Origin of the sequence: Enterobacter sp. PI-10 (assembly GCF_027947695.1) — a bacterium.
Lineage (GTDB): Bacteria > Pseudomonadota > Gammaproteobacteria > Enterobacterales > Enterobacteriaceae > Enterobacter > Enterobacter vonholyi.
Genome location: NZ_JAJNOG010000008.1, coordinates 1 through 57,671, shown reverse-complemented (window position 1 = coordinate 57,671; position 57,671 = coordinate 1). Strand labels below are relative to the sequence as shown.

General features: G+C 54.8%; 50 protein-coding genes, 1 tRNA gene and 1 rRNA gene (1 of these 52 running past the window's edge). 30 read left to right on the top strand and 22 right to left on the bottom strand.

The genetic code is table 11. The features are described from left to right. Together gltB and gltD are read left to right on the top strand one after the other, a co-directional pair. A protein-coding gene (gltB, locus tag LRM19_RS16590; RefSeq protein ID WP_127732422.1) for a glutamate synthase large subunit crosses the window boundary here: on the top strand, positions 1–3,978 show its 3' portion. The gene continues 483 nt to the left of window position 1, outside the view; 3,978 of the gene's 4,461 nt are visible here — the last part of the coding sequence; its start codon lies off the left edge, out of view; the stop codon is at positions 3,976–3,978. Positions 3,979–3,987: 9 nt separating this feature from the next. Continuing rightward, positions 3,988–5,406: a glutamate synthase subunit GltD gene (gltD, locus tag LRM19_RS16585; RefSeq protein WP_023309377.1), complete on the top strand. Its 1,419-nt coding sequence runs from the start codon at positions 3,988–3,990 to the stop codon at positions 5,404–5,406. A gap of 28 nt (positions 5,407–5,434) precedes the next feature. On the opposite strand, the gene sspB is transcribed toward gltD, so the two are convergent. The 5 genes from sspB to zapE all read right to left on the bottom strand — a co-directional run bounded on the left by sspB (position 5,435) and on the right by zapE (position 9,148). Then, positions 5,435–5,932 (bottom strand): ClpXP protease specificity-enhancing factor, encoded by a 498-nt coding sequence (sspB, locus tag LRM19_RS16580; protein ID WP_045355426.1) that lies wholly within the window; start codon positions 5,930–5,932, stop codon positions 5,435–5,437. A 5-nt stretch (positions 5,933–5,937) separates the two neighbouring features. Further along, positions 5,938–6,576 (bottom strand): stringent starvation protein SspA, encoded by a 639-nt coding sequence (gene sspA, locus LRM19_RS16575; protein WP_014885418.1) that lies wholly within the window; start codon positions 6,574–6,576, stop codon positions 5,938–5,940. Between the two features lie 308 nt (positions 6,577–6,884). Beyond that, positions 6,885–7,277 (bottom strand): 30S ribosomal protein S9, encoded by a 393-nt coding sequence (gene rpsI, locus LRM19_RS16570; protein ID WP_003860436.1) that lies wholly within the window; start codon positions 7,275–7,277, stop codon positions 6,885–6,887. Between the two features lie 15 nt (positions 7,278–7,292). Further along, positions 7,293–7,721: a 50S ribosomal protein L13 gene (gene rplM, locus LRM19_RS16565; RefSeq protein WP_003860434.1), complete on the bottom strand. Its 429-nt coding sequence runs from the start codon at positions 7,719–7,721 to the stop codon at positions 7,293–7,295. Between the two features lie 302 nt (positions 7,722–8,023). Then, entirely contained in the window at positions 8,024–9,148 is a 1,125-nt protein-coding gene (gene zapE / locus LRM19_RS16560; protein ID WP_271369472.1) for a cell division protein ZapE, read from the bottom strand. A gap of 189 nt (positions 9,149–9,337) precedes the next feature. Between zapE and zapG the strand changes: the two genes are divergently transcribed. The 3 genes from zapG (at position 9,338) to degS (ending at position 12,434) form a co-directional block, all read left to right on the top strand. Continuing rightward, positions 9,338–9,736 (top strand): Z-ring associated protein ZapG, encoded by a 399-nt coding sequence (gene zapG, locus LRM19_RS16555; RefSeq protein ID WP_008502832.1) that lies wholly within the window; start codon positions 9,338–9,340, stop codon positions 9,734–9,736. Positions 9,737–9,907: 171 nt separating this feature from the next. Then, positions 9,908–11,275, top strand: coding sequence for a serine endoprotease DegQ (gene degQ, locus LRM19_RS16550; protein ID WP_115876365.1), 1,368 nt, complete (start codon positions 9,908–9,910; stop codon positions 11,273–11,275). Between the two features lie 91 nt (positions 11,276–11,366). Further along, positions 11,367–12,434, top strand: coding sequence for an outer membrane-stress sensor serine endopeptidase DegS (degS, locus tag LRM19_RS16545; protein WP_111964987.1), 1,068 nt, complete (start codon positions 11,367–11,369; stop codon positions 12,432–12,434). A gap of 55 nt (positions 12,435–12,489) precedes the next feature. Here the strand turns inward: degS and mdh are convergent, their stop codons facing one another. Beyond that, positions 12,490–13,428, bottom strand: a complete 939-nt coding sequence (mdh, locus tag LRM19_RS16540; protein ID WP_023309387.1) for a malate dehydrogenase — start codon at positions 13,426–13,428, stop codon at positions 12,490–12,492. 397 nt (positions 13,429–13,825) lie between these two features. Between mdh and argR the strand changes: the two genes are divergently transcribed. The 3 genes from argR (at position 13,826) to yhcN (LRM19_RS16525) (ending at position 15,312) form a co-directional block, all read left to right on the top strand. Next, positions 13,826–14,296 (top strand): transcriptional regulator ArgR, encoded by a 471-nt coding sequence (argR, locus tag LRM19_RS16535; RefSeq protein WP_023309388.1) that lies wholly within the window; start codon positions 13,826–13,828, stop codon positions 14,294–14,296. A 375-nt stretch (positions 14,297–14,671) separates the two neighbouring features. Beyond that, complete coding sequence (gene yhcN / locus LRM19_RS16530) at positions 14,672–14,935, top strand: peroxide/acid stress response protein YhcN (RefSeq protein WP_023309389.1); 264 nt, start codon at positions 14,672–14,674, stop codon at positions 14,933–14,935. A 110-nt stretch (positions 14,936–15,045) separates the two neighbouring features. Next, positions 15,046–15,312, top strand: coding sequence for a peroxide/acid stress response protein YhcN (yhcN, locus tag LRM19_RS16525; protein ID WP_133295219.1), 267 nt, complete (start codon positions 15,046–15,048; stop codon positions 15,310–15,312). A 61-nt stretch (positions 15,313–15,373) separates the two neighbouring features. On the opposite strand, the gene LRM19_RS16520 is transcribed toward yhcN (LRM19_RS16525), so the two are convergent. The 5 genes from LRM19_RS16520 to aaeX all read right to left on the bottom strand — a co-directional run bounded on the left by LRM19_RS16520 (position 15,374) and on the right by aaeX (position 20,353). Next, a complete protein-coding gene (locus tag LRM19_RS16520) occupies positions 15,374–15,646 on the bottom strand; it encodes a barstar family protein (protein ID WP_090418892.1) in 273 nt (90 codons plus the stop codon). A 45-nt stretch (positions 15,647–15,691) separates the two neighbouring features. Beyond that, positions 15,692–17,146 carry an NAD-dependent succinate-semialdehyde dehydrogenase gene (locus LRM19_RS16515; protein ID WP_271369471.1) on the bottom strand — a complete coding sequence of 485 codons (1,455 nt, stop codon included), beginning with the start codon at positions 17,144–17,146 and terminating at the stop codon, positions 15,692–15,694. A 90-nt stretch (positions 17,147–17,236) separates the two neighbouring features. Beyond that, complete coding sequence (gene aaeB, locus LRM19_RS16510) at positions 17,237–19,204, bottom strand: p-hydroxybenzoic acid efflux pump subunit AaeB (RefSeq protein ID WP_271369470.1); 1,968 nt, start codon at positions 19,202–19,204, stop codon at positions 17,237–17,239. Positions 19,205–19,209: 5 nt separating this feature from the next. Next, on the bottom strand, positions 19,210–20,142 hold the full coding sequence (gene aaeA, locus LRM19_RS16505) for a p-hydroxybenzoic acid efflux pump subunit AaeA (RefSeq protein ID WP_023309394.1): 933 nt from the start codon (positions 20,140–20,142) through the stop codon (positions 19,210–19,212). Positions 20,143–20,149: 7 nt separating this feature from the next. Beyond that, the gene (gene aaeX / locus LRM19_RS16500) at positions 20,150–20,353 is read right to left on the bottom strand and encodes a p-hydroxybenzoic acid efflux pump operon protein AaeX (protein ID WP_003860416.1); all 204 of its coding nucleotides are present in this window, start codon (positions 20,351–20,353) and stop codon (positions 20,150–20,152) included. Positions 20,354–20,533: 180 nt separating this feature from the next. Between aaeX and aaeR the strand changes: the two genes are divergently transcribed. Next, positions 20,534–21,460 carry an HTH-type transcriptional activator AaeR gene (gene aaeR / locus LRM19_RS16495; RefSeq protein ID WP_023616809.1) on the top strand — a complete coding sequence of 309 codons (927 nt, stop codon included), beginning with the start codon at positions 20,534–20,536 and terminating at the stop codon, positions 21,458–21,460. 58 nt (positions 21,461–21,518) lie between these two features. Here aaeR and tldD read toward each other — a convergent pair whose 3' ends face one another. The 8 genes from tldD to csrD all read right to left on the bottom strand — a co-directional run bounded on the left by tldD (position 21,519) and on the right by csrD (position 33,788). Continuing rightward, on the bottom strand, positions 21,519–22,964 hold the full coding sequence (gene tldD / locus LRM19_RS16490) for a metalloprotease TldD (protein ID WP_127732430.1): 1,446 nt from the start codon (positions 22,962–22,964) through the stop codon (positions 21,519–21,521). Between the two features lie 84 nt (positions 22,965–23,048). Then, the gene (gene yhdP / locus LRM19_RS16485) at positions 23,049–26,852 is read right to left on the bottom strand and encodes an AsmA2 domain-containing protein YhdP (RefSeq protein WP_271369469.1); all 3,804 of its coding nucleotides are present in this window, start codon (positions 26,850–26,852) and stop codon (positions 23,049–23,051) included. 40 nt (positions 26,853–26,892) lie between these two features. Then, on the bottom strand, positions 26,893–28,362 hold the full coding sequence (gene rng / locus LRM19_RS16480) for a ribonuclease G (protein WP_111964993.1): 1,470 nt from the start codon (positions 28,360–28,362) through the stop codon (positions 26,893–26,895). After that, a complete protein-coding gene (locus tag LRM19_RS16475) occupies positions 28,352–28,945 on the bottom strand; it encodes a Maf family protein (RefSeq protein WP_271369468.1) in 594 nt (197 codons plus the stop codon). Before LRM19_RS16475 ends, rng begins: the two co-directional genes overlap by 11 nt. 9 nt (positions 28,946–28,954) lie before the next feature. Next, a complete protein-coding gene (mreD, locus tag LRM19_RS16470) occupies positions 28,955–29,443 on the bottom strand; it encodes a rod shape-determining protein MreD (protein ID WP_023309399.1) in 489 nt (162 codons plus the stop codon). Then, a complete protein-coding gene (mreC, locus tag LRM19_RS16465) occupies positions 29,443–30,459 on the bottom strand; it encodes a rod shape-determining protein MreC (protein ID WP_023309400.1) in 1,017 nt (338 codons plus the stop codon). The genes mreD and mreC overlap by 1 nt, the downstream gene beginning before the upstream one ends. 62 nt (positions 30,460–30,521) lie before the next feature. Beyond that, positions 30,522–31,565, bottom strand: a complete 1,044-nt coding sequence (gene mreB, locus LRM19_RS16460; RefSeq protein WP_000913396.1) for a rod shape-determining protein MreB — start codon at positions 31,563–31,565, stop codon at positions 30,522–30,524. A 282-nt stretch (positions 31,566–31,847) separates the two neighbouring features. Then, positions 31,848–33,788 carry an RNase E specificity factor CsrD gene (gene csrD, locus LRM19_RS16455; RefSeq protein WP_111964995.1) on the bottom strand — a complete coding sequence of 647 codons (1,941 nt, stop codon included), beginning with the start codon at positions 33,786–33,788 and terminating at the stop codon, positions 31,848–31,850. A 183-nt stretch (positions 33,789–33,971) separates the two neighbouring features. On the opposite strand from csrD, the gene acuI reads away from it, so the two are divergent. The 14 genes from acuI to LRM19_RS16385 all read left to right on the top strand — a co-directional run bounded on the left by acuI (position 33,972) and on the right by LRM19_RS16385 (position 46,887). After that, a complete protein-coding gene (acuI, locus tag LRM19_RS16450) occupies positions 33,972–34,946 on the top strand; it encodes an acrylyl-CoA reductase (NADPH) (RefSeq protein WP_149367556.1) in 975 nt (324 codons plus the stop codon). Between the two features lie 77 nt (positions 34,947–35,023). Further along, entirely contained in the window at positions 35,024–36,025 is a 1,002-nt protein-coding gene (gene msrP / locus LRM19_RS16445) for a protein-methionine-sulfoxide reductase catalytic subunit MsrP (protein WP_111964997.1), read from the top strand. Further along, the gene (msrQ, locus tag LRM19_RS16440) at positions 36,026–36,625 is read left to right on the top strand and encodes a protein-methionine-sulfoxide reductase heme-binding subunit MsrQ (RefSeq protein WP_271369467.1); all 600 of its coding nucleotides are present in this window, start codon (positions 36,026–36,028) and stop codon (positions 36,623–36,625) included. It abuts the gene before it with no gap. A 234-nt stretch (positions 36,626–36,859) separates the two neighbouring features. Beyond that, the gene (aroQ, locus tag LRM19_RS16435) at positions 36,860–37,312 is read left to right on the top strand and encodes a type II 3-dehydroquinate dehydratase (protein WP_023309405.1); all 453 of its coding nucleotides are present in this window, start codon (positions 36,860–36,862) and stop codon (positions 37,310–37,312) included. Between the two features lie 21 nt (positions 37,313–37,333). Continuing rightward, the gene (gene accB / locus LRM19_RS16430; protein WP_010436174.1) at positions 37,334–37,795 is read left to right on the top strand and encodes an acetyl-CoA carboxylase biotin carboxyl carrier protein; all 462 of its coding nucleotides are present in this window, start codon (positions 37,334–37,336) and stop codon (positions 37,793–37,795) included. Positions 37,796–37,805: 10 nt separating this feature from the next. Further along, positions 37,806–39,155: an acetyl-CoA carboxylase biotin carboxylase subunit gene (gene accC / locus LRM19_RS16425; RefSeq protein WP_003860388.1), complete on the top strand. Its 1,350-nt coding sequence runs from the start codon at positions 37,806–37,808 to the stop codon at positions 39,153–39,155. 108 nt (positions 39,156–39,263) lie between these two features. Further along, a complete protein-coding gene (locus LRM19_RS16420; RefSeq protein ID WP_006178860.1) occupies positions 39,264–39,506 on the top strand; it encodes a YhdT family protein in 243 nt (80 codons plus the stop codon). Beyond that, positions 39,496–40,947, top strand: a complete 1,452-nt coding sequence (gene panF, locus LRM19_RS16415) for a sodium/pantothenate symporter (RefSeq protein ID WP_149367679.1) — start codon at positions 39,496–39,498, stop codon at positions 40,945–40,947. Before LRM19_RS16420 ends, panF begins: the two co-directional genes overlap by 11 nt. A gap of 11 nt (positions 40,948–40,958) precedes the next feature. Beyond that, positions 40,959–41,840, top strand: a complete 882-nt coding sequence (gene prmA / locus LRM19_RS16410) for a 50S ribosomal protein L11 methyltransferase (protein WP_094945088.1) — start codon at positions 40,959–40,961, stop codon at positions 41,838–41,840. A gap of 128 nt (positions 41,841–41,968) precedes the next feature. Beyond that, the gene (locus tag LRM19_RS16405) at positions 41,969–42,709 is read left to right on the top strand and encodes a carbonic anhydrase (protein ID WP_136195210.1); all 741 of its coding nucleotides are present in this window, start codon (positions 41,969–41,971) and stop codon (positions 42,707–42,709) included. Between the two features lie 330 nt (positions 42,710–43,039). Further along, positions 43,040–44,005: a tRNA dihydrouridine synthase DusB gene (gene dusB / locus LRM19_RS16400; protein WP_271369466.1), complete on the top strand. Its 966-nt coding sequence runs from the start codon at positions 43,040–43,042 to the stop codon at positions 44,003–44,005. A 23-nt stretch (positions 44,006–44,028) separates the two neighbouring features. Beyond that, the gene (gene fis, locus LRM19_RS16395) at positions 44,029–44,325 is read left to right on the top strand and encodes a DNA-binding transcriptional regulator Fis (protein ID WP_000462905.1); all 297 of its coding nucleotides are present in this window, start codon (positions 44,029–44,031) and stop codon (positions 44,323–44,325) included. Between the two features lie 179 nt (positions 44,326–44,504). Continuing rightward, complete coding sequence (locus LRM19_RS16390; protein WP_008502862.1) at positions 44,505–44,669, top strand: DUF2556 family protein; 165 nt, start codon at positions 44,505–44,507, stop codon at positions 44,667–44,669. 139 nt (positions 44,670–44,808) lie between these two features. Beyond that, complete coding sequence (locus LRM19_RS16385; RefSeq protein WP_111965003.1) at positions 44,809–46,887, top strand: putative bifunctional diguanylate cyclase/phosphodiesterase; 2,079 nt, start codon at positions 44,809–44,811, stop codon at positions 46,885–46,887. Here the strand turns inward: LRM19_RS16385 and envR are convergent. Beyond that, positions 46,806–47,522, bottom strand: a complete 717-nt coding sequence (envR, locus tag LRM19_RS16380; protein WP_115876378.1) for an acrEF/envCD operon transcriptional regulator — start codon at positions 47,520–47,522, stop codon at positions 46,806–46,808. The two genes, LRM19_RS16385 and envR, sit on opposite strands and share 82 nt — an antisense overlap. 385 nt (positions 47,523–47,907) lie before the next feature. Between envR and LRM19_RS16375 the strand changes: the two genes are divergently transcribed. The 7 genes from LRM19_RS16375 to LRM19_RS16345 all read left to right on the top strand — a co-directional run bounded on the left by LRM19_RS16375 (position 47,908) and on the right by LRM19_RS16345 (position 57,321). After that, positions 47,908–49,044 (top strand): efflux RND transporter periplasmic adaptor subunit, encoded by a 1,137-nt coding sequence (locus LRM19_RS16375; RefSeq protein WP_147301719.1) that lies wholly within the window; start codon positions 47,908–47,910, stop codon positions 49,042–49,044. A gap of 11 nt (positions 49,045–49,055) precedes the next feature. Next, a complete protein-coding gene (locus LRM19_RS16370; RefSeq protein ID WP_271369465.1) occupies positions 49,056–52,169 on the top strand; it encodes an efflux RND transporter permease subunit in 3,114 nt (1,037 codons plus the stop codon). Positions 52,170–52,473: 304 nt separating this feature from the next. Continuing rightward, positions 52,474–52,695 (top strand): lipoprotein, encoded by a 222-nt coding sequence (locus LRM19_RS16365; protein ID WP_008502867.1) that lies wholly within the window; start codon positions 52,474–52,476, stop codon positions 52,693–52,695. A gap of 473 nt (positions 52,696–53,168) precedes the next feature. Beyond that, a complete protein-coding gene (locus LRM19_RS16360) occupies positions 53,169–54,194 on the top strand; it encodes an amino acid ABC transporter substrate-binding protein (protein ID WP_024906309.1) in 1,026 nt (341 codons plus the stop codon). Between the two features lie 66 nt (positions 54,195–54,260). Next, positions 54,261–55,442 (top strand): amino acid ABC transporter permease, encoded by a 1,182-nt coding sequence (locus tag LRM19_RS16355; RefSeq protein WP_271369464.1) that lies wholly within the window; start codon positions 54,261–54,263, stop codon positions 55,440–55,442. Positions 55,443–55,451: 9 nt separating this feature from the next. Continuing rightward, the gene (locus tag LRM19_RS16350; RefSeq protein WP_023309439.1) at positions 55,452–56,555 is read left to right on the top strand and encodes an amino acid ABC transporter permease; all 1,104 of its coding nucleotides are present in this window, start codon (positions 55,452–55,454) and stop codon (positions 56,553–56,555) included. Between the two features lie 7 nt (positions 56,556–56,562). Then, positions 56,563–57,321 (top strand): amino acid ABC transporter ATP-binding protein, encoded by a 759-nt coding sequence (locus LRM19_RS16345; RefSeq protein ID WP_014171880.1) that lies wholly within the window; start codon positions 56,563–56,565, stop codon positions 57,319–57,321. Between the two features lie 106 nt (positions 57,322–57,427). On the opposite strand, the gene rrf is transcribed toward LRM19_RS16345, so the two are convergent. Continuing rightward, positions 57,428–57,543, bottom strand: a 5S ribosomal RNA gene (gene rrf / locus LRM19_RS16340). Positions 57,544–57,586: 43 nt separating this feature from the next. Further along, positions 57,587–57,662 (bottom strand) — tRNA-Thr (locus LRM19_RS16335). Positions 57,663–57,671 lie beyond the last annotated feature (9 nt).

Genomic DNA, 57,671 nt, shown 5'->3' with positions numbered 1-57,671 from the left:
CGCCGCATTGAAAAACGTCTCCAGGACGATAAAGAGTTCTACGTCTGTAGCCTCTCTAACCTGGTGAACATCTATAAAGGTCTGTGTATGCCGGCTGACCTGCCGCGCTTCTACCTGGACCTGGCGGACCTGCGTCTGGAATCGGCCATTTGCCTTTTCCACCAGCGCTTCTCCACCAACACCGTTCCACGCTGGCCGCTGGCTCAACCGTTCCGCTACCTGGCGCACAACGGCGAGATCAACACCATCACCGGTAACCGCCAGTGGGCCCGTGCCCGTACCTATAAGTTCCAGACGCCACTGATCCCTGACCTGCACGATGCCGCGCCGTTCGTGAACGAAACCGGCTCGGACTCCAGCTCGATGGATAATATGCTGGAACTGCTGCTGGCGGGCGGGATGGATATCGTGCGCGCCATGCGTCTGCTCGTGCCGCCGGCCTGGCAGAACAACCCGGATATGGATCCTGAGCTGCGCGCGTTCTTCGACTTCAACTCCATGCACATGGAGCCGTGGGACGGCCCAGCGGGCATCGTTATGTCCGACGGCCGTTTTGCTGCCTGTAACCTGGACCGTAACGGTCTGCGTCCGGCGCGCTACGTTATCACCAAAGACAAGCTCATCACCTGCGCCTCTGAAGTCGGCATCTGGGATTACCAGCCTGACGAAGTGGTCGAGAAAGGCCGCGTTGGTCCGGGCGAGCTGATGGTTATCGACACCCGCGGTGGGCGCATCCTGCACTCCGCCGAAACCGACAACGATCTGAAGAGCCGCCACCCGTACAAAGAGTGGATGGAGAAGAACGTGCGTCGCCTGGTGCCGTTCGAAGATCTTACGGACGAAGAAGTGGGCAGCCGCGAGCTGGACGACGATACTCTCGCGAGCTACCAGAAGCAGTTTAACTACAGCGCGGAAGAGCTGGACTCTGTCATCCGCGTGCTCGGTGAAAACGGCCAGGAAGCGGTCGGCTCGATGGGTGACGATACCCCGTTTGCCGTGCTCTCCAGCCAGCCGCGCATCATTTACGACTACTTCCGCCAGCAGTTCGCGCAGGTGACCAACCCGCCAATCGATCCGCTGCGTGAAGCACACGTGATGTCGCTGGCCACCAGCATCGGTCGTGAGATGAACGTCTTCTGCGAGGCCGAAGGCCAGGCGCATCGTCTGACCTTTAAATCGCCGATCCTGCTGTATTCAGATTTCAAACAGCTCACCACCATGAAAGAGGAGCACTACCGCGCCGACACGCTCGACATTACCTTCGACGTGAACGAAGCGAGCCTTGAAGAGACGGTGAATGCGCTGTGTGACAAAGCCGAACAGATGGTGCGTAACGGCACCGTGCTGCTGGTGTTGTCCGACCGTAATATCGCGAAAAACCGTCTGCCTGTACCTGCCCCGATGGCGGTCGGCGCTATCCAGACGCGTTTGGTCGATAAGAGCCTGCGCTGCGACGCGAACATCATTGTTGAAACCGCAAGCGCCCGCGACCCGCATCACTTTGCCGTGCTGTTGGGCTTCGGCGCGACGGCGATCTACCCGTACCTGGCCTACGAAACGCTGGCCCGTCTGGTGGATACCCGCGCGATCGACAAAGATTACCGCGCGGTGATGCTGAACTACCGTAACGGCATCAACAAAGGTCTGTACAAGATCATGTCCAAAATGGGCATCTCGACCATTGCCTCCTACCGCTGTTCTAAGCTGTTTGAAGCGGTCGGCCTGCATGACGAGGTTGCCAACCTCTGCTTCCAGGGCGTGGTCAGCCGCATCGGCGGCGCCGGTTTTGCGGACTTCCAGCAGGATCTGGTGAACCTGTCCAAGCGCGCCTGGCTGGCACGTAAGCCGCTGGTTCAGGGCGGTCTGCTGAAATACGTTCACGGTGGCGAATACCACGCCTATAACCCGGACGTGGTGCGCACGCTGCAGCAGGCGGTTCAGAGCGGTGAATACAGCGATTATCAGCAGTACGCTGAGCTGGTGAATAACCGTCCGGCGGCGACGCTGCGCGACCTTATTGCCCTCAATCCGGGCGATGAAGCGGTCAGCATTGACGAAGTTGAACCGGCATCGGAACTGTTCAAACGCTTCGATACCGCGGCGATGTCCATCGGCGCGCTGAGCCCGGAAGCCCACGAAGCGCTGGCGGAAGCCATGAACAGCATCGGCGGCAACTCCAACTCCGGCGAAGGCGGTGAAGACCCTGCGCGTTACGGCACCAACAAAGTGTCCCGTATCAAGCAGGTGGCATCCGGTCGCTTTGGCGTAACGCCTGCGTACCTGGTCAACGCCGACGTGATTCAGATTAAAGTTGCTCAGGGTGCTAAACCGGGCGAAGGCGGTCAGCTGCCGGGTGATAAAGTCACCCCGTACATCGCCAAACTGCGCTATTCCGTGCCGGGCGTGACGCTGATCTCCCCGCCGCCGCACCACGATATCTACTCTATCGAGGACCTGGCGCAGCTTATTTTCGACCTGAAACAGGTCAACCCGAAGGCGATGATCTCCGTGAAGCTGGTTTCCGAACCGGGCGTTGGCACCATCGCGACCGGCGTGGCGAAGGCCTATGCGGATCTCATCACCATTGCCGGTTATGACGGCGGTACCGGCGCAAGCCCGCTCTCCTCCGTGAAATATGCGGGCTGTCCGTGGGAGCTTGGCCTGGTGGAAACCCAGCAGGCGCTGGTGGCTAACGGTCTGCGTCATAAGATCCGTCTGCAGGTGGATGGCGGTCTGAAAACTGGCCTCGACATCATCAAGGCGGCGATCCTCGGTGCGGAAAGCTTCGGTTTCGGTACGGGTCCAATGGTCGCGCTGGGCTGTAAATACCTGCGTATTTGCCACCTGAACAACTGCGCAACCGGCGTTGCAACCCAGGACGAGAAGCTGCGTAAGAACCACTATCACGGCCTGCCGTTCAAAGTGACCAACTACTTTGAGTTCATCGCCCGTGAAACCCGCGAGCTGATGGCGCAGCTGGGCGTGAAACGTCTGGTGGACCTGATTGGCCGTACCGACCTGCTGAAAGAGCTGGAAGGCTTCACCGCCAAGCAGCAAAAGCTGGAGCTGTCTAAGCTGCTGGAAACCGCGCAGCCGCATCCTGGCAAAGCGGTCTACTGCACCGAGAACAACCCGCCGTTTGATAACGGCGTGCTGAACGCACAGCTGCTGCAGCAGGCGAAGCCGTACGTGGACGACAAGCAGAGCAAAACGTTCTGGTTTGATATCCGTAACACCGACCGTTCCGTGGGTGCATCGCTCTCCGGCTACATCGCGCAGACGCACGGTGACCAGGGGCTGGCGTCGGATCCGATTACCGCGCACTTCAGCGGTACCGCGGGTCAGAGCTTCGGCGTGTGGAACGCAGGTGGTGTTGAGCTGTACCTGACCGGCGATGCCAACGACTACGTCGGTAAAGGCATGGCGGGCGGTCTGCTGGCGGTGCGTCCTCCGGTCGGCTCAGCCTTCCGCAGCCATGAGGCCAGCATCATCGGTAACACCTGCCTGTACGGCGCGACCGGCGGTCGTCTGTTTGCAGCAGGCCGTGCGGGCGAGCGTTTTGCGGTGCGTAACTCCGGTGCCATCACCGTGGTGGAAGGCATTGGCGATAACGGTTGTGAATACATGACGGGCGGGATTGTTTGCGTTCTGGGTAAAACCGGCGTGAACTTCGGCGCGGGCATGACGGGCGGTTTTGCGTACGTCCTGGACGAAGACGGCGAGTTCCGCAAACGCGTGAACCCGGAGCTGGTGGAAGTGCTGGACGTTGACACGCTGGCCATTCACGAAGAACACCTGCGCGGTTTAATTACCGAACACGTGCAGCATACCGGTTCTTCGCGCGGCGAAGAGATCCTGGCGAACTGGCCGGCGTTCTCTGCGAAATTCGCGCTGGTTAAGCCGAAGTCCAGCGATGTTAAAGCCCTGTTGGGTCACCGTAGTCGTAGCGCAGCAGAGCTGCGCGTGCAGGCGCAGTAAGGAATTCAGATGAGCCAGAACGTATACCAGTTTATCGACCTGCAGCGTGTTGATCCGCCAAAGAAACCGCTGAAGATCCGCAAAATTGAATTTGTTGAAATCTACGAGCCGTTTTCAGAAGGCCAGGCCAAAGCACAGGCAGACCGCTGCCTGTCCTGCGGTAACCCTTACTGCGAATGGAAATGTCCGGTACACAACTACATCCCTAACTGGCTGAAGCTGGCCAACGAAGGACGTATTTTTGAAGCCGCCGAGCTGTCTCACCAGACCAATACCCTGCCGGAAGTGTGCGGCCGCGTGTGTCCTCAGGACCGTCTGTGCGAAGGCTCCTGTACGTTGAACGACGAGTTCGGTGCGGTGACCATCGGCAACATTGAGCGTTATATCAACGATAAAGCGTTCGAGATGGGCTGGCGTCCGGACATGACCGGCGTGAAGCAAACCGACAAGCGCGTGGCGATCATCGGCGCGGGCCCGGCGGGCCTGGCCTGTGCGGACGTACTGACCCGCAACGGCGTGAAGGCGGTGGTCTTTGACCGTCATCCGGAAATCGGCGGTCTGCTGACCTTCGGTATCCCGGCCTTCAAGCTGGAAAAAGAGGTCATGACCCGTCGCCGGGAAATCTTCACCGGCATGGGCATTGAGTTCAAACTGAACGTGGAAGTGGGCCGCGACGTGCAGCTCGACGACCTGCTGAAGGATTACGACGCCGTATTCCTGGGCGTGGGCACCTATCAGTCCATGCGCGGCGGTCTGGAAAACGAAGACGCGCCAGGCGTGTACGACGCGCTGCCGTTCCTGATTGCCAACACCAAGCAGATCATGGGCTACGGCGAAACCGCCGATGAGCCGTTCGTCAGCATGGAAGGCAAACGCGTGGTGGTGCTGGGCGGCGGTGATACCGCGATGGACTGCGTGCGTACCTCCATTCGTCAGAATGCGGCACACGTGATCTGCGCCTACCGTCGTGACGAAGAGAACATGCCGGGCTCTAAGCGCGAAGTGAAAAACGCGCGTGAAGAGGGCGTGGAGTTCCAGTTCAACATCCAGCCTCTGGGTATTGAAGTGAATGCCAACGGCAAAGTGAGCGGCGTGAAGATGGCGCGTACCGAGATGGGCGCACCGGATGCGAAAGGCCGTCGTCGCGCCGAGATCGTCGCCGGTTCTGAACACGTGATCCCGGCCGATGCCGTGGTGATGGCGTTTGGTTTCCGCCCTCACAGCATGGAGTGGCTGGCGAAGCACAGCGTTGAGTTGGATTCGCAGGGCCGCGTGATTGCGCCAGAAGGCAGCGACAACGCATTCCAGACCAGCAACCCGAAAATCTTCGCCGGTGGCGATATCGTTCGCGGTTCAGACCTGGTGGTGACGGCGATTGCCGAAGGCCGCAAGGCGGCTGACGGTATACTGAACTACCTGGAAGTGTAAAAAAACAGGCCCGATTGGGCCTGTTTTTTTATTTCACGACGCGAAGTGCCGGACGACCACCGCGCGGAGGCGGATCGTCATCAGGGTCATTGTCATCGTGATGATCGGGTTTATCACCATCGATAAGTGACATCACCGTGTCGCTTTCGCGCTCATCGGATGCGTTGTCATCATTCAGGCTGGCAACCTCTTCATCATACGCCGCTTCCGGCTCGAACATAGTTCCCGCACCGTTTTCACGCGCGTAAATTGCCAGCACAGCGGCCAGCGGAACGGAAACCTGACGCGGCACGCCGCCGAAACGCGCGTTGAAGCGCACTTCATCGTTCGCCAGCTCCAGGTTACCCACCGCGCGCGGGGCGATGTTCAGTACGATCTGCCCGTCACGTGCGTATTCCATTGGAACCAGCACGCCCGGCAACGTCACATCCACAACCAGGTGCGGCGTGAGCTGGTTATCCAGCAGCCATTCATAGAAGGCGCGCAGCAGATAAGGACGGCGTGGGGTAAGTTGTGACATTTCCACAGTCATTAGCCTCGGCCGAGACGCATTTCACGTTCCGGTTCAGTTAAGGATGCCAGGAAAGAGTCGCGCTCAAAGACGCGAGTCATGTAGCCCTTCAGCTCTTTCGCGCCAGGACCGCTGAACTCTACGCCCAGGGTCGGCAGACGCCACAGCAGCGGTGCCAGGTAGCAATCCACCAGGCTGAACTCATCGCTCAGGAAGAACGGTTTCTGACCAAACACCGGGGCGATTGCCAGCAGCTCTTCACGCAGTTGCTTACGCGCAGCGTCAGCTTCAGAAGCGGAACCGCTGGTAATCACGTTCATCAGCGAGTACCAGTCTTTTTCGATACGCTGCATGTACAGGCGGCTTTCACCACGCGCGACAGGGTAAACAGGCATCAGCGGCGGATGCGGGAAACGCTCATCCAGATATTCCATAATGATACGGGATTCCCACAGGGTCAGCTCGCGATCCACCAGCGTCGGTACGCTTTGGCTCGGGTTGAGATCGATCAGATCCTGAGGCGGGTTATCCTTTTCCACATGCTCGATCTCAAAACTGACACCCTTCTCGGCCAGCACGATACGAACCTGATGGCTATAAATGTCAGTAGGACCAGAAAACAGCGTCATTACCGAACGTTTGTTGGCAGCGACAGCCATGAAAACCTCCAGGTATATTCAGAATTTTTACTGCTACCAGCCCAACAGGGGCCAGCCAGATGTTGTATCGCCCATCCCAGAGAAAACACATTGTTCAAGAATCGAACAAAAATCGAGTATTCACCGATATTTGGGCAGAAAATTGGATGATAGTTTACCAGATTTTGATGGCTTTGTGGTGAGGGGATTCTGGAAATGTGGAAAAAGAGAAGATATATGCATGGATATTGTGGATAACCTGCGCATTATCCATAAAAAAACCCGCCGAAGCGGGTTTTTCGCCAATCGTTCTGCGTAAGCAGAATGGATTAACGTTTGGAGAACTGTGGACGACGACGTGCTTTACGCAGACCCACTTTCTTACGTTCAACCTGACGCGCGTCACGAGTAACGAAGCCAGCTTTACGCAGTTCAGAACGCAGGGATTCGTCGTACTCCATCAGAGCGCGGGTGATACCGTGACGGATCGCACCTGCCTGACCGGAGATACCACCACCTTTAACGGTGATGTACAGATCCAGTTTTTCTACCATGTCAACCAGTTCCAGCGGCTGGCGAACTACCATGCGGGCAGTTTCGCGACCGAAGTATTGTTCCAGAGAACGCTGGTTGATTACGATTTTACCACTGCCCGGTTTGATGAAAACGCGAGCTGCGGAACTTTTGCGGCGACCAGTGCCGTAGTATTGATTTTCAGCCATTGCCTATAATCCCGATTAGATGTCAAGAACTTGCGGTTGCTGTGCCGCGTGGTTGTGCTCGTTGCCTGCGTAAACTTTCAGTTTACGGAACATAGCACGACCCAGCGGGCCTTTTGGCAGCATGCCTTTAACCGCGATTTCAATCACACGCTCAGGACGGCGGGCAATCATCTCTTCAAAGGTCGCTTCTTTGATACCACCGATGTGGCCGGTGTGGTGGTAGTACATTTTGTCAGTACGCTTGTTGCCGGTTACAGCAACTTTATCAGCGTTCAGAACGATGATGTAATCACCGGTATCAACGTGCGGAGTGTATTCCGCTTTATGCTTACCGCGCAGGCGACGAGCCAGTTCAGTAGCCAGACGGCCCAGAGTTTTACCGGTCGCGTCAACAACATACCAGTCGCGCTGTACGGTTTCTGGTTTAGCTGTAAAAGTTTTCATTAAAAGCTTACCCAAATAATAAGTTACACGTTGGTGAACACCCAAACGTTTAGTCAGTTGAGGTTCACACGACAAAGTCCGGCAAACCTACCCCTTCGAATAGCACATGCCGACACATAGAAAGTTTCGGGAAAAAAACCTTCTCGTAACGTGGGGTCGCAAGATTATAGAGAAGTTGAGGTCAAAGATCGACCCTTAAATGTGATTTGGAATGGGTTTTTCGGGGCCACGGAAAATGCCGGGTGGCGGCTGCGCCTTACCCGGCCTACAAGGATCCCTTCTCAGGGAGAGGGTGGTATTTATTACGGCATATGCTCCAGCTTCAGGTACTCCTCGCTCTGCATCTCCTGCAGGCGAGACAGGCAGCGCTGGAACTCAAACTTCAGCCGCTCTCCCTGGTAAATCTCATATAAAGGTACCTCGGCGCTGACCACCAGCTTGACGTGGCGCTCATAAAACTCGTCCACCAGCGCAATGAAGCGTCGCGCCTCGCTCTCCATCAGCCGCGTCATCACCGGCACATCCAGCACCATCACGGTGTGGAACAGACGTGAAAGCGCAATGTAGTCGTGCTGGCTACGGGCATCCACGCAAAGCGTCGTAAAGGAGACCGCCAGCGTTTGGTTTTCGACGCCAAGGGTGGGGAGCGGGCGATGGTTAATCTCGAGTTCCGGGGCGTGCTCGCGTTTTGCTCCAGCCAGCGCCAGCCAAAGTTTATCCATCTCGCGGGTGGTATCGGCATTTAGCGGCGAAAGCCACAGGTGCGCCTGGGTCAGCGTGCGCAGACGATAATCGACACCGGCATCGACGTTCATAATGTCACAATGCTGTTTGATAGCGTCAATGGCAGGCAGGAAGCGTGCCCGCTGCAGGCCGTTGCGGTACAGATCGTCCGGCGGGATATTCGACGTGGCCACCAGCGTAATCCCGCGGGCAAATAGCGCCTTCATCAGGCCGCCTAACAGCATGGCATCGGTGATGTCAGACACAAAAAACTCATCGAAGCAGAGTACGTCCGTTTCCACCTTGAACCGGTCGGCCACAATCTCCAGCGGATCGCTTTTACCCTGCAGTGCGGTCAGCTCTTCATGCACCCGCAGCATAAAACGATGGAAGTGCAGACGCTGTTTACGTGTACCTGGCAGGCTCTGGTAGAACATGTCCATCAGCCAGGTTTTTCCGCGACCGACCCCGCCCCACATGTATAAACCGCGCGCCGGCGCGTGAGCCTGTGGCGCTTTTTTACCGAGCAACCGCCCAAACGCCGCCTTTAGCCCGCCATTCTGTTCGGTTTCAGCGGGTTTTGCCGTGAGCTCCTGGTAAATCATCTCCAGACGGTTTACCGCCTCACGTTGAACGTCATCGGGCTGATGAGTGCCCTCGCTAAGGGCCAGTTGATATCGCGATGCAGGGGACAGGTTTTGCATAATCTTATTGTTATTCCTTCAATTAACGCTCACCAGCAGACGTGACTGATGAAAAAAAGGCCGTTCTACACTACGCGATGATACGTCAGGATTCCACTTCTGCAGAAATAGCGGTTATAGTGGCATTATCAGGCACAGGCAGGAGCCGAGCCAACACCCTACGGAACAACAAGACAACGGGAGAAGTTCATGACCTGGGAATATGCGCTAATCGGTTTAGTCGTCGGCATCGTCATCGGTGCTGTGGCCATGCGTTTCGGTAATCGCAAATTGCGTCAGCAGCAGTCACTGCAGTACGAACTGGAAAAGAACAAAGCCGAGCTGGAAGAGTATCGTGAAGAGCTGGTCAGCCATTTTGCCCGCAGCGCCGAGCTGCTGGACAACATGGCGACCGACTATCGTCAGCTTTATCAACATATGGCAAAAAGCTCCAGCAGCCTGCTGCCGGAAATGACCGCTGAAACTAACCCATTCCGCAACCGTCTGGCTGACTCTGAGGCCGGTAACGATCAGGCGCCCGTTCAGATGCCTCGCGACTATTCCGATGGCGCGTCCGGCCTGCTGCGCGGTGGTGTAAAACGCGATTAAGCACACAACCTGAATTTATTTTACGGGCGCAGCGATTGCGCCCGTCCTTTCTTCATGACCCCAGCTATCATTTAGTTAAACACCTCATTGTTCAGCGGTTTAAAATTCAATAACATCAACGTGTTTTTGGGGCCGTTTTTCCTTTATTCCAGGTTACGAGAGTCAACATCGATGAAGAAAAAAAACCAGCTGTTGAGCGCTATCGCGTTAAGTGTCGGGTTATCTCTCTCGGCGTCCGTCCCTGTATTCGCTGCTCTCCCCTCCCAGGTGCCTGGCCAGGCGGCCATTCCAAGCCTCGCGCCCATGCTGGAAAAAGTGTTGCCTGCGGTCGTCAGCGTTCAGGTTGAAGGCACGGCGGTACAAAGCCAACGCGTCCCTGAAGAACTGAAAAAATATTTTGGCGATGAGTCTCCCGACCAGCAGGCGCAGCCTTTTGAAGGCCTGGGCTCTGGCGTCATTATTGATGCAGCTAAAGGCTATATTCTGACTAACAACCACGTCATCAGCCAGGCCGATAAAATAAGCGTCCAGCTAAACGATGGCCGCGAATTTGATGCCAAACTGATTGGCGGCGATGACCAGAGCGACATCGCGCTGCTGCAGGTGCAAAACCCGAGCAATCTGACCCAGATTGCCATCGCGGATTCTGACAAACTGCGCGTCGGCGACTTTGCCGTCGCCGTGGGCAACCCCTTTGGCTTAGGTCAAACCGCCACCTCTGGGATCGTCTCCGCGCTGGGGCGTAGCGGCCTGAATCTGGAGGGGCTGGAAAACTTTATCCAGACCGATGCCTCAATCAACCGTGGAAACTCCGGCGGGGCATTGCTCAACCTTAGCGGCGAGCTGATTGGGATTAACACGGCGATTCTGGCCCCGGGCGGCGGCAGCATCGGGATCGGTTTTGCTATCCCCAGCAATATGGCCAAAACCCTGGCGCAGCAGCTGATCCAGTTCGGTGAAATCAAACGCGGGCTGCTGGGGATTAAAGGTATGGAGATGAGCGCTGATATCGCAAAAGCGTTCAACATCAATGTACAGCGCGGGGCGTTTGTCAGTGAAGTGCTGCCAAACTCCGGTTCCGCAAAAGCGGGCGTGAAATCGGGGGATGTGATCGTCAGCCTGAACGACAAACCGCTGAACAGCTTTGCAGAACTGCGTTCGCGGATTGCCACAACCGAACCAGGCGCCAAAGTGAAGCTGGGCCTGATACGTGACGGTAAGCCGCTTGACGTTGAAGTGACGCTGGATAAGAGCACCTCTTCCTCGGCCAGCGCGGAGCTTATTGCCCCGGCGCTGCAAGGGGCTACGTTGAGCGACGGGCAGCTGAAAGACGGTACGAAAGGCATTAGCATCGACACCGTCGAGAAGAGCAGCCCTGCCGCGCAGGCCGGATTGCATCAGGATGACGTGATCATCGGTGTAAACCGCAATCGCGTGCAGTCTATTGCCGAACTGCGCAAAGTGCTGGAAAGCAAACCGGCGGTTATTGCCCTGCAGGTCATGCGTGGCAATGAGTCCATCTATATTCTGTTGCGCTAAGCATTTGCGATCCGGACATCACCGCTGCATGTGATGTCCGGATAACTCATGTTATGCTGCAAATCGTTCCTTTTTTAACGAAACGCGCATCATGCTTTCAAAGCTCTTACGTTCTATTGTCATCGGTTTGATTGTCGCTGGCCTGCTGCTGCTGGCGCTGCCGTCTTTACGTCAGTTCAATAAACTGTCTGCTCCCCAGTTTGATAGCACGGATGAAACGCCGGCCACCTATAACCAGGCCGTCCGCCGAGCCGCCCCCGCCGTAGTTAACGTCTATAACCGTGGCCTGAATAGCTCAGCCCACAACCAGCTGGAGATCCGCACCCTCGGCTCCGGCGTGATCATGGACGAGCGCGGCTACATTATTACTAACAAGCACGTGATAAATGACGCCGACCAGATCATCGTCGCCCTGCAGGATGGCCGCGTGTTTGAGGCATTACTCGTTGGGTCTGACAGCCTGACCGATCTGGCCGTCCTGAAGATTAACGCCACGGGCGGTTTGCCGGTCATCCCGATCAACCGTAAACGTACCCCGCATATTGGTGATGTCGTCCTGGCGATTGGTAACCCTTACAACCTGGGCCAGACCATCACCCAGGGGATTATCAGCGCGACCGGTCGTATCGGCCTCAACCCATCCGGACGGCAGAATTTCCTGCAAACCGATGCCTCCATCAACCACGGTAACTCCGGCGGTGCGCTGGTCAACTCGCTGGGCGAACTGATGGGCATCAACACCCTCTCGTTCGACAAGAGCAACGACGGTGAGACGCCTGAAGGGATCGGCTTTGCCATTCCGTTCCAGCTGGCGACCAAAATTATGGATAAATTGATCCGCGACGGACGCGTGATCCGCGGCTATATCGGTATCGGCGGACGCGAAATTGCGCCGATGCATACCCAGGGCGGCGGTATCGATCAGATCCAGGGCATCGTGGTTAACGAGGTGGCGCCGGGTGGTCCGGCGGCCAACGCGGGGATTCAGGTAAACGATGTGATTGTGTCGGTCAACGGCACGCCGGCGGTCTCTGCGCTGGAGACGATGGATCAGGTGGCAGAAATTCGCCCGGGTTCTATCATCCCTGTTGAGGTCATGCGCAACGATAAGAAACTGACGCTGCACGTAACGATTCAGGAATACCCGGCAACAAACTGACAGGCATAAAAAAACGGAGCGATAAGCTCCGTTTTTTGCCGGGAGACGGTTCGTATTACTTGTTAACGAACTCTTCGCCCAGGGTGATATCTTTCTTCAGCGTATCCAGCATGCCTTCCATCGCGTGTTGTTCAAACGCGCTCAGGGTACCAATGGATTTACGCTCTTCGATACCGTTTTTACCCAGCAGCAGCGGCTGAGAGAAGAAGCGAGCGTGTTCGCCATCGCCTTCAACGTAAGCGCATTCAACAACGCCTTTCTCGCCCTGCAGAGCGCGAACCAGTGACAGACCGAAACGTGCAGCCGCCTGGCCCATAGACAGGGTTGCAGAACCGCCACCCGCCTTCGCTTCCACCACTTCGGTGCCCGCGTTCTGGATGCGTTTAGTCAGGTCAGCCACTTCCTGCTCGGTGAAGCTCACGCCAGGGATCTGCGACAGCAGAGGCAGGATGGTAACGCCAGAGTGACCGCCGATGACCGGAACTTCCACTTCTGTTGGCTGTTTGCCTTTCAGCTCAGCAACAAAGGTGTTAGAACGGATGATATCCAGCGTGGTTACGCCGAACAGTTTGTTTTTGTCGTAAACACCTGCTTTCTTCAGCACTTCTGCCGCGATAGCAACGGTGGTGTTCACCGGGTTAGTGATGATACCGATGCATGCTTTCGGGCAGATTTCTGCAATCTGCTGCACCAGGTTTTTCACGATGCCCGCGTTGACGTTGAACAGGTCTGAACGATCCATGCCCGGCTTACGCGCCACGCCTGCAGAAATCAGCACCACGTCGGCACCCTGCAGTGCAGGACGTGCATCTTCACCGGAGAAGCCTTTGATTTTTACAGCAGTTGGGATGTGGCTCAGGTCAACCGCCACGCCTGGGGTTACCGGAGCAATATCGTACAGGGAGAGTTCTGAGCCTGAAGGCAGTTGGGTTTTCAGTAGTAGGGCAAGCGCCTGGCCGATACCACCAGCAGCGCCGAGGACTGCGACTTTCATCCTAAACTCCTTATTATGGTTAACTTAAGTATCTGTAAATCCGTTGCGGCGACCATAATTCAGCAAGTAAATAATTACAATTTTCGTAGCTAAAGAATTTGAGGTCACGCGACTTTATCTCTCACCAGAAAACTATCTGACGACAGAGGGCAACGCATTAAGAGGTGGTTACAATACACCCTGCCCCGCCACCAAAACAACATCATTTTGATAACATTTAATTTACTTTTAAGCTTATTTGCGCGGCGTGACCCAGGCATGTTTTCTGATAACGAAATCTGATAAAATCACTCCCTTTCATAACATTATTTCAGCCTGGCGCTGAGTAGATAATTTGCATAAAAATTCATCCACATGCATAATAATGTTGTTTCTATCGTCATATTCCGGGTGACTTATGCGAAGCTCGTCTAAGCAAGAAGAATTAGTTAAGGCGTTTAAAGCGCTACTTAAAGAAGAGAAATTCAGTTCTCAGGGAGAAATTGTTCAGGCGCTGCAGGAACAAGGCTTCGATAACATCAATCAGTCGAAAGTCTCCCGCATGTTAACGAAATTTGGCGCGGTGCGTACCCGTAACGCCAAGATGGAGATGGTCTATTGCCTGCCAGCAGAACTTGGCGTGCCGACCACCTCCAGCCCGCTCAAAAATCTGGTTCTGGATATCGATCATAACGACGCCGTAGTGGTGATCCACACAAGCCCCGGCGCCGCACAGCTGATTGCCCGCATGCTGGACTCGCTGGGTAAAACGGAGGGTATCCTCGGGACTATCGCCGGCGATGACACCATCTTTACCACACCGGCTAGCGGTTTTTCCGTGAAAGATCTCCACGAAGCGATTCTGGTTCTGTTCGAACAGGAACTCTAATCCCCTCTCCCCGTAGCGCCGCTGCGGGGATCGTTCTGCTTCCGCTGCGTTCTCCCCTCTTTTCTACTGCCCTTCATTTTGACAAATAGTGCTTTTTACCACTCATTAACATTCACATGGTGAATACTAAATCAAAGAATCGCACAAAAAATCAAAAGTTGATATCCATATGATTTCATTAGCTATCACCAACAAAAACGTGTAAAAAACACCCAATATTATGCAATTTGGTTATAAAAAAAGGACTGGTTAACACGTAATAACAATAGAAACCATTAGTCTGGTATTAATTTTTTCCGTTATTAGTGTATACTTGATTTTGTGATGAGGGTCACGAAACAAGACCCCACTAAAAAATTCGACGAGGTAAGAATCATGAAAATCAAATCAACTGTAGCGGCTCTGAGCGTCCTGTCTGTCCTGTCATTCGGTGCTTTCGCGGCTGACTCTATTAATGCTGACCAGGCGCAATCCCGTCAGGCCATCGGTACGGTTTCTGTCGGCGCGGTCGGCACATCGCCAATGGACATGCATGAGATGCTGAACAAAAAAGCGGAAGAACAGGGTGCATCATCCTATCGCATCATCGAAGCGCGTTCTGGCGACCACTGGCACGCCACCGCTGAGCTCTACAAATAAGTTTTAGTAATAGCTGAAAACGTAAATCTCCACTCAACGGCACCAGGCATAAAAATAGCGGTTCAACCCTTCTCGCCGTTGAGTAAAAACCCTATTCAGGAGTAAAGACTATGAAAACCAAATTGATCATCGCAACCCTCGGTCTGGCATCCGTTATCTCTTTCGGCGCAAGTGCAGCCGTACAGCAGGTGAATGCCGACCAGGCACAAAATCTACAGCGTATGGGCAGCGTCTCCGTGACGTCTGTCACTGGCTCACCGATGGATATCCGTCACGAACTGGCCGCCAAAGCTGAAAAAGCAGGCGCCAGCAGCTATCGCGTCACCGAACTGAATCAGGGTGACCACTGGCATGCAACTGCAGAACTGTATAAATAAACCCTCGTCGTATCTCATCATACGACTTGCCCCTGGCCTCATGGTCAGGGGCTTTTTTCATTCAGTGCCGCGCGTTAAAGCGCAACTGCCCTTCAAGCTCTTCTTCCGCTTCATCGAACAGCAATATCAGCGCGCCAAAACGTCTTCGCAGCTTATCGGGCAAATGGATAAACTCAATCTCCAGCGGGAGCGGCAACAGACTGCCGGTGACCACGTCCCAAAGCGTATCCAGATTCGTCACGCTTTCCCTTTCAAGATCAAACATCCGGATAAATTCCCGATAGAAGTCTTCCTGACTGTCGATCTCGTCAAAATCAAACGTATAGGTTTTCATTGCCAGCCACCCAGTCCAGGCGAGCGGCAGCTGCCGCCCTGTCTATTATAATCCCCCAATATGCAGGGTTTTAACTTCCAGATACTCTTCCAGTCCCAGCACGGAGCCTTCTCGTCCAAGACCTGACTCTTTTACTCCGCCAAAAGGCCCGAGCTCCGTGGAGACGGCGCACTCGTTAATGCCAATCATCCCGCTCTCGATGGCCTGTGAAACGCGGAAGACCCGTGAGAGATTCTGGGTATAAAAGTAAGCCGCCAGCCCATAAGGCGTATTGTTGGCGCGCTGGATGACCTCATCCTCCGAGGTGAAACGAAAGCACGCCGCCACCGGGCCAAACGTCTCTTCTTCTGCCAGCTTCATGCCTTCATGGCAGTCGCCCAATACGGTTGGCATCCAGAAATTCCCGCCAAGCGGATGGGGCTTACCTCCTGCCAGTACGGTTGCGCCCCGGGCAACGGCGTCGTCGACATGCTCACGCACTTTGTTCACCGCAGAAGGTTCAATCAGCGGCCCGACGACCACCCCCTCCTCAAGACCGTTACCCACCTTCAGCGCCTTCACGGCATCGGCAAGTTTATTCACAAATTTGTCGTAGACGGTTTCCTGAATATAAAAACGGTTCACGCTGACGCAGACCTGCCCGGCATTGCGAAACTTGTTGGCGATCGCGCCCTTAACCGCTGCGTCGATGTCCGCATCCTCAAAAACGATATACGGGGCATTTCCGCCCAGCTCCATCGAGACTTTCTTCATGGTTTCGGCTGCGTTACGCACCAGCGTTTTGCCGACGGAGGTTGAGCCGGTAAAGGAGATCTTACGCACGTCGCGACTTGCCATAATCGCATCGCTGATTTCATGCGTATTCCCGGCAACGGCGTTGAGAACGCCATCGGGCACACCCGCCTGTTTAGCCAATGTAAGCAGCGCAAAGGCGCTGAGCGGCGTGTTATTGGCCGGTTTAATTACCCCGGTACATCCTGCCGCCAGCGCCGGGCCTAACTTGCGGGTAAGCATGGCCATCGGGAAGTTCCACGGCGTTATCGCCGCGACCACGCCTACAGGTTCACGGGTCGCCAGAATGCGCGAGCCGGGTTTGATCGGTGGAATAATTTCACCGTTCGCGCGTTTAGCCTCTTCGGCAAACCACTGGATAAAGCTGGCGGCGTACTCCACTTCGCCCTCCGCTTCTTTCAGGGGTTTGCCCTGTTCGGTGGTCATTAACCGCCCGAGCCAGCTTTTATTCTCAATAATCAATTCATACCAGCGGTAGAGAATCGCCGAGCGTTCTTTCGCGGTTTTGGCACGCCATGCCGGGAAGGCTTTGGTAGCCGCTGCGATAGCCTCTTCGGTTTGTGATTTACCCGCTTTGGCAACTTTCGCGATGACTTCCCCGGTAGCGGGGTTAAACACATCGAAGGTCGTATCCAGCGTTTTCCAGATTCCGTTGACCAGATAGCCGGTCTGAAAAAGGATGTGGTCCTGAAGCGCCTGGGTCGTCATGTGTCCTCCCTTTCTGAAATGTAAGAACGTGCTGGAATAAGTATAGCCACAAAAAAACCGACGCTTTTGGCGTCGGTTTTTTTACTTCAGTCAGTTATCCGTGAGGGCATTCTGGTAGCGATGCAGCATAAACACTAGCCTTCCTACCGGCTCGGTCACCTGAGGCGGCGCTTCCCAGTGCTTGAGCTTTTCCTGATAGACATCGAGCTCTTCAAGCAGCTGCGTAAAGTAACGACGCCGTTTGTCATCGCTGCCGGCGGAAAGCACATGATCGGCGGTACGACGTAACTGGCGGTGGAAGGCCGACAGATCGTCGTTGATCGGCACGGGCGCGTTACGCAAACGCTGGTGCGCGATGATCAGGGTTAACGCCAGGCGGAATTTCGCGATGTCGCCCGGGAACTTGTTCAGCAGTAAAAACAGATGCTGGTAGAGCGCGGGAAGGTGGTTCTCTTTACGGCGCGCGGTATTGGTTGTCAAAGACGACACGGCGGCCGACACGAACTGGTTCAACAGCACGCGGCCCGTTCTTGCCTGCGAGTTATCCCGCACCAGCAGTATCACCATCATTGCCAGGAAACAGCCCACCAGCTGACCTAACGCGCTGTCGAGGAACTGGCTGAAATGGAAGGTCATCGGGTTATCGAGCACGATGATGTTAATCGTACTCGCCAGCGCACCCAGCGATCCCAGGCGCCGCTTTTGCACTTCAATGCCGATAAAGAACGCCATTACCGCCAGGCTAATACTGAGCAGCAGCATGCTCTGCTGCGTCGACGGGATGATGACCAGGAAATAGAGCGCGCCTATCGGCAGGGCAGAAATGGCGCCGTACAGGAAATCGATGGCGACCATACGCGGATTAGGCAGACGCATCGCCAGTGCAGTAACGACGGCAATCATCACCATCGCGCCGTTGCCGGACGTCCAGCCCGTCCACAGCCAGAACAACGTGCCGAGCATACAGGCAAGCGTCGTACGCCAGAAGTTGACCATCGCGTGATGGCGCTCGGCGGATTCCGCCTTGATCACCACTTCGCCCTGCAGTACCTCTTCTTCTGCCGCGCTGATTTTGGTGTTACCAATCACGCCGCGTTTCAGCAGCAGGTAGCGCGTCGCAGCGCCGACCCAGGTGTAGATCGTTACCGGCGTGTCGCGCTCCCCAGTCCAGGCAATCACCCGGCGCATACGCTTAAGCTGCTTATGCACGTCCTGCACGGTTTCCACCGGCTCGGCGAACAGTTCGCGGAACGTATCGGTGACCGCTTCCGGCCGGGTGTTCTGAATCAGATAGGTTTCACATGCCTGGGTAATCAGCGTCAGAGAGACAGTATTGAGGGCTTTAAGGCGACGATTTGCGCGGGCCCAGCGCGAGGACTCCATGTTAAGGTTGCTGCGCATCCCTTCCAGCGCCTGCGTGCGACGAACAAGCCCGCTCCAGGCTTTATCGACCTCTTCGCTGTCGCCGTGTTTAATACACAGCTGCATCAGCTGGTATTGAGCAACGATCAGCGCGTCAAGCTCACGGTCGACTTCCTGCTTGATGGAGCGCGGAGAGAACAGCAGATCCGCGACAATCGCACTCACGATACCAATGACAATCTCGCTGCAGCGCTCAACTGCAAACTGCGGGGCGAGCAGCGGCTCGGACTGAATGGTGATGACAATAATCAGCGCGGTATAGCCCGCCAGCCCCCAGGCGTAGGAGTTCTCAACTTTCACCAGAGACGAGATCCAGGTGCAGAAGCCCGCCCAGATACAGCACACCATCAGCATCAGCAGCGGCGTGCGGATCATCAGAATAATAATGGTGAGCGCCGCGAGACAGCCGATGAACGTCCCGATGATACGCAGCATCCCGCGATAGCGGATCGCGCCTGAATAGGGTTCCCCACCCGCGGCAAAGGCCGGACCCGCCGCGACAATAGCAGCCGTCAGCACTGCCCAGCGAGGGGTTTCAAGCTGGAAGTGGAAGCCAACAAACAGCGCCAGCACAATGGCACACGCCAGCTTCACGGCGAAGCGAATGTGCTGGCTGGCGATGGAAAAGATGCCCATAGCGATTAACCAAACTCGCGCAGACGGTGGGCGATTTTACGGAAGAACGAGTCCTGGCTGGCATCCCGATCTTTTTCACCGGTAATCACCACCGTCGCCGTGGTACCCGCAGGCCACAGGTTGCCCTGCTGTTCGTCCAGATGGATACGGACCGGCACGCGCTGGGCCAGACGCACCCACTCGAGGTTGGAATCCACCGTTGCCATCCCTTTGGCATCATTCGAACTGCTGGAGTTAGTCACCCCTGCGGCGACGCTGTCGACGGTACCTTTAAAGACGCGATTGCTGCCCAGCGGCGTAATTTCTGCCCGGTAGCCCGGTCGTACGCCTTCCAGCTTGGTCTCTTCCATATAGGCGAGTACGTAGAAGGAGTTCTGTTTCACCAGCGCCACGGCGGTTGAGCCACGGGTAATGAATTCCCCGGCATAGACGTTAAGGTTGGTCACCCAGCCATCGGACGGCGCGCGGATCACGGTACGCTCGAGATCGAGCTTCGCCAGATCGCGCGTTGCCTGCGCTTTCGCCAGCTGGTGCAGCACGGTTTGCAGCACGTTGTTGGACTGGTCAATCTCTTCACGGGACATTGCCTGAACGCCAAGCTGGTTACGGCGGCCAGCCTCGCGGCGTTTCTCCGCAGCCAGCGCCTGGTAATAGGCCACATCCGCTTCCGCCTCTTCCAGCGCTTTCTGGTAACGAGGCTGGTCGATGGTGAACAGAACCTGATCTTTTTTCACCAGCTGGTTATCGTGAACGTTGACCGCCGTGATAAGACCGGCCACGTCAGGGGCTATTGCCACCACATCGGCGCTGAAGCGTGCATCACGCGTCCACGGTGATTCGGTGTAATAAACCCAGGCGCGGAAAATAGCGATGAAGGCGAGGATAACCAGCGCCATTGTGATGGCAGTGCGGGAGATTTTTCTTGTTAGCGTTTTCACATCAACCTCAGACAAACATGCGCGATATCAGGTAAAACAGACAGCAATACAGCGCGGTATTGAACAATGCAGGGTGCCAGACGAAATCGTAGATCCCGGTAGGGACCAACACCTTGCGCACCAGCCAGAAGATCGCCAGTGATAAAAGAAGCTCGAAAAATATCGGTGGGAACGACAGACCGAACACCACGATAACGGGAAACAGACTCATGTTGACCTTGATAAGAGAGAGTGCAGGCTTCAGAATTTTTTTAGCGCACGCCATCGCAGGAGAGCAAGAAATGCCGGGCGAGAATGGCGCAGCCGTTATGTAATAAATAATATATTAACGTAACTGTTATGCTGTTATCTATAATATGTGATCTAAATCACTTTTAAGCCAGAGTGAACAATGGAACGTTTAAAACGCATGTCGGTCTTCGCCAAAGTGGTTGAACTGGGCTCCTTTACTGCCGCTGCACGCCAGCTTCAGATGAGCGTCTCATCCATCAGCCAGACGGTGTCCAAACTGGAAGATGAGCTTCAGGTCAAGCTGCTCAACCGCAGCACCCGCAGCATTGGCCTGACGGAAGCGGGCAAAATTTACTATCAGGGCTGTCGCCGTATGCTGCTGGAAGTGCAGGATGTTCACGAACAGCTCTACGCCTTCAACAACACCCCCATCGGCACGCTGCGCATCGGGTGTTCTTCAACTATGGCACAAAATGTTCTCGCTGCCATGACGGCGGATATGCTGAAAGAGTATCCCGGGCTTACCGTTAATCTGGTGACGGGTATCCCGGCACCGGACCTGATTGCCGACGGTCTGGACGTGGTGATCCGCGTCGGCGCGCTGCAGGATTCCAGCCTGTTCTCGCGTCGGCTGGGCAGCATGCCGATGGTCGTCTGCGCTTCGAAGAGCTATCTGGCCCAGTACGGTGTTCCGGAGAAACCCGCCGATCTCACCAACCACTCGTGGCTGGAATACAGCGTGCGGCCCGACAATGAATTTGAGCTGATTGCCCCGGAAGGGATCTCCACCAAACTGCTGCCGGAAGGGCGATTTGTCACTAACGATCCGATGACCATTTCGCGCTGGCTGGTGGCCGGCGCCGGGATTGCCTACGTGCCGTTAATGTGGGTCATCAACGAGATCAACAGCGGCGTGCTTGAGATCCTCTTCCCGCGCTACCAGTCCGATCCTCGTCCGGTGTACGCCCTGTATACCGAAAAAGACAAACTCCCGCTCAAGGTGCAGGTGTGTATTAACTATCTGACCGAGTATTTTGTTGACGTAGCAGAGCTGTTTCAGGGGATGCGGGGAAGAAGGAAAGAATAGGTTTTGTAATTCAAGACACCTCTCCCGGTTTGGGAGAGGGTTAGAGTGACGGGAAAACTTACGCCGTGCCGCCCACCGTCAGGTTGTCCACTTTCAGCGTTGGCTGGCCCACGCCAACCGGCAGGCTCTGGCCCTCTTTACCGCAGACGCCCACGCCGTTATCCAGCTTCAGATCGTTACCGACCATCGAGATCTGCTGCATGGCTTCAATACCGGAGCCAATCAGCGTCGCACCTTTCACCGCTTTGGTCACTTTGCCCTTCTCGATCAGGTACGCTTCTGAAGTAGAGAAGACAAACTTACCGGAGGTGATGTCCACCTGGCCGCCGCCAAAGTTTGGCGCAAAGATACCGTAATCAACGGATTCGATAATCTCCTGCGGCGTGGATTTACCCGGCAGCATATACGTGTTGGTCATGCGCGGCATCGGCAGGTGCGCGTAAGATTCGCGACGTCCGTTGCCCGTCGGCGCGACGCCCATCAGGCGCGCGTTGAGTTTGTCCTGCATGTAGCCTTTCAGCACGCCATTTTCGATCAGCACGTTGTACTGGCCGGGCGTACCTTCATCGTCGATAGCCACCGAGCCGCGACGATCGCGTATCGTGCCGTCATCCACCACGGTGCACAGTTCAGAGGAGACAAGCTGCCCGATCTGACCGCTGAACACCGACGTCCCGCGACGATTAAAGTCGCCTTCCAGGCCGTGGCCTACCGCCTCGTGTAGCAGCACGCCCGGCCAGCCAGCACCCAGCACCACCGGGAATGAGCCCGCCGGCGCCGCGACGGCATTCAGATTCACCAGCGCCATGCGCACGGCTTCTTTTGCCCACGCGTCAGCGCGCGCTTCACCGTCAACGTCGCCCAGGAACCAGTCATAGCCGAAACGACCGCCGCCACCGCTTGAGCCGCGCTCGCGTTTGCCATCGTCGTCGACCTGCACGCTGATGGAGAGACGTACCAGCGGGCGAACGTCTGCCGCCAGAGTGCCGTCCGTTGCCGCCACCAGAATCAGTTCATACACACCGCTCAGGCTGGCTGAAACTTCCTGCACGCGTTTATCCGCCGCGCGGGCGACTTTGTCCACGCGACGCAGGATATCCAGCTTCTCTTCACGGCTCATGCTCTGCAGAGGATCGATGCTGGTATAGAGCGCAGAGTGCTGCACTTCTCCAAGGGTTTTCACGCGACCATCGCCGGTATCACGCACAATGGTGCGCGCGGCCTGCGCGCTCTGCTCAAGTGCAGCCAGGCTAATCTGATCGGCATAGGCAAAACCGGTTTTCTCGCCGCTAACGGCGCGGACGCCGACGCCCTGGTCGATGTTGTAAGAGCCATCTTTAATGATGCTGTCTTCTAAAACCCAGGATTCGTGATAGCTCGACTGGAAATAAAGGTCGCCGTAGTCGAGACGGCGTTCGGTCAGTTGACCAAGAATGGAGAACAGGTCCTGATGATTCAGGCCGTTCGCGGCGAGCAAATGTTCACTTACCAGGTTCAGACTCATCGTATTGCTACTCGTTCGTTGCCGCCCGTGGCGGTATAAAGATCGTATTTATTGAGAGTGAGGCAATTACCTGCCCACGTCAAATCATTGCTGTGCATCTTTGCGCGGCTGGCGCAGCACCTCGTTAATCTGCGGTTTATCGACCGGACCGGTAATGCGGTAGCGCAGAATGGAGACCTTGCTCCACAGCGGCCCCAGCACTTTGCTGGCGGCAAACACCGCCGCACCGACAATCGGGTTCACCACAAAGGCCGCCGCAACGCCCACGCTCGCGGAAATTTCCGGTGCCACCACGGCTTCCATATCCAGTTCGCGGCGCACGAGGTTGACCGAGCCTTTCATGGCGATATCCGCTTCCAGGCCATCCACCAGCGTATCGTCCGTATGCAGAACGCCGTCCTTAATCCATGCCGTACTGCGGATGGAATCGTAGTAGAAACCTTCGCTGAACGTATCGCTGAAATCGAAGCGCAGCTTGCGCAGCAGCGCATCAAAACTCAGCAGGCGCAGGATCTGCCCGGCGCGCCCCGTGCTCACGTCGGCGATCTCACCTTTACCAAAGTGGGTTTTCAGAATGCCGTTCAGCGAGGCCTCATCCGGCTTCCACGGAGCGTCGCGCCAGTGAAGATCGTAATTAACATCAAATGACGAACCGCGCAGCGGCGTGCTGATACCAAAGAAATTGGCTGCCGCATCCAGCTTGTTGCCTTTGATGTCGCCCTTGAGGGACGTTCGCTGCTCGCCCGGGTTATTCACCCATTCCCCTGCGGCCGTCATGCGGCCAAAGCCGGTATCAACCAGGCCACCGGAGAGCGTAAGCGTGTTGGCCTGAATAGTGAAATCACCGTCAATACGGCCATATTTCTGCCCCCACAGCCAGCACTCAGCGCAGCGCAGCTGGAGATCGGGCCAGCCGCTAAAATCGACGCGGGAGGCATTACTCAGCGGAGACGCTTCTGCCGGTTTATCATTCCCGCTCGTGGCGCTTGCCGGGTTGTAGTAGAGATAGCGAATCGCCGCCTGCCATGGCGCGTGATTGCGCATGGTCAAAGTACCGTTGATCTCTCTGCCCTGGGCCTCTACCTTCGTGCCGTTAGCGCCAGGCTGCGAGACGATGCTCAGGTTGTTCCACTGCTGCCCGCCCAGCATCAGCGAAGGCGTACGTACGGTAATGGTTTGCGGGAACTGGGCGGTTTCATCAACGTTTTGCCCAACGCCTTTCTGGAACAGCGCTAGCCACTCTGCACCGTCCATCGGTGGGAGATTCAGCTCAACGCCCGTCTGCTCCGGCAGCGGCGGCGTGGAGCGGCTATCCGTTGTCCAGATGGCTTTGTCGAGGGTGAGCTTGCGGTTAAGCAACCAGCGGCTGTTGAAGTGGTTTGTCCCGCCCGCGCTGCCGGTCAGTGCGAAGCTGTTCAGGTTGCCATCGACGTTCAGCTTTACCGGCAGCGGCTGTCCGGCCTGTTTATCCAGCGGCGCTGGCAGCTGGCTTCGAATATTCTTCAGGTCACCCGTGATGTCGACCTTATACTGGGCGCCCGCGTGATAAGGCAGGTCGATTGCCACTTTACCCTGCCAGGCGACCGCGCCATCCACTGACGCCTCAATGGGCTTCGGCAGGACGTCCATACGCCCTGGCTGCCAGTTGCCGTCCAGATTGACGGCCACCTGATACGCCTTTTCACCCTCTGTGGTCGTGAAGTCGATATTCACGGGCTGATTAAACCAGCTGGCAGTAAGCGGCTCGCTCTTCATGTTACCGTTTTCAAAGCTGAACTGCCCGCTGAGATTTTTCAGCGTGCTCTCAAGGGGTTTGATGAACAGGCTGTTGTTTTTCAGGCGGACATCACCTTTGGCGGTGGTCATCTCTCCGTCCAGCGGGATATCAAGATGTAAGCGAGCATTCACATCGCCATCAAGCTGGAGCTGCTGAAGCGTCGCCGCCAGCGACTCTTTCAGCGGCGTCTCCTCAAAGTACGGTCCCACCGCCTTGCCGGGACCGTTGATCTCGGCATCAATCAGCAGCTTCTCTTTGGAGTAATCCGGGATGTTGGCCGTCAGGTTGCTGGCCGTCACGCCGCCCAGCGCTACGCTGTCGGACTTCATCCAGAGGCCGTCATTGAGGAAATTAAGTTCGATATCCAGGTTTTTCAGCGCGGGCCAGCCCGGCTGGAACGCGAAGGTAGCGTCATGCAGCGGGACCAGAACCTGGAACTGACCTTCATTGTGTTTGTACGGGAACAGATGGGGATTACCGCCGTAGACCAGCGTGGCATTATCCGCCTGACCGCCCTGAATCGCGCCGCTGAGATAGTCTACCAGCGCTTTCCCCATCAGGTTTTCAGGGAAATAGCGCCAGGCCTGGGAGCCATCATCGGTACTGATCCCGGCCAGAATCCCCAGCCATGGCTCATCGCCTTCAGGCTGCAGATAGCGGAAATCTCCGCGCGCGTGCACCGCTTTCGCTTTGACGTCGATATGCCGACCATCGAGCTGGAAACCCTTATCGTTACGGAGCCAGTTAAGCACTGCGTTGCCCTGTTCGATTTCCAGCGGCGCGCGGAAGACCGTCTCGTAAGGCATTTTGGCGTCGTGCATATCAACCGTCAGCCTGCCATTCTCCACGCTGCCTTCCAGCTTGCCGCTGAAGTGCTCCGCACCCGGCAGCAGCTTCCACTGTTTCCAGGCAAGATCTTTCCATGTCGCCTGGAAACGGGTTTTTTCCGTCGCCTGAAGCGGAATATCCAGCGCCAGAGAATCAATCTTTCCGCTCGGCTGCGTAGCCAGCCAGATCTCGCCCAGGTCAGGAGAGAGCTTTGCCGCCATCGAGCGTAGCCCTTCAATGGCGGCCAAATCCAGGTTACTGGCACGGATGCGCAGCTCGTCGCTGCGTTTACTGGCCGTGCCGCCAACGTCCTGCTCCGGCATCCAGGCCAGCGTCAGCGCACCGCGCGGCCACGGCTTGCCGTCCATCGTGATGCGCGTATCGGGAATGGCAAACTGCCAGCCCTCTTTCTCCTGCGTCACGTGCGCGGTGAGGTTATCGACGGAAAGCTGATGCTGTTGTTTTTCGCCTTTCCAGCTCGCGCCCCCCTGCTTGAGCCAGATATCACCGCTGGCAAATTCGCCTTTCGTCAGGGTCAACCAGCCCTCAAGGCTGAAGCGGGCCGTTTCCAGCTGCATGTTTTGCTGGAGCCAGTCGCCCAGCCACGGCTTGACGTCCACATCATCGGCCTGCAGCCAGACTTTGCCGTTATTTAACAGGCCGTCATCGTCGCGCAGATCCATACGCACCTGCATCACGCCGTGCTGGCCGTTCAGGCTCGAGAGATTGACCTGCCCCTCGGCGCGGTGCCGATCCTTACCGTTAAGCCAGGTAAGCTGCGGGATCGCCAGCTCGGCGCGCTGCCCGGAAAGGGTAATAAAGCTCACTTCGCTGTCGCGCAGATCGAAATGATCGAACTGGCGAAGGAAAAGATCGCTGAAGCGGTTGGCTTCAAGACCCTGACCGCTATCCCCGCCAGACAGCGGCGTATTGGTCAGGAACTTGAGTTGATAAAAGGTGAGATCGCGAAACTGCCAGCGCAGATGCAGCAGGCTTTGCCAGACGTCCAGCGCCAGGGTCACGCGTTTGATTTTCAGGTAGCCGCCATCTTTCAGGCTGGCGTTGATATCCCGGACATCGAGCGTCGGGCCAAAATTCTGCCAGTTAGCGCTAACCTGGCTTACGTTCACCGGCACGCCGGTGGTGGATTCGATTTTAGCCAGCAGCTGCGGTCGCCAGCTGTCCAGATGCGGTAATACGAGGCGTAGCCCGCTCACGAGCAACGCGACAATCACGACCAGCGTTGCCCCTGTAAGCAATAAAATCCCCGGCAATCGCCTCACGCATCTCTCCTTGTCAGCTTCGTCACGCAGCGTACTGCGCTTACATCATCACGACGTCAAACTGCTCCTGGTTATAGAGCGGTTCAATTTGTACTTTTACCTGTTTGCCGACAAAGATTTCCACTTCCGCCAGCGCGTGTGACTCTTCGCCTTTCAGCGCTTCAGCCACCGCAGGGGAAGCATAGACCAGAAAACGATCGGAGTCGTAGGCATGATGAACACGGACGATTTCACGCATAATTTCGTAGCAGACGGTCTCAACCGTCTTTACCGTTCCGCGTCCATGGCAGGTTGGGCATTCATTGCACAGCACATGCTCCACGCTCTCGCGGGTACGCTTACGCGTCATTTCCACCAGCCCCAGCTGCGAGAAGCCGTTAATGCTGGTTTTCACGCGGTCTTTGCTCAGCGCCTGCTCAAGCGAGTGCAGCACGCGGCGACGATGGTCTTCATTACTCATATCGATGAAGTCGATGATGATAATGCCGCCCAGATTGCGCAGACGAAGCTGGCGCGCAATGGCCTGCGTGGCTTCGATATTGGTGTTGAAGATGGTGTCATCGAGATTGCGATGGCCGACAAAAGCGCCGGTATTGATATCGACGGTAGTCATCGCTTCGGTCTGATCGATGATCAGATAGCCGCCTGACTTAAGCTCGACCTTACGCTCCAGCGCACGCTGGATCTCGTTTTCGACATCATAGAGATCGAAGATCGGCTGACGCCCGGTGTAGTGCTCCAGCAGGCCAGGCATCTCGGGGATATATTCGGCGGTAAACTCGAGCAGGGCCTCGTACGTCAGACGAGAGTCCACGCGAATGCGGTCGAGCTGCGCGTCGGCAAAGTCACGCAGAACGCGCTGCGCCAGCGCCAGCTCACCATAGAGCTGATAGCGGGTCTGGTTACGTTTTTTACGCTCCATCACTTTTGTCCAGACGCGCTTCAGGTAAGCCGCATCCGACGCCAAGTCTTCCTCGCTGATCCCTTCCGCGGCGGTACGGATGATAAATCCGCCCTGTTCATCGCAGTAGGCGCTGACCACTTTCTTCAGACGCTCGCGCTCGGTTTCACTCTCAATACGCTGCGAAACGCCCACGTGCGACGCGCCGGGCATAAAGACCAGATAGCGGGAAGGTAAGGTGATGTCGGTGGTCAGACGGGCGCCTTTGGTGCCGAGGGGATCTTTCACCACTTGCACCATCAGATCCTGTCCCTGACGCACCAGTTCAGAAATGTCGCGTACGGCAAACTGCTTTTGCTCTTCGCCCGCGACGCACTCGGTGTGCGGCATGATATCGGAGGCATGTAAAAATGCCGCCTTATCGAGTCCAATATCTACAAAAGCCGCCTGCATACCCGGTAGTACACGACTGACACGACCTTTGTAGATATTGCCTACTATTCCGCGCCGCGCTTCACGCTCAATATGAATTTCCTGAAGAATGCCACCATCGATATAGGCCACACGGGTTTCCGAGGGCGTTACGTTTACCAACAATTCAGCCGTCATAATTATCCCTTCCCTCACGCAGTGAGTTAAAATTGCTCAGCAACTCATACGTTTCCACCAGCGGTAAGCCGACTACGGCGTGATAGCTGCCATGAATCTTCCTGACAAAACAGCCACCCAGCCCCTGAATACCGTATGCACCTGCTTTATCCATCGGTTCACCGCTGGCAATATAAGCGGCGATGTCGTCGTCGGTAAGTACTCTGAAGGTCACTTCCGTCACCACCAGGCAGTCCAGCACGTGCTGGCTGTCAGCCAGCGCGACGGCCGTCATCACCTGATGCGTTTGTCCGGACAGCTTGCGCAGCATGCGCGCTGCATGATCGGCGTCGTGCGGTTTCTCCAGCACTTCACCGTTCAGGATAACGATGGTATCTGCCCCCAGCACGGGAAGATCGCGTGGCACACTGGCCACGCCCGCCTGCGCTTTCTCCCGCGCCAGACGTAACACGTACTGTTGAGCGCTTTCGCCCTCAGCACGTTTTTCTTCAATGCCGGTCACGATGCGTTCAAAAGATACCCCTAGCTGCGTCAGGAGTTCCTGACGGCGCGGGGAGCCGGAAGCGAGATACAAAGACGTCATAGAAACCTTTTATTGCACAGCAAACTGCTGGCGAACCTTACGCATCAGCAGGAATAACCAAGGCCAGAGCACACCGTTTACTACACTACTCCAGAACACTTCCGGTCGGAAAGAGACGTTGATCACTAAAAACTCTGCCCAGAAAACAACGATATCCGCAGCGAGCGACAATAGCATCACCACCAGGGCCTGTTGCCAGAGCGCAAGGTTACGAAAGAGCTGGAATTTGAGTGCGACGAGGTACGCAATAATGCTCATGGACAAGGCGCGCACGCCAAGCGTAGAGCCGCTAATGAGATCCAGTATGGCACCCATCACAAAACCTGTGCCGACATTTACGCGATGCGGCAGGGCAAGGATCCAGTAGAGCAAAATGAGCAATACCCAGTTTGGCCGGAAAACGAGAATGTCATCCGGCCAGGGCATAACCTGCAGTAACAGTGCAATAAGAAACGAGAGCCAGATGACCCAGCGTCCCTGGCTACGATAGCTTGCCACTACTGCCCTCCCGAAGAGAGTTTAGGCGGTGGCGGCGCATCCGGCAGCGGCTGCGTTAACCCGGTTGCCGGCGCCGGGACTGGCGCAGGCGGCCCCATGGAATCCGCAGGCGGAAGAACCTGCGGCATCATCTGCATCAGGCGCTCGTTTGCCACTCGATGGACCTCTTCAGGCGTCATCGGGTTAGCCCCGTTACGATCGGCACCCCACAGCAGCAGCAGATAGCGCAGACGCTGCAAACCAGCAGTTGGACGCGCCTGAATCACGGTATAGGCACGCTGGGTATCCAGCTTGACCGAAGAGACCACCGCAACCGGATAGCCTTCAGGGAAGCGTCCACCCAGACCAGACGTCACCAGCACGTCGCCTACGCGGATATCCGTGTTAGCCGGCAGGTGTTCCAGCTGCAGGTCGTCCGTACAGCCGTTACCGGCCGCGATCACGCGGATGTCATTGCGCAGGACCTGGATCGGCAGCGCATGCGTGGCATCGCAAATCAGCAGCACGCGGCTGGTCAGTTTAGCCACGGCAACAACCTGGCCTACTACGCCTTTATCGCTGATAACTGGCTGGCCTTCATACACCCCGTTCACGCTGCCTTTGTCGATCACAACCTGATCGCTATAGGGGTCGTTCACGGTGGAGATCACCTGCGTGACCATTTTCTGCTCATCCTGACGCAGCGGCGAGCCGAGCAGTTCACGCAGGCGCGCGTTTTCCTGCTTGTATTGCCCCAGCATCAGCAGTTCGCTGTTTTTCAGCAACAGTTCCTGACGTAATGCCCGGTTTTCGAGTTCGAGTTGGTCACGCGAAGACAGCGTTTGAGAAACGGAGTCGAGCAGTTCACGGGGACCATTTGAAACAAAGTAGAAAGGACTGACGGCGGTATCCATGTACGTTCTGATCTGGCTGAACGTACCGAGGCGGCTATCGGCAATAATGACCCCAAGCGCAACCAGAACCGCCAGAATGAGGCGAAACTGTAGCGATGGGCCACGGCTAAAAATTGGCTTCATAGGCTATGCGTATTCTCGCGTCAGAGAGAAAGGGTAGCAAATTGCTACCCTCTCAAACTCGACTACTCTTCGCTGAACAAATCGCCGCCGTGCATGTCGATCATTTCCAGCGCCTTGCCACCACCACGGGCGACGCAAGTCAGTGGATCTTCTGCAACTACGACAGGAATACCTGTCTCTTCCATTAACAGGCGGTCGAGGTTACGCAGCAGCGCACCACCACCGGTCAGAACCATACCGCGCTCGGAGATATCGGACGCCAGCTCTGGTGGACACTGTTCCAGCGCGACCATTACCGCGCTCACGATGCCCGTCAGTGGTTCCTGCAGTGCTTCCAGAATTTCGTTGGAGTTCAGGGTGAAACCGCGTGGAACACCCTCAGCCAGGTTACGGCCACGTACTTCGATCTCACGCACTTCATCGCCCGGATACGCAGAGCCGATTTCATGTTTGATACGCTCTGCGGTGGCTTCACCGATCAGAGAGCCGTAGTTACGGCGCACATAATTAATGATGGCTTCGTCGAAGCGGTCACCACCGATACGTACGGAAGAGGAGTACACCACGCCGTTCAGAGAGATAACGGCCACTTCAGTGGTACCACCACCGATATCCACCACCATGGAACCGGTCGCTTCAGACACAGGCAGACCTGCACCGATTGCCGCCGCCATTGGCTCTTCAATCAGGAACACTTCACGCGCACCTGCACCCTGGGCAGATTCACGGATTGCGCGACGTTCAACCTGGGTTGCGCCAACCGGCACACACACCAGAACACGCGGGCTTGGACGCATGAAGCTGTTGCTGTGAACCTGCTTGATGAAGTGCTGAAGCATTTTTTCAGTCACGAAGAAGTCGGCGATAACGCCGTCTTTCATTGGGCGGATAGCGGCAATGTTGCCTGGGGTACGACCCAGCATCTGCTTCGCGTCATGACCCACTGCGGCCACGCTTTTTGGCGAGCCTGCACGATCCTGACGAATGGCCACAACGGAAGGCTCATTCAATACGATGCCTTGTCCTTTTACATAAATAAGGGTATTCGCGGTACCCAGGTCAATGGACAGGTCATTGGAAAACATGCCACGAAATTTTTTCAACATACTAAGGGATAATCCTGAAAGCTGGGGCGGAAAACAAAATCCGCTTACTTTACCAACCACACGCAGCAGCGACAAGGCGCAAAAATCATCTGCAACGGTGAAAATTTATGCAGTACGTTTCCTGATGTTACAAAATCATCCCCTGACTCCTTCAGGGCTGAGTAAACAGTTGCGTTCCCCACTGACGTTTGTAACCCATTAAAGGTCGTTCACTGGCTTTTTGCTCGACATACTCAAAGCTACAGGCGCGATATTCTACGTGAAAACAGCGTAAACGGCAGGTCAAACAGAGTATCTTTGCAAATATTTTTTCACGTTGGTGTCAAGCGGTTGAGAGGCAGCAAAAAAATCCCCCTGACCACCCATCACGCCGCGCGCTGTTAACATCTGCCATTCGCTTCTGGAGCGCACGCCCGTGGCAAACACTTGTGTTCGCGTTCCCTTGCATGCTTCTACCAGACTCTGTACCAGAAGCTGGTTTTCCGTACGCTTCTCAATATTTCTTACCAGCCCCGGATGTAGCTTTAATAACTCCACATCCAGTTCCTTGATCCAGTTGGTACTGACCAGCGTTAAACCAGCCTGCGTCACCGCTACACGCGCACCGAGCGCATTGATCAAACGTACCACCGGACGTAACCGGCTGATGTGTTGACCTACATCGGCCTCAGCAAGTTCAAAAATAATGTGTTTGCGCTGTGATTTTTCGCATTGCATTAATGTATCACGTAGCCAGCGCTGAAAACGTGGGCGTATTAACGACTCAACAGTGACCTGTAACGCCAGGTTTTCTTCAGGCCAGAAGGATAAAAACGGAATCAGCCGGGTAATTTGCTGGCGGTCATACTCTTCTGACAGCCCAAATTGCAGCACCATCGGCAGATATTCCGCCGAAATGACCTCTTCGGTACCGTCAAAAATACGACACATCAGTTCACGGTGATGAACATTGCCGTTTTTCATCACCGCGGGTTTTTGATAAATACGCGGTCCGCCGCGGCTAAGCATTTGCTCAATCAGCGTTCGCCAGCGCACGTTGCCGCGCCCTTTTTCCGGCAGCGAGTCATCATACACCGCCCATCCGTTCGCCCCCTGTAAGACAGCGTTGCGGGTAGCGGCTTCCGCATGTTCCATTACCTGTTCTGTCGATTGTCCGCCACGCCAGGCGCAGATCCCCATATGGACCATATCGTCCCTGTCGAGCATTTTGCTCTGCGGCAGCGCATCCACCGCCTTCAGCAGCTGGCTGGCGATGCTTTCCGACTCCTTCAGCGTACGGTGCGGCAGTAACACGGCAAAGTCACTGCGGTGATAGCGGGCCAGTAATGCGCCCGGGTAGCGCATAATAAAGGTGGAGAGCAGATTGATTAGCGTAAAGAGATTTTCTTCCGCGGCCCGCTGTCCCCAGGTGTCGCGCAGGAGATCGAAATCGGGCAGGCGAATCATCATCACTACCCCATGTGTCCCCACTTTTTCTGAATCGTCGAGCAGCGTGGCCAGCTGATTATCAAAGAAAAGACGATTGTTAAGGCCAGTTTTATTATCCTGCGCAGCATAAGAGCGGATCAGCGTATCCATACGGCTGCGCTGGTCGCTGGCAAACTGGACTTCGGAGAGCAAGGTATCCAGCGCGCTGCTGGCGCGTGAAGGCCATTCATGAACCGAGCCGCGCACCTGCGGGCCGCGTTCACCGTTCAGGATACGTACGGAGCGCATCTCCAGCAGCTCCTGGCCGGAGAGCTGGCGGCGCAGCCAGCGGACCGCGAGAAAGATCAGCAGGACGATAAACGCCACCGCGACGGTGAGCGGCGCGGTGGTCATCATGGATCGGAAATAGCTGGCCATCGGATCGAGATAGACCATGCGTATGGTCATCCCTGGATTTTTGAGGGAATGCACCGTTACTTCCCGATACTGGCTCACCACGCCCGCAGGTCGATAGCTCCCCGGCCGTTCATGGCTTAAAACACGATGCTTTCCCTGCTGAATGTCGATCTGAACAATATCAACAGGTACCATCAACTCATCAAGCTCACTGGTAAGCGTTGGTAGCGGCGTCGTTAGCAGACGCGTATCAATCACCGACGCGACAGACTGTACCCGATTGACCAGTTTGTCCTGAATGGCGTTGTAAAAGCTGAGAGAGCAGCCCAGAAGGGTGACAAAAATGGTAAGACCCGTCAGCAAGGTGATAAAAGCTGAGAACTTCGTCGTTAATCGCATCCTTGAGATTACTCCGTGGGTTGATGGGGGTAGCGAGTAAGCGCTAACTTGCATTTCAAATGCGGCATACTACCAAATCGGGTGTATCTGGCAATTTATTGCGTTAAATCGGCACTGCGTTTCCCTGAGCGAGTATAGTCTTCAGAAATTATTTTCCAATCATATGAGTTGAGAGGACCCCGTATGCAGGCTTTGATCTTAGAACAGCAGGACGGCAAAACGCTCGCCTCAGTGCAGCCGGTAGAAGAGAGCCGCCTGCCGGAAGGCGAAGTAACCGTCGACATCGACTGGTCCAGTTTAAATTATAAAGATGCGCTGGCTATTACAGGTAAGGGTAAAATCATCCGAAATTTCCCTATGGTGCCTGGTATTGATTTCGCGGGCCGGGTTCATACCAGCGAGGATCCGCGCTTCCATCCGGGCCAGCAGGTGCTGCTCACCGGCTGGGGTGTGGGTGAAAATCACTGGGGTGGGCTGGCCACGCAGGCGCGCGTGAAGGGCGACTGGCTGGTGCCGATGCCGAAAGGCATGGATGGCCGCAAGGCGATGATCGTCGGTACAGCAGGCTTTACCGCCATGCTGTGCGTGATGGCGCTGGAAGATGCGGGTATCCGCCCTGAGTCGGGTGACATTGTCGTCACCGGCGCCAGCGGCGGCGTGGGCAGCACGGCTGTCACGCTGCTCCACAAGCTGGGCTATCAGGTCGCTGCGGTTTCCGGCCGTGAAAGCACCCATGACTATCTGCGCCAGCTCGGTGCAAACCGCATTCTCAGCCGTGACGAATTCGCTGAAACCCGTCCGCTGGAAAAACAGGTCTGGGCAGGGGCTGTGGATACCGTAGGTGATAAGGTGCTGGCAAAAGTCCTGGCGCAGATGAACTACGGCGGCTGCGTGGCAGCCTGCGGTCTGGCGGGCGGATTTGCCCTGCCAACCACCGTGATGCCGTTTATTCTGCGTAACGTCCGCCTGCAGGGCGTGGATTCCGTGATGACCCCTGCGGCTCGTCGCCATGAAGCCTGGGAACGGCTGGTGCGCGATCTGCCGGAATCTTTCTATACCCAGAGCGCGACGGAGATAAACCTGAGCCAGGCGCCGGAATATGCCTCTAAGATCATGGATAACCAGTTCCACGGTCGCGCGCTGGTGAAAATCGCCTAATCTTCAAATTTTCGTGACATATTCGCGCGAATCACTCTCCTCCGTCATGCTTAGGAAAACGCATGACGGAGGATGCCATGAAAAACCGAAAACTGACGGAAGCCGACGTAACGTCTGAGTCTGTCTTTATGCTACAGCGCCGCCAGATCCTGAAAATGCTTGGCATCAGCGCCACCGCGCTCTCGCTCTCGCCTTCGGCTCACGCCGACCTGCTCGACTGGTTTAAAGGCAACGATCGGCCAAAGGCTCCTTCCGGCGCCCCGCTCACCTTTACGAAACCAGCTGAATGGCAAAACAAACTGACGCTTACGCCGGAAGATAAAGTCACCGGCTACAACAACTTCTACGAATTTGGTCTCGACAAGGCCGATCCTGCCGCCAACGCGGGAAGCCTCAAAACCGATCCGTGGACGCTGAAGATTGATGGCGAAGTGGCGAAACCCCTGACGCTGGACCACCACGATCTCACCACCCGTTTCCCGCTCGAAGAGCGTATCTATCGCATGCGCTGCGTGGAGGCCTGGTCGATGGTAGTGCCCTGGGTCGGCTTCCCGCTGCATAAATTGCTGGCGATGGTTGAGCCCACCAGCAATGCAAAATATGTCGCCTTCCAGACGCGGTATGCGCCGGACGAGATGCCCGGGCAGAAAGATCGGTTTATCGGCGGCGGGCTTGATTATCCGTATGTGGAAGGGTTACGTCTCGACGAAGCTATGCACCCCCTCACCCTGCTGACCGTCGGCGTGTACGGTAAAGCGCTTCCGCCGCAGAACGGTGCCCCCATCCGTTTAACCGTACCGTGGAAATATGGCTTCAAAGGGATTAAATCTATCGTCAGCATCAAGCTTACCCGTGAACGTCCACCAACCACGTGGAATCTGGCGGCCCCGGACGAATACGGTTTCTTCGCCAACGTGAACCCGCATGTGGATCATCCACGCTGGTCGCAAGCGACCGAGCGGTTTATTGGTTCCGGCGGTGCGCTGGACGTGAAGCGCCAGCCGACGCTGCTGTTTAACGGTTATGCGGATGAAGTGGCCTCGCTTTATCGTGGTCTCAACTTACGGGAGAACTTCTGAGTGCGTTTAACGGCAAAACAGATTACCTGGCTGAAAGTGCTTCTGCACCTGGCCGGGGTATTTCCTTTTATATGGCTGTTCTGGGCCGCCAGCCAGGGGCTCTTTAGCGCAGACCCGGCCAAGGATATCCAGCATTTTACCGGTCGGATGGCTCTGAAATTTTTGCTGGCCACCTTGCTCGTCTCGCCGCTGGCGCGCTACGCTAAACAGCCCTTATTGATACGCACCCGTCGGCTGTTAGGACTATGGTGTTTTGCCTGGGCAACGCTGCACCTTACCAGCTATGCCCTGCTGGAACTGGGAATTAACAATCTGGCGCTGCTTGGCCGCGAACTGGTGACACGCCCTTATCTGACCCTGGGCATCGTGAGCTGGGTGATTTTACTGGCGTTAGCGCTGACCTCCACGCAATATGCACAGCGAAAACTGGGCAGGCGCTGGCAGCTGCTGCACAACTTCGTCTATCTTGTCGCGATCCTCGCTCCCCTTCATTACCTGTGGTCAGTGAAGATCCTCTCCCCGCAGCCGGTCCTGTACGCACTGGCCGCCGTGGCGCTTTTAGCATGGCGTTATAAGAAGTTCCGCCAGTGGTTGCGATAGTTCGCGAAACTGTGCGTTTTCCCGCAGATTACCCGTCAACCGCAAATCTTTTTCGGATAGCGGTTGATAATCTTCCCTGATAAGACCAGTATTTAGCTGCTAAATGCTACGAAATCGTTATAATGTGCGACCTTGGTTCGCCTGACAGCGGTTTTAAGCCTCTGAAAAGGTGACATTTGCGTTTCGAAGGTATATTTTGTTTTTTACCCGAAAATCGCAGGAGATAGCGGCATAATGACTGATAAGTTCCATATCTTAGTTTTGAACGGACCGAACCTGAACATGCTCGGCACCCGTGAGCCAGAGAAGTACGGCACGCTGACATTGAGTGAAATTGTTAACCGTCTTGGAACGGAAGCAGCGTCGCTGAATGTGGATTTGGATCATTTTCAGTCGAATGCGGAGTACGCACTCATCGACCGTATTCATCAGGCTAAAGACAATGTGGACTATATCCTGATCAATCCGGCCGCGTTTACGCACACAAGTGTTGCTATCCGCGACGCACTGCTCGCGGTGAGTATCCCGTTTATCGAGATCCACCTGAGTAACGTGCACGCCCGAGAGCCGTTCCGCCACCATTCGTATCTGTCGGATATCGCTGCTGGCGTTATCTGTGGACTGGGCGCAGACGGCTATTCATACGCTTTACAGACAGCGGTAAAACGCTTGTCACAATCACACTAAACAAGAGTACGGAACCCACTCATGGATATTCGTAAGATTAAAAAACTGATCGAGCTGGTTGAAGAATCAGGCATCTCCGAACTGGAAATTTCTGAAGGCGAAGAGTCTGTACGCATCAGCCGTGCAGCCCCAGCCGCTAGCTTCCCGGTAATGCAGCAGGCTTATGCTGCGCCAGTGCAGCAGCCTGCGCTCTCCGCAGCCGTTGCACCAGCAGCTGAAGCCGCACCTGCCGCTGCAGCAGAAATCAGTGGTCACATCGTACGTTCCCCAATGGTTGGTACTTTCTACCGCACCCCGAGCCCTGACGCGAAGGCGTTCATCGAAGTGGGTCAGAAAGTCAACGTCGGCGATACCCTGTGCATCGTTGAAGCGATGAAAATGATGAACCAGATCGAAGCAGACAAATCAGGTACTGTGAAAGCGATTCTGGTCGAAAGTGGTCAGCCGGTTGAATTTGACGAGCCGCTGGTCGTCATCGAGTAACGAGGCGTACATGCTGGATAAAATTGTTATCGCCAACCGCGGCGAGATCGCACTGCGTATTCTTCGTGCCTGTAAAGAACTGGGCATCAAGACCGTCGCTGTGCACTCAAGCGCGGATCGCGATTTAAAACACGTATTGCTTGCGGATGAGACGGTCTGTATTGGCCCGGCTCCGTCCGTAAAAAGCTATCTGAACATCCCGGCTATCATTAGTGCCGCTGAAATCACCGGCGCGGTGGCAATTCATCCGGGTTATGGCTTCCTCTCTGAGAACGCCAACTTTGCTGAGCAGGTTGAACGCTCTGGCTTCATTTTCATCGGCCCGAAAGCCGACACCATCCGCCTGATGGGCGACAAAGTGTCTGCAATCACCGCCATGAAAAAAGCCGGTGTTCCAACCGTACCAGGCTCTGACGGCCCTCTGACCGACGACATGGATGCTAACCGTGCTCATGCTAAACGCATTGGCTACCCGGTTATCATCAAGGCGTCCGGCGGCGGCGGCGGTCGCGGTATGCGCGTTGTGCGTAGCGATGCTGAACTGGCGCAGTCCATCTCCATGACCAAAGCAGAAGCGAAAGCCGCTTTCAGCAATGACATGGTATACATGGAAAAATACCTGGAAAACCCACGCCACATCGAAATTCAGGTGCTGGCTGACGGTCAGGGCAACGCAATCTATCTGGCAGAACGTGACTGCTCCATGCAGCGTCGTCACCAGAAAGTGGTCGAAGAAGCACCAGCGCCGGGCATTACCCCGGAACTGCGTCGCTACATCGGCGAGCGTTGCGCTAAAGCGTGTGTCGATATCGGCTATCGTGGAGCGGGTACCTTTGAGTTCCTGTTCGAGAACGGCGAGTTCTATTTCATCGAAATGAACACCCGTATTCAGGTTGAGCATCCGGTTACCGAAATGATCACCGGCGTTGACCTGATCAAAGAGCAGCTGCGTATCGCTGCAGGCCAGCCGCTTTCCATCAAGCAGGAAGAAGTTGTGGTGAAAGGCCATGCGGTAGAATGCCGTATCAACGCCGAAGACCCGAACACCTTCCTGCCAAGCCCGGGCAAAATCACGCGTTTCCACGCGCCGGGTGGCTTTGGCGTGCGCTGGGAGTCTCATATCTACGCCGGTTACACCGTACCGCCGTACTATGACTCAATGATCGGCAAGCTCATCTGCTACGGCGAAAATCGTGACGTGGCGATTGCCCGCATGAAGAATGCCCTGCAGGAGCTGATCATCGACGGTATCAAAACCAACGTTGATCTGCAGATGCGCATCATGAGCGACGAGCACTTCCAGAATGGTGGAACTAACATCCACTATCTGGAGAAAAAACTCGGTCTGAACGAGAAGTAAGAAACCTGTGTTGCTAAAAGGCCGGATTATCCGGCCTTTTTTATTTCTGGGGCCTGGAAAGGCTCATCATGTACAATCCCCGCTTTCTTCATCCACAAGGGACAATAAATGGACAAACGTTTTGTTCAGGCCCATAAAGAAGCGCGCTGGGCGCTGTGGCTGACCCTTCTCTATCTCGCAGCATGGTTGGTAACTGCTTACTTACCTGACTCCGCTATTGGCATCACCGGCCTGCCGCACTGGTTCGAAATGGCGTGCCTGTTGGTACCGCTGGTCTTCATCCTGCTGTGCTGGGCAATGGTGAAATTCATCTATCGCGATATCCCGCTGGAGGACGATGATGCAGCTTGAAGTCATTCTGCCGCTTATCGCTTACTTGTTAGTGGTGTTTGGTTTATCCGTTTACGCCATGCGTAAAAGAACGACGGGCACCTTCCTGAACGAGTATTTTCTTGGTAGCCGCTCGATGGGCGGCGTCGTGCTGGCCATGACGCTGACCGCGACCTACATCAGTGCCAGTTCGTTTATCGGCGGACCCGGAGCAGCCTATAAATATGGGTTAGGCTGGGTGCTTCTGGCGATGATCCAGCTTCCAGCCGTCTGGCTCTCACTGGGCATACTGGGCAAAAAATTTGCCATTCTGGCGCGCCGTTATAATGCCGTGACGCTCAATGATATGCTGTTTGCCCGCTATCAGAGCCGTTTACTGGTGTGGCTGGCCAGCTTAAGCCTGCTGGTGGCCTTTATTGGCGCAATGACGGTGCAGTTTATTGGCGGGGCACGTCTGCTGGAAACGGCGGCCGGGATCCCCTACGAAACAGGCTTGATCATCTTCGGAGTCAGCATTGCGCTGTATACCGCGTTCGGCGGATTCCGCGCCAGCGTGCTGAACGATACTATGCAGGGATTGGTGATGCTTGTTGGCACCATTGTTCTGCTGGTGGGCATTGTGCATGCTGCTGGTGGCCTGAGCCACGCAGTCGAAACGCTGGAAACCATCGACCCGAAACTGGTCTCTCCGCAGGGCGCAGATGACATCCTTTCGCCAACCTTTATGACCTCGTTCTGGGTGTTGGTGTGCTTTGGAGTGATTGGCCTGCCGCATACCGCCGTGCGCTGTATCTCTTACAAAGACAGCAAAGCCGTGCACAGAGGTATCATTATCGGCACTATCGTGGTTGCGATCCTGATGTTTGGTATGCACCTGGCGGGCGCGTTAGGTCGGGCAGTTATTCCTGACCTTACCGTACCCGATCTGGTTATCCCAACCCTGATGGTTAAAGTGCTGCCGCCATTTGCCGCCGGGATCTTCCTCGCCGCCCCGATGGCCGCCATTATGTCGACAATCAACGCTCAGCTGCTGCAAAGTTCCGCTACGATCATTAAAGATCTCTATCTGAACCTGCGTCCTGAGCAGGCAGAGAATGAACGGCGCCTGAAGCGCATGTCGGCCATTATTACTCTGGCGTTAGGGGCATTGCTGCTGTTAGCCGCATGGCGCCCGCCTGAGATGATCATCTGGCTGAACCTGCTGGCGTTTGGTGGGCTTGAAGCGGTATTCCTGTGGCCGCTGGTGTTAGGGCTCTACTGGGAACGCGCAAACGCTGCGGGCGCGCTGAGCGGCATGATTGTCGGCGGTGTGCTGTACGCCGTCCTTGCAACGTTTAAGATTCAGTACCTGGGCTTTCATCCGATTGTGCCTTCGTTACTGCTAAGTTTACTGGCGTTTGTGGTGGGGAACCGTTTCGGTCAGCCCGTCCCACAGCCCGCTATGATTTCTACTGATAAATAAAGAGTTTTGCCATGCCGTGGATCCAACTAAAACTGAACACAACCGGCGCTAACGCCGAGGAACTGAGCGATGCGCTGATGGAGGCCGGTTCGGTCTCTATCACCTTCCAGGACACGCATGACACGCCGGTCTTTGAGCCGTTGCCGGGCGAAACCCGCCTGTGGGGTGATACCGACGTTATTGGCCTGTTTGATGCCGAAACCGACATGAAAGAGGTTGTCGCAATTCTGGAGAATCATCCTCTGCTGGGTGCGGGTTTTGCCCACAAAATCGAACAGCTGGAAGATAAAGACTGGGAACGCGAGTGGATGGATAACTTCCACCCGATGCAGTTCGGCAAACGCCTGTGGATCTGCCCGAGCTGGCGCGACGTTCCTGATGAAAACGCGGTTAACGTCATGCTCGATCCGGGCCTGGCGTTTGGTACCGGCACTCACCCAACCACGTCCCTGTGCCTGCAGTGGCTGGATGGTCTGGATCTGGACGGTAAGACAGTGATCGACTTCGGCTGTGGATCCGGGATCCTCGCGATTGCTGCCCTGAAGCTGGGCGCGGCAAAAGCCATCGGGATCGATATCGATCCGCAGGCCATTCAGGCCAGCCGTGACAACGCCGAGCGTAATGGCGTTTCCGATCGACTGGAGCTGTATTTGCCGGATGCGCAGCCAGAAGCGATGAAAGCCGACGTGGTGGTCGCAAACATTCTGGCGGGCCCACTGCGCGAGCTGGCCCCGCTAATCAGCGTGCTGCCCGTTGAGGGCGGTCTGCTGGGGCTTTCCGGTATCCTGGCAAGCCAGGCCGACAGCGTATGTGAAGCCTACGCCGATCTCTTTGCCCTCGATCCGGTCGTGGAAAAAGAAGAGTGGTGCCGCATCACCGGCCGTAAAAAATAAGAATCTGGCGTGGTCATCTGACCACGCCTCTCTCCCTTTGATAATCCTCTCTCCCCCGGTCATTCTTCGGTAAAATAACCCCACAAATCACATTGGTTTGTATTACAAAAATTCACCGGAAGAATATGATGAAACACATTACAGGCAAGGCAGCGCTGCTGGCTCTGAGCATGATCTCGGCTTCAGCATTTGCATCACACTGGAACTACGAAGGGGAAGGTTCACCGGAACACTGGGGCGAGCTGGACGAGGCCTACAAGACCTGTCAAAGCGGAATGAACCAGTCTCCGATTAATATTGATTCCACCGCTAACGCCCATCTTTCCCCGCTGCAAACCCACTACGTTGATGGCCCTGTTACACTGACAAACAATGGCCATACCATTCAGGCTGGTGAACAGGCTGACACCCGCGATACCCTTACTCTTGATAAGCAAACCTGGACGTTACAACAGTTCCATTTTCACGCGCCGAGCGAAAATACCGTGCATGGCAAAAGGTACGCGATGGAAATGCATCTGGTTCATAAAAATGCCGGCGGGGAACTGACGGTGGTGGCGGTCATGTTTGATAAAGGGGCCACAAACCCGGAGCTTGAAAAACTGTGGCGCGTTATGCCTCAGCAGGCCGAGCAGAACGTCTCCATCAAACAGGATCTCAACCTGAACAAACTGCTGCCGAAAGATAAAACGTACTGGCGCTTTAGCGGTTCACTGACCACCCCGCCGTGTTCAGAAGGCGTCACCTGGATTGTGCTTAAGCAACCCTTGACGGTTTCTGCAGAACAACTTGCCAGATTCACCGGGACAATGCATCACGATAATAACCGTCCGGTACAGTCTCTGCATGGGCGTGTTGTGGTCGAATAACGCCCATCCAGAGGCTAAAGATCATGTTCTAAAATGCGACGCAGATCGCAAAGAAGACGGGAAATCTGCTGCTAAAAACAGCAGATTATCCCGCTCAGGTAAGCCCTTTATTCAGAAATGATGAGAAGTTACGGGAAATTGTAAGCGCCCATAAAATAGCCATTACCGCATAACACAATGATTTAAATAGTGAATAATTCTTAACGGAAAGATTGAGCGGCGATTCCTTGATCTACAACAGTGGATTGTTCAAAGTTTGGCCTTTCATCTCGTGCAAAAAATGCGTAATATACGCCGCCTTGCAGTCACAGTATGGTCATTTCTTAACTCATGCGCATCGGACACCACCAGCTTAGAAATCGCCTGATCGCAGCCCCAATGGCAGGTATTACAGACCGGCCGTTCAGGACGCTGTGCTATGAGATGGGAGCCGGTTTAACCGTATCCGAGATGATGTCGTCTAACCCGCAGGTTTGGGAAAGCGATAAATCCCGCCTTCGGATGGTGCACGTTGATGAACCAGGTATTCGCACCGTGCAAATTGCCGGAAGCGTGCCTGAAGAGATGGCAGATGCCGCGCGAATTAACGTGGAAAGTGGTGCCCAGATTATTGATATCAATATGGGGTGCCCGGCCAAAAAGGTGAATCGCAAGCTTGCAGGTTCAGCCCTTCTGCAATACCCCGACCAGGTGAAAGCTATCCTGACGGCGGTTGTCAGCGCGGTGGACGTTCCTGTTACGTTGAAGATTCGCACGGGTTGGTCGCCGGAACACCGTAACTGTGTAGAGATTGCCCAACTGGCCGAAGACTGTGGCATTCAGGCCCTGACCATTCATGGACGCACTCGCGCCTGTTTGTTCAACGGCGAAGCTGAATACGACAGCATTCGGGCAGTTAAGCAGAAAGTTTCCATTCCGATTATCGCGAATGGCGACATAACTGACCCGCTTAAAGCCAGGGCTGTACTCGACTATACGGGAGCTGATGCTCTGATGATAGGACGTGCAGCTCAGGGAAGACCCTGGATCTTCCGGGAAATCCAGCATTATCTGGACACTGGGGAGCTGCTTGCCCCGCTGCCTCTGGCAGAGGTTAAGCGCTTGCTTTGTTCGCATGTTCGGGAACTGCATGACCACTACGGTCAGGCAAAAGGGTACCGAATTGCGCGTAAACACGTCTCCTGGTATCTCCAGGAGCACGCTCCAGATGAACAGTTTCGGCGCACATTCAACGCCATAGAGGATGCCAGCGTACAGCTGGAGGCGTTGGAGGCATACTTCGAAAATCTTGCGTAATGAAATAAAGAGCTGACAGAACTATGTTCGAACAACGCGTAAATTCTGACGTACTGACCGTTTCTACCGTTAACTCTCAGGACCAGGTAACTCAAAAACCCCTGCGTGACTCGGTTAAACAGGCACTGAAGAACTATTTTGCTCAACTGAACGGTCAGGATGTTAATGACCTGTATGAGCTGGTACTGGCTGAAGTTGAACAGCCACTGTTGGACATGGTGATGCAATACACCCGCGGTAACCAGACCCGCGCTGCGCTGATGATGGGTATCAACCGTGGTACTCTGCGTAAGAAACTGAAAAAATACGGCATGAACTGATACTAATCAGTTAAATGCTTGTGTAAAAAGGCGCTCTTCGGCATGGGGAAGCGCCTTTTTTATTCCCCTGCTTCAGTCCGTCAACGCTTTGTAAACCTTCGCTTATCCCGCTTTAAAACCGCCGCTTTTGGTGTATATTTCCCCCCACTCTACTGGCGCTCTTCTCGCGGAATGACACAATGATTCGTAAATACTGGTGGCTGGTTGTCTTTGCAATCTCCGTTCTGATTTTCGATGCACTCCTGATGCAGTGGATTGAACTGATGAGCACCGAAACCGATAAGTGTCGCAATATGAACTCCGTGAATCCCCTGAAACTCGTGAACTGCTCAGAGCTCGACTAATCGCCTGATTGCGCAAATCTCCCCGTTATTACCCACTAAAAACGGGGATTTAAATCCCTTTGAGCCATTACCCGACGGTGATAATGTCTCGCCCTTCTCAACCGCTCTAGCGTAACCCCACACTCGAGTAGAACCGTCCATGCTGGTCAGCCAATACAACCATATCCTTGTCGTCCTCTCCTTTGTTGTTGCCATCCTTGCTGCGTATACCGCATTGAATATGGCTGCACGCGTTGCCGGAAGCGAGGGCGTCGCTGCCCGCGTCTGGCTGGCTGGCGGCGGTATTGCTATGGGTATTGGCGTGTGGGCCATGCACTTTATCGGCATGCTGGCGATGGACCTCTCCATGAGCATGAGCTACAACGCCACCCTGACGGTGTTATCCATGGTCATCGCCGTGGGTTCGTCACTGTTTGCGCTATGGCTCGTGAGCTGCGAGCAACTACGCCTGCGCCGACTGCTGCCCGGCGCGTTAGTGATGGGAAGCGGTATAGTTGCAATGCATTACACCGGTATGGCGGCGCTGGAAGTGATGCCCGGGATTATCTGGGACAAGGTCTGGGTGGCCATTTCGGTCGCGATTGCGCTTGCCGCTTCACTCGCGGCGTTATGGCTGACCTTCCGCCTGCGCCACGAAGCCGCGCAGGTCGTGCTGATGCGCATGGGTGCCGCCATCACGATGGGAATTGCCATTGCCGGTATGCACTATGCCGGGATGAAAGCGGCGCAGTTTCCGATGTCCACAATGGTTCATCATGAGGGTATCAACGGGAGCTGGCTGGCGGTGCTGGTCAGCGTCGTCGCGCTCTCTATTCTTGGGATCACCCTGCTGGTCTCGATGCTGGATGCCCGCCTTCAGGCTCGTACCGCCCTTTTGGCCTCGTCGCTTGCAGAAGCTAACCGGGAACTCGCTCAACTGGCTCTACACGATACCCTCACGCGTCTGCCCAACCGTATCCTGCTGGAAGACAGACTCGATCAGGCCATCAGCAAAGCCGATCGTGAAAGAACCCATTTTGCCCTGATGTTCATGGATCTTGACGGCTTTAAAGCCATCAATGATGCCTACGGCCATGATGTCGGTGACAGGCTGCTGGTCGCCGTTACACAGCGTCTGCTGCTTCTTCTGAAAGGCCAGTTCACCCTTGCACGTATTGGCGGTGATGAGTTTGTTCTGCTGGCAGAGGGAGAAGGTCCGGACGACGCGGCGTCGCTGGCGAATTCGCTGGTACGCGCGATCGATAGTCCATTCAATCTCAGTCCCTATGAACTGGTGGTTACCCTCAGCATTGGTATTGCGCTGTACCCTCACGACGGCAAAACCGAGCGTGAGCTGATGTTTAACGCCGACGCGGCGATGTATCACACGAAGCATATGGGCCGTAACGGTTACCATTTTTTCCAGCCCTCCATGAACACCCTGGCGCAGACCCATCTCCAGTTAATGAACGATTTGTGGATGGCAATCGAGCGCAATGAGCTGCGCCTGCTTTATCAGCCAAAATTCAACGCCCCCGCGGGTCCTGTCCTCGGATTCGAGGCGTTATTACGCTGGCAGCATCCTAAGCAGGGGTTACTGACCCCTGACCTTTTTCTGCCGCTGGCGGAAAAAACGGGGCTGATCATCCCCATAGGCAACTGGGTGATTAATGAAGCCTGTCGCCAGCTGCGGGAATGGCATCTGCAGGGGCATCAAAGCTGGTCAATGGCGGTAAACCTGTCGACACTGCAGTTTGAACAACCTTCGCTGGTTAAAACGGTTCTCGACTGCCTGGCACTTCACCAGGTGCCACCGGAATTGTTGATCCTCGAAGTGACGGAAACCACGGCGATGAGCAACCCGGATGAGAGCGTACGAGTGCTGACAGAGCTGACGGATGCGGGGGTGAAAGCCTCCATTGATGATTTTGGCACCGGATATTCAAGCCTGCTGTACCTCAAACGCTTACCGGCCTGCGAACTAAAAATCGACAGGGCGTTTGTACAAGAGCTTAGCGGGGAGAGTGAGGATGCGACTATTGTCTCAGCGATTGTAGCCCTTGCAAAAACACTTAACCTGAAAGTCGTGGCTGAAGGTGTAGAAACCGAAGCGCAGCAGGCCTTTTTGACCGAGCTAGGCTGTAACACCCTTCAGGGTTATCTGTTAGGTAAACCCGTCAGCGCGGAAACCATCGAAGCACTTTGTGCCCGAGGGGAAATGTTACCTGCCGCTGAGTAGTAAGCATCATCAGGCGACACGCGAATGACAGGAAGTGTCGCCAGAATGCTATCAACCAGGGCGGGGGCCTGCTGATAAAGATTAAAACTGTCGGTATTCATTAGCCAGTTTTTAATTATTCCGCTAAAAAACCCGTGGAATACAATCAAGGTGAGATCAACATTCACCTTTGGCGAAATGATATTCCGCGAAATACAGGTCTCCAGCGTGGCACGGAGCGTATCATCATTAAATCCAATACGTTTTCTGATTTCATGCTCTGAAATCATATCACCGCTAAATTCACACTTATGATACAGGATTTGTAAAAGCGCACATTGCCGGGGTTCATGGGCAATATACTGCAGCGCAGTAATAAATTGCTCACGAAGTTTTAACAAGGGATCGTCACTATCGGAAAGGGAAAGCCTGTCGCGGATAATGTCGCGAAGGGGTAATTGCTGTTCCCAGATGGCATTAAATATTTCAGATTTACTGGTGAAGTGCCAGTAGATAGCGCCGCGCGTCACCTTAGCAGCATCAGCGATATCCGTCAGCGTCGTGCTGGCTACGCCACGCGTCGCAAACTGTCCGATAGCCGCCTCAATCAGTTTCTGCCGGGTTTGTTGAGCTTCTTCTTTCTTTTTACGCGCCATAGGCAACTACTCGTGACTCAGAAGGTTTAAAGGTAATATTGCGTTCATGCAAATGTAAGTATTCACTAAAATCCGTTTTAATTTTGCACAAAAAAAGTCACCTCTATTAATTTATAATTAATACAAATACATTAAATCAATTAAATTGGCGACATGAATAACAAGAAGCATTAAACTCACTTACCTGATTAATATACATGAAGTATACCCCTGAATGGACATGGTCTGATTCTGATTTTTTCTGTAAGCATGGTCATTCGCACTTATAAATTAAAAAAGATTAAATACCCTCATTATTATACGCAGCTACATTTTATTTTTTATCCCTCTGCCCCGCTACCGATTCGCGGCATATATCGGTTTATGGGTATTTAAAGGAACAGTAATGACGAATCATTTCAGACGCTTGCCCTTATCCGGTTTCATTGTCTGCGCGGTACTGCTCACTGGATGCGATGGTCAGGAAAATCAACAACACCTGCAGGCACCTCAGGTCAGCGTGCATATTGTGCAAAGCGCGCCTCTGGCTGTCACCACTGAACTCCCGGGAAGAACAGATGCGTTCCGCGTTGCAGAGGTTCGTCCGCAGGTTAGCGGTATCATCCTGCGCCGCAACTTCACGGAAGGTAGCGATGTAAAAGCCGGGGATTCGCTTTATCAGATTGATCCTGCAACCTATCAGGCGGCATACGATAACGCGAAAGGCGAGCTGGCGAAGGCCCAGGCGGCGGCCAATATTGCGCACCTGACGGTGAAACGTTATCTCCCGCTGGTCGGCACACAGTATGTCAGCAAGCAAGAGTATGACCAGGCCGTCGCCACGGCCCAGCAGGCAGATGCCAGCGTCGTCGCCGCCAAAGCGGGCGTTGAAAGTGCACGAATCAATCTTGCTTATACCAAGGTGACGTCTCCCGTCGATGGTCGCATCGGCAAATCCAGCGTGACGGAAGGGGCGCTGGTGACGAACGGACAAACCGCTGCGCTGGCAACGGTCCAGCAGCTCGATCCTATTTATGTCGATGTCACCCAGTCCAGCAATGATTTTATGCGCCTTAAACAAACGAGCCTGCAAAAAGGCGATAACGCCAGCAGCGTTGAGCTACTGATGGAGAACGGACAGCCCTATCCGCTGAAAGGCAGATTGCAGTTCTCTGACGTCACGGTGGACGAAAGTACCGGCTCGATTACCCTGCGCGCCATTTTCCCGAATCCTCAACATCTGCTGTTACCCGGCATGTTCGTTCGCGCCCGCATTGATGAAGGTACGCAGCCGGATGCGATTCTGGTTCCCCAGCAAGGCGTGACCCGCACGCCGCGAGGCGAAGCCACCGTGATGGTGGTGAACGATAAAAACCAGGTTGAGTCTCGCACCATCGTTGCGCCTCAGGCGATTGGTGACCGCTGGCTGGTAACAGAAGGGCTGAAAAACGGTGACCGAGTGATCGTCAGCGGGCTACAGAAAGTCAGACCGGGGGTAACCGTCGTCGCCACGCCGGATACCACAACGACTCCAGCCGGTTAAGGGACGACGACATGGCTAATTTCTTTATTCAGAGACCGGTTTTCGCCTGGGTACTTGCCATCATTTTGATGATTGCAGGCGGACTGGCCATTCTCAAACTTCCCGTCGCACAGTATCCGACCATTGCACCTCCCGCCGTGGCGATATCCGCGACCTACCCGGGAGCAGATGCCCAGACGGTACAGGATACCGTGACCCAGGTTATCGAACAGAACATGAACGGTATCGATAACCTGATGTATATGTCCTCCACCAGCGATTCAGCGGGCAACGTCACCATCACTCTGACCTTCGAGTCAGGAACCGATCCGGATATCGCTCAGGTGCAGGTGCAAAACAAGCTGCAGCTCGCGATGCCGCTGCTGCCGCAAGAGGTGCAGCAGCAAGGAATTGGTGTGGAGAAATCCAGCAGCAGCTTCCTGCTGGTCGCCGGTTTTGTTTCTGACAACAAAAATCTCACGCAGAACGACATCTCTGATTACGTCGCCTCAAACGTCAAAGATGCCATCAGCCGAACGTCTGGCGTCGGCGACGTTCAGCTGTTTGGTGCTCAGTATGCGATGCGCATCTGGCTCGACAGCAACGCGATGAACAAATACCAGCTGACGCCGCTGGATATTATCAGCCAGCTGAAAACGCAGAACGACCAGATAGCGGCAGGCCAGCTGGGCGGAACGCCGTCCATCCCCGGTCAGCAGCTGAATGCCTCGATCATCGCGCAAACTCGCCTGAAATCACCGGGGGAATTTGGCCGCGTGACGCTCAAGGTGAATCAGGACGGCTCGATGGTTCATCTTAAGGATGTGGCTCGCATTGAGCTCGGTGGCGAAAACTACAACATGGTCACTAAACTCAACGGGCAGGCAGCAACCGGTCTCGGGATCAAGCTGGCAACCGGAGCAAATGCGCTGGACACCGCGGCTGCCATTAAGAGCAAGCTGGCGCAACTGCAGCAGTTCTTCCCACAGGGTCTGAAAGTTGTCTATCCCTATGACACCACGCCTTTTGTAAAAATCTCTATCCACGAAGTGGTGAAGACCCTGTTTGAAGCAATCATTCTCGTCTTCCTGGTCATGTACCTCTTCCTGCAAAACCTGCGGGCAACGCTCATCCCGACTATCGCGGTGCCGGTCGTTCTGCTGGGTACCTTCGCGGTTCTGGCGGCATTTGGTTTCTCCATCAATACCCTGACGATGTTCGGCATGGTGCTGGCGATAGGTCTGCTGGTCGATGACGCTATCGTGGTCGTTGAGAACGTTGAACGCGTCATGGTCGAGGATAACCTGCCGCCCAAAGAGGCTACGCAGAAGTCGATGGAGCAGATCCAGGGTGCGCTGGTGGGGATCGCCATGGTGCTCTCGGCGGTCTTTATTCCAATGGCCTTTTTTGGCGGCTCGACTGGAGCAATATATCGCCAGTTCTCACTGACTATCGTGTCCGCTATGGCGCTGTCCGTACTGGTTGCGTTAATCCTGACGCCCGCACTCTGCGCAACGTTGCTTAAGCCCGTATCCGACGACCATCGTGAGAAAAAAGGTGGCTTTTTCAGCTGGTTTAATGCGCTCTTTGATAAAAGCGTGGAGCACTACAGCAACAGCGTGAGCGGTATTTTGCGCAAGACAGGGCGCTATCTGGTGGTGTACGTCATCATCGTCGGTGGGATGGCGGTGCTCTTCCTGCGCTTACCTACCTCCTTTCTGCCCGAAGAGGATCAGGGGGTGTTCATGACGATGGTTCAACTCCCGGCAGGTGCAACTCAGACGCGTACTCAACAGGTGCTCGACCAGGTACAGGACTATTACCTGAACAAAGAGAAGGCGAACGTCCAATCCGTCTTTACCGTAAATGGCTTTAGCTTTAGCGGCCAGGGTCAGAACGCCGGCATTGCCTTCGTCAGCCTGAAGCCCTGGGAGGAACGCCCGGGACAGAAAAACGGCGTTGAGGCGATTGTCGGTCGCGCGACTAAAGCCTTCAGTCAGATTAAAGATGGCCTCGTGTTCCCGTTTAACCTGCCTGCAATTATCGAACTGGGTACCGCTACGGGCTTCGATTTTGAATTGATCGATCAGGCTAACCTGGGGCATACCCAGCTGACTCAGGCGCGTAACCAACTGCTTAACATGGTGAAAGAGCACTCTTATCTGCTGGTTAGCGTGCGTCCTAACGGTCTTGAAGATACGCCCCAGTTCAAGCTGGATGTCGACCAGGAGAAAGCACAGGCGCTGGGCGTCAGTCTTTCTGACGTCAACCAGACGATTTCAACCGCCTTAGGTGGCACCTATGTGAACGACTTTATCGATCATGGGCGCGTGAAAAAAGTCTACGTACAGGCCGACGCAAAATTCCGTATGTTGCCAGGAGATATTAACAACCTTTACGTGCGCAGCGCGAATGGAGAAATGGTCCCTTTCTCAGCCTTTAGCAACGCTCGCTGGGTCTATGGTTCACCCCGACTGGAGCGCTATAACGGGATGCCCTCTATGGAGATCCTCGGTGAGTCAGCCCCGGGTAAAAGTACCGGTGAGGCTATGATTATGATGGAAAGCCTCGCGGCAAAACTGCCTTCCGGTATCGGATATGACTGGACGGGGATGTCTTATCAGGAGCGGCTTTCGGGTAACCAGGCACCTGCCCTGTACGCCATTTCACTGATCGTGGTGTTCCTGTGTCTGGCAGCGCTGTATGAAAGCTGGTCCATTCCGTTCTCCGTTATGCTGGTTGTGCCGCTGGGGGTCATTGGGGCGCTTCTCGCAGCGTCGCTGCGTGGATTAAACAATGACGTCTATTTCCAGGTCGGCCTGCTGACGACGATTGGTTTATCGGCGAAAAACGCCATTTTGATCGTCGAATTTGCTAAGGACCTGATGGAGAAAGAAGGTAAAGGCATCATTGAAGCCACACTGGAGGCGTCAAGGATGCGCCTTCGACCGATCCTGATGACTTCCCTGGCTTTTATCCTTGGCGTCATGCCGCTGGTGATCAGCTCCGGGGCCGGGAGCGGCGCGCAAAACGCCGTCGGTACGGGCGTGATGGGGGGGATGCTTTCCGCAACGCTTCTGGCGATTTTCTTCGTGCCCGTCTTCTTTGTGGTTGTCCGTCGACGCTTTACCCGTCATAAAGATTAACATGTCCCTAAAAAGGCACCTCGGGTGCCTTTTTTATTTTTAAGATAAACAATGAATTAGGCATTAAGCAAAAGTCATGTTAAAAATACGATGATTTGCATTAAGTAAAAACACTCTATTATCCCTTCATAATGTCTCCATTAATTCGTCCTGAAACCGACTTTTCTCCACGATTTTTACAAACTACATAATTTGAGATTATTCCTCGTGTAACGTGGACTTACCCCGGTGGTAAAATAACCTTCAGTTCGTTAATTGCCCTCCTGGCTTTATAGCGGACGAGAAATAATACTGAGGTAACATCATGAAAAGATTCATTTCCGTTGCACTCCTCGCTGCGCTGCTTGCTGGTTGCGCGCACGACTCTCCATGTGTACCGGTTTACGACGACCAGGGCCGACTGGTTCATACCAATACCTGTATGAAAGGCACCACCCAGGATAACTGGGAAACTGCGGGTGCTATCGCCGGCGGTGCTGCCGCAGTGGCGGGTTTGACGCTGGGTATTGTTGCCCTGACGAAGTAACTGCTGTTAAGAAAGCGCGGCTCTGACCGCGCTTTTGCTTTTAATCAGTGCACTATTTTCAAATAAGTAAAAAAATAGCCCCGTATTTATTCACGCTGTTCATTTCATGCTGAAGCCAGTCACATCTTTTTCGTATACTCATTTAAATTACCGGTTCTATTGTGATGATTTTCACACATTAATATTATTGAATATCCTGCCAATATTCACGCTGGAAACCATCTCGTCTTTTTCCTGACGCGACTCAAAACTTTTGCTCCAATTTGTGGCGCAGGTTGTAATTTCGCACCGTTTCAGGGCGCTCGTTTTATTTAAGCCTGTCTACACTCAGCATTAAGCGTTCACTCGTCTCTTATTTTGTCGAACGCAAAACTGGCATTACGTTTGCTTTATAAACGTTGGCCAAAGCCACAGACAGGTTAAGCGTTTAAAAACGCCTCTATAACGATAAATTTCGCCACACAGGATGCATTATGAAAAAGACGATGATAGCCAGCCTGGCCGCTGCAGGCATGTTGTTTGCCGTAGCCGGTCAAGCCCATGCGGGAACGACACTGGATGCCGTTAAAAAGAAAGGTTTTGTTCAATGCGGTATCAGTGACGGTTTGCCTGGCTTCTCTTATGCCGATGCGAACGGCAAATTTACCGGTATTGATGTGGATGTCTGCCGTGGCGTTGCAGCCGCCGTTTTTGGTGATGACAGCAAAGTAAAATACACCCCGCTGACGGCGAAAGAACGCTTTACGGCACTGCAGTCCGGCGAGGTCGACATGCTCTCCCGTAATACCACCTGGACTTCCTCCCGTGATGCAGGCATGGGGATGTCATTTACGGGCGTGACCTATTATGACGGCATCGGCTTCCTGACCCACAACAAAGCCGGCCTGAAAAGCGCCAAGGAGCTGGATGGGGCCACCGTTTGTATCCAGGCGGGCACCGATACCGAGCTGAACGTCGCCGATTATTTCAAAGCAAATAACATGAAATATACGCCAGTGACATTCGACCGCTCGGATGAATCGGCTAAAGCGCTGGAATCCGGCCGTTGCGACACGCTGGCCTCTGACCAGTCACAGCTGTATGCCTTACGCATTAAGCTGAGCAACCCGGCAGAATGGATTGTTCTGCCTGAAGTGATCTCCAAAGAACCTCTCGGACCGGTGGTACGTCGTGGCGATGAAGACTGGTTCTCCATTGTTCGCTGGACGCTATTCGCCATGCTGAACGCAGAAGAGATGGGCATCAACTCGAAAAACGTGGATGAGAAAGCGGCTAAACCATCCAACCCGGATATGGCACACCTGCTGGGTACAGAAGGTGATTTCGGCAAGGATCTGAAGCTGGATAACAAGTGGGCTTACAACATCATCAAACAGGTGGGCAACTACTCTGAGATCTTTGAACGCAACGTGGGATCGGAAAGCCCGCTGAAGATCAAACGCGGCCAGAACAATCTCTGGAACAACGGCGGTATTCAGTACGCACCACCAGTACGTTAAGTCATAGCTGTAACGGGCACTGCTCCGGCAGTGCCCACTCCAGAGTCATGGTTACTGAGGTTTCTTATGTCCCATCGCCGCTCAGCCGTAAAAGGATCGCTATCCTTTTCTCATCCCGCGGTCCGCGCCTGGCTATTCCAGATTATTGCTATTGTTGCGGTTGTTCTCATCGCCGTGTATCTCATCCATAACACCATCACCAACCTGAATAATCGCGGCATTACCTCCGGTTTCGCGTTTTTAGATCGCAGCGCGGGGTTTGGCATTGTTCAGCATCTTATTGATTACCAGGAAGGTGACACGTATGGACGCGTGTTCGTGGTCGGTTTACTGAATACGCTGTTGGTATCGGCGCTTTGTATCATCTTCGCGTCGATTCTGGGCTTCTTTATTGGTCTGGCGCGTCTTTCTGAAAACTGGCTCCTGCGGAAGCTGTCGACTGTTTATATTGAAACGTTCCGCAATATCCCCCCGCTCCTGCAGATCTTCTTCTGGTATTTTGCCGTATTGCGTAACCTACCCGGCCCCCGTCAGGCCGTCGACGCGTTTGAGCTTTTTTTCCTGAGTAACCGTGGGTTGTCTATCCCTTCTCCTCTGCCGGGTGAAGGTCTGTACGCTTTTATCGGCGCGATTGTGATAGCGTTTGCTCTGTCTGCCGGGGTATTCCGTTTTAACCGCAAGCATCAGATCAAAACCGGTCAGCTTCGCAGAACCTGGCCCACGGCAGTTATCCTGCTCGTTAGCCTGCCGCTGGTGGCACACTGGCTGTTTGGGGCCGCGTTGCACTGGGATGTTCCACACCTACGAGGCTTTAACTTCCAGGGTGGAATGGTGTTAATTCCCGAGCTGGCAGCTCTAACATTGGCGCTGTCGATTTATACGTCCGCGTTTATTGCCGAGATTATTCGTGCCGGGATCCAGGCCGTACCTTACGGGCAGCACGAGGCGGCACGCTCGCTGGGATTACCCCATACCGTGACGCTTCGCCAGGTCATTATTCCGCAGGCGTTGCGGGTCATCATTCCGCCTCTGACCAGCCAGTATCTCAACATCGTTAAAAACTCGTCGCTGGCCGCCGCTATTGGTTATCCGGATATGGTGTCACTCTTCGCCGGAACCGTGCTTAACCAGACCGGACAAGCCATTGAAACCATCGCCATCACGATGTCTGTCTATCTGATCATCAGCCTGGTGATTTCATTTCTGATGAACCTCTATAACCGTCGTATAGCACTGGTCGAGCGCTAAGGATTTATGATGACAAAAGCGATACTGTCGCACTCCTCGCGCCCTGCCAACTCGACAGGTGGACGTTTCATTCTCTGGGCGCGCAAGAACCTGTTCTCCAGCTGGAGTAACAGCCTGCTGACGATTGTCTGCCTGTGGCTCATGTGGGAATTGATTCCTCCCCTGCTGAACTGGGCGTTTTTACAGGCCAACTGGGTCGGTTCAACTCGGGCAGACTGTACAAAAGCCGGCGCCTGCTGGGTGTTTATCCATGAACGCTTCGGTCAGTTCATGTATGGGCTGTATCCCCACGAACAGCGCTGGCGGATTAATCTGGCGCTGGTTATCGGCCTGCTCTCTGTCGCAGTCATGTTCTGGAAAAAGCTGCCTCACCGTGGACGCTATATTGCCGTCTGGGCGGTGGTTTATCCGATTATTGTCTGGGTGCTGTTGTATGGCGGTTTCCTGGGGCTGGAACGCGTTGAAACACGCCAGTGGGGCGGGCTGACGCTGACGCTGATTATCGCTTCTGTGGGGATAGCCGGTGCGCTACCGTGGGGGATTTTACTGGCCTTGGGACGGCGTTCAAAAATGCCGATTGTACGCGTGCTCTCCGTTATCTTCATTGAGTTCTGGCGTGGCGTCCCGCTTATCACCGTCCTGTTCATGTCGTCGGTCATGCTGCCGCTATTTATGGCAGAAGGTACAACGATCGACAAACTGATCCGTGCCCTGGTCGGGGTAATTCTCTTCCAGTCCGCCTATGTTGCAGAAGTTGTGCGCGGTGGTCTGCAGGCGTTGCCTAAAGGCCAGTACGAAGCGGCGGAATCACTGGCTCTCGGCTACTGGAAAACGCAGGGGCTGGTCATTCTTCCCCAGGCACTCAAGCTGGTCATCCCGGGTCTGGTCAACACGATCATTGCCCTCTTCAAGGATACCAGCCTGGTGATCATCATTGGATTGTTCGATCTCTTTAGCAGCGTGCAACAGGCGACCGTTGACCCAGTCTGGCTGGGTATGTCCACCGAAGGATATGTCTTTGCTGCCCTGATCTACTGGATCTTTTGTTTTAGCATGTCGCGCTACAGCCAGCATCTGGAAAAGCGCTTTAACACCGGGCGTACACCGCACTGAGGAAATTATGAGCCAAATAACTATGACACCCGCCGACGCGATGATTACGCTGGAAAATGTGAATAAATGGTACGGACAGTTTCATGTCCTGAAGGACATTAATCTTAAGGTAAAGCAGGGAGAACGCATCGTCCTTTGCGGCCCTTCCGGCTCCGGGAAATCCACAACCATTCGCTGTATTAATCATCTTGAAGAACATCAGCAAGGACGCATCGTGGTTGATGGCATCGAGCTGAATGAAGATATCCGCAATATCGAACGCGTGCGTCAGGAAGTGGGTATGGTCTTTCAGCACTTTAATCTGTTTCCGCACCTGACCGTTCTGCAGAACTGTACGCTTGCACCGATTTGGGTACGGAAGATGCCGAAAAAGGAAGCCGAGGCGTTGGCAATGCACTATCTGGAGCGAGTGCGCATCGCAGAGCATGCCAATAAGTTCCCTGGCCAGATATCGGGTGGCCAGCAGCAGCGTGTGGCTATCGCCCGTTCACTGTGTATGAAACCGAAAATTATGCTGTTTGATGAACCGACATCTGCCCTCGATCCGGAAATGGTGAAAGAGGTTCTGGACACCATGATTGGGCTGGCACAATCCGGCATGACCATGCTGTGTGTGACTCACGAGATGGGATTTGCGCGAACCGTCGCCGATCGGGTGATCTTTATGGACCGTGGGGAGATTGTTGAGCAGGCGCCACCGGATGAGTTCTTTGCGCATCCGAAGTCAGAGCGTACGCGAGCATTCCTGTCGCAGGTGATTCACTAATCAGCAGTTTCTGCCCGGTAGCGCTGCGCTTACCGGGCTTACGGCTTTCACGAGAATCATAACGCAAAAAGGCCATCCTTTCGGATGGCCTTCTCACTTATTTGATGTCTGGCAGTTCCCTACTCTCACATGGGGAGACCCCACACTACCATCGGCGCTACGGCGTTTCACTTCTGAGTTCGGCATGGGGTCAGGTGGGACCACCGCGCTAAAGCCGCCAGACAAATTCTTTTACTTCTTGCCGAACTTTAACCTAAGTATAAAGTGGTGCTGATACCCAGAGTCGAACTGGGGACCTCACCCTTACCAAGGGTGCGCTCTACCAACTGAGCCATATCAGCACGCTAAAT

Coding starts and splice junctions, on each gene's coding strand:
- gltD (WP_023309377.1), top strand. CDS start 3,988: ATGAGCCAGAACGTATACCAGTTTATCGACCTGCAGCGTGTTGATCCG.
- sspA (WP_014885418.1), bottom strand. CDS start 6,576: ATGGCTGTCGCTGCCAACAAACGTTCGGTAATGACGCTGTTTTCTGGT.
- rpsI (WP_003860436.1), bottom strand. CDS start 7,277: ATGGCTGAAAATCAATACTACGGCACTGGTCGCCGCAAAAGTTCCGCA.
- rplM (WP_003860434.1), bottom strand. CDS start 7,721: ATGAAAACTTTTACAGCTAAACCAGAAACCGTACAGCGCGACTGGTAT.
- zapE (WP_271369472.1), bottom strand. CDS start 9,148: ATGCAAAACCTGTCCCCTGCATCGCGATATCAACTGGCCCTTAGCGAG.
- zapG (WP_008502832.1), top strand. CDS start 9,338: ATGACCTGGGAATATGCGCTAATCGGTTTAGTCGTCGGCATCGTCATC.
- degQ (WP_115876365.1), top strand. CDS start 9,908: ATGAAGAAAAAAAACCAGCTGTTGAGCGCTATCGCGTTAAGTGTCGGG.
- degS (WP_111964987.1), top strand. CDS start 11,367: ATGCTTTCAAAGCTCTTACGTTCTATTGTCATCGGTTTGATTGTCGCT.
- mdh (WP_023309387.1), bottom strand. CDS start 13,428: ATGAAAGTCGCAGTCCTCGGCGCTGCTGGTGGTATCGGCCAGGCGCTT.
- argR (WP_023309388.1), top strand. CDS start 13,826: ATGCGAAGCTCGTCTAAGCAAGAAGAATTAGTTAAGGCGTTTAAAGCG.
- yhcN (WP_023309389.1), top strand. CDS start 14,672: ATGAAAATCAAATCAACTGTAGCGGCTCTGAGCGTCCTGTCTGTCCTG.
- yhcN (WP_133295219.1), top strand. CDS start 15,046: ATGAAAACCAAATTGATCATCGCAACCCTCGGTCTGGCATCCGTTATC.
- LRM19_RS16520 (WP_090418892.1), bottom strand. CDS start 15,646: ATGAAAACCTATACGTTTGATTTTGACGAGATCGACAGTCAGGAAGAC.
- LRM19_RS16515 (WP_271369471.1), bottom strand. CDS start 17,146: ATGACGACCCAGGCGCTTCAGGACCACATCCTTTTTCAGACCGGCTAT.
- aaeB (WP_271369470.1), bottom strand. CDS start 19,204: ATGGGCATCTTTTCCATCGCCAGCCAGCACATTCGCTTCGCCGTGAAG.
- aaeX (WP_003860416.1), bottom strand. CDS start 20,353: ATGAGTCTGTTTCCCGTTATCGTGGTGTTCGGTCTGTCGTTCCCACCG.
- aaeR (WP_023616809.1), top strand. CDS start 20,534: ATGGAACGTTTAAAACGCATGTCGGTCTTCGCCAAAGTGGTTGAACTG.
- tldD (WP_127732430.1), bottom strand. CDS start 22,964: ATGAGTCTGAACCTGGTAAGTGAACATTTGCTCGCCGCGAACGGCCTG.
- rng (WP_111964993.1), bottom strand. CDS start 28,362: ATGACGGCTGAATTGTTGGTAAACGTAACGCCCTCGGAAACCCGTGTG.
- LRM19_RS16475 (WP_271369468.1), bottom strand. CDS start 28,945: ATGACGTCTTTGTATCTCGCTTCCGGCTCCCCGCGCCGTCAGGAACTC.
- mreC (WP_023309400.1), bottom strand. CDS start 30,459: ATGAAGCCAATTTTTAGCCGTGGCCCATCGCTACAGTTTCGCCTCATT.
- mreB (WP_000913396.1), bottom strand. CDS start 31,565: ATGTTGAAAAAATTTCGTGGCATGTTTTCCAATGACCTGTCCATTGAC.
- csrD (WP_111964995.1), bottom strand. CDS start 33,788: ATGCGATTAACGACGAAGTTCTCAGCTTTTATCACCTTGCTGACGGGT.
- acuI (WP_149367556.1), top strand. CDS start 33,972: ATGCAGGCTTTGATCTTAGAACAGCAGGACGGCAAAACGCTCGCCTCA.
- msrP (WP_111964997.1), top strand. CDS start 35,024: ATGAAAAACCGAAAACTGACGGAAGCCGACGTAACGTCTGAGTCTGTC.
- aroQ (WP_023309405.1), top strand. CDS start 36,860: ATGACTGATAAGTTCCATATCTTAGTTTTGAACGGACCGAACCTGAAC.
- accB (WP_010436174.1), top strand. CDS start 37,334: ATGGATATTCGTAAGATTAAAAAACTGATCGAGCTGGTTGAAGAATCA.
- accC (WP_003860388.1), top strand. CDS start 37,806: ATGCTGGATAAAATTGTTATCGCCAACCGCGGCGAGATCGCACTGCGT.
- LRM19_RS16420 (WP_006178860.1), top strand. CDS start 39,264: ATGGACAAACGTTTTGTTCAGGCCCATAAAGAAGCGCGCTGGGCGCTG.
- panF (WP_149367679.1), top strand. CDS start 39,496: ATGCAGCTTGAAGTCATTCTGCCGCTTATCGCTTACTTGTTAGTGGTG.
- prmA (WP_094945088.1), top strand. CDS start 40,959: ATGCCGTGGATCCAACTAAAACTGAACACAACCGGCGCTAACGCCGAG.
- LRM19_RS16405 (WP_136195210.1), top strand. CDS start 41,969: ATGAAACACATTACAGGCAAGGCAGCGCTGCTGGCTCTGAGCATGATC.
- dusB (WP_271369466.1), top strand. CDS start 43,040: ATGCGCATCGGACACCACCAGCTTAGAAATCGCCTGATCGCAGCCCCA.
- fis (WP_000462905.1), top strand. CDS start 44,029: ATGTTCGAACAACGCGTAAATTCTGACGTACTGACCGTTTCTACCGTT.
- LRM19_RS16390 (WP_008502862.1), top strand. CDS start 44,505: ATGATTCGTAAATACTGGTGGCTGGTTGTCTTTGCAATCTCCGTTCTG.
- LRM19_RS16385 (WP_111965003.1), top strand. CDS start 44,809: ATGCTGGTCAGCCAATACAACCATATCCTTGTCGTCCTCTCCTTTGTT.
- envR (WP_115876378.1), bottom strand. CDS start 47,522: ATGGCGCGTAAAAAGAAAGAAGAAGCTCAACAAACCCGGCAGAAACTG.
- LRM19_RS16375 (WP_147301719.1), top strand. CDS start 47,908: ATGACGAATCATTTCAGACGCTTGCCCTTATCCGGTTTCATTGTCTGC.
- LRM19_RS16370 (WP_271369465.1), top strand. CDS start 49,056: ATGGCTAATTTCTTTATTCAGAGACCGGTTTTCGCCTGGGTACTTGCC.
- LRM19_RS16365 (WP_008502867.1), top strand. CDS start 52,474: ATGAAAAGATTCATTTCCGTTGCACTCCTCGCTGCGCTGCTTGCTGGT.
- LRM19_RS16360 (WP_024906309.1), top strand. CDS start 53,169: ATGAAAAAGACGATGATAGCCAGCCTGGCCGCTGCAGGCATGTTGTTT.
- LRM19_RS16355 (WP_271369464.1), top strand. CDS start 54,261: ATGTCCCATCGCCGCTCAGCCGTAAAAGGATCGCTATCCTTTTCTCAT.
- LRM19_RS16350 (WP_023309439.1), top strand. CDS start 55,452: ATGACAAAAGCGATACTGTCGCACTCCTCGCGCCCTGCCAACTCGACA.
- LRM19_RS16345 (WP_014171880.1), top strand. CDS start 56,563: ATGAGCCAAATAACTATGACACCCGCCGACGCGATGATTACGCTGGAA.